This window comes from Paraburkholderia suaedae, assembly GCF_040812055.1.
GTDB lineage: Bacteria > Pseudomonadota > Gammaproteobacteria > Burkholderiales > Burkholderiaceae > Paraburkholderia.
This window is the reverse complement of sequence record NZ_JBFOAH010000024.1, coordinates 1-54772: the sequence shown is the minus strand read 5'-3', so window position 1 is coordinate 54772 and position 54772 is coordinate 1. Positions and strand designations below refer to the sequence as shown.

Sequence of the window (54772 nt, the reverse complement as noted above, 5' to 3'; positions counted from 1 at the left end):
GGTCGGCGCACTCCCGGAGAGGCAGAAGACATGAAGACCCGAAAACTGCTTAAATCCAAAAACCGGGGTAAGCACGTCATGCGTTGGCGTCTCGTCTAGAACGTTACTGTGCGTAATTGCGCCGCACGAACTGCGAAGTCACGGCGGCAGACAATGAACCGCGCCATTCGTGGACCGCACTCCGCTCACTTGCGGCCACGCGTGGTCTTTTAGCATCCGTCGCCGTACAAAGTGCATATGGGCCGATGGCGTGCGCGTCTACTTTTTGTCAACCCATACGCATTGTCAACGCTAACGACTTCGTCGCTCGTGCCCATCGCTCTCGCGGACTGACCTTCATTGCAACCGCAGGTTAAATCTGCGCCGACCCGCCATCGACCAAAAGCTCACGTCCGTTTACGAAACTGCTTTCGTCGGAGGCCAGAAAGAGAGCTGCGCTAGCTGTCTCGTCAGGGTTACCCAAGCGGCCCAGCGGGGTTGTCGATTCTACGAACTTCACCATTCCGTCGTGCGCTTCATTCGACGGAGCCAGATGGTGCCAGCCCGGTGTCGATGTCGCGCCCGGCACGAGGACATTGACGCGAATTTTCCGTGGCGCAAGGTCTAGAATCCAGCCCCGTGCGAAATTGCGAATGGCGGCTTTAGTTGCACAGTACAAATTAAATGAAGGGATGCCGGTCGTCGCGCCAGTGGAACCGGTGAGAATGATTGAGGCACCCTCCTTAAGCAGCGGCGACTGTGGTCACCTAGTGACAAGCCTTGAGCAACATCGTTTCGGCCGGCGCCGGTCAGTATCGCCGCAAGCGGAATGCCCCGCGCTCCGCGGACGAGCGCCTAAAGCGAAAAGACGTCGGCCTCGGCGGCCGGGTTTTGCTATAAGGGTGCCAAATTTCAGACAATGACTCTCGCGTTCGGCTAGCGAGCGCTTATTGCGAGTCTACTTGGCTCAGAATTTACGCCGCATGCCGACGCGCATGGCAAGCTGGCTGTTCGCGTCGGGGCCGGATGCGCCAAGATATGCGGTCTGACTGGAACCGATAATCGCCTGCAGCGGCCGGTTACCGACATGGCCAGATGCCGCCTGATAAATGCCGAGCAGATACACGTCGGTCGTCTTGCTAAACGAGTAGTCGACACTGGTGTTGACCTGATTCCAGTGGTTAACCATGCCGTTGCTGCTGGCGTTCATGTAGGTGTAGCCCAAACCCGCAATCATCGACTTCGTGAAGGCATACTTCACACCGAGGTCATACGCTTCGAACGTCGTCGTTGTGCCGGTGACGGGAACGAACCGGGTGTTCGAATACAAGCACCAAATCGTCGCTGCTCCCATTTGGTAGCTCGAGCCGACGCCGAAGGTGCGGAATCCTGGATGGTCGAGGTGAGCTTGGCCGGATTCACATTCGAGAAAGCGGTCGGCGAGGGGTAATTGGTTGCGCCAGGGTAGCGCTCGTCCGTCAGTGCCGCGCCAGCAGCAAACGGGCCGTTCACGTAGCGTACACCCACGCTATAGGTGCGCCCCGAGCCGCCGCTCGCGCTCGGCGCCGGCGTCCCTGCGAACGCGCCTGCTTGGTTTGAAAACCCGTAAAGCGCGCCGAAGGTCAGCCCGGCATAGCTCGCGCTTTTGAACTTGACCGCATTGTCGACGCGGCTCGCCGTAAGTTGGTCGACGTCCGCAATGTGGTAGGCGTAGTTGTTCGCAACCGTCTGTCCACCATTCGAAAACGGGGCGAGGGTATCTTGTGAGAGGGAATACTGCCGACCGAAGGTCAGGGACCCCACACCGCTCTTCGACAGCCCCGCAAATGCCTGACGACCAAACTCGCGCCCACCCTGATTTAGCGCGCCACTGCCAACACTGAACCCGTTTTCCAGGTTGAAGATAGCCCTCACGCCACCTCCCAAGTCTTCGCCGCCGCGCACGCCCCAACGATTGCCCTGCGCCACACCATCATCGAACTTGACCAGACTGTTCGACCCCGCGCTGTTGTTCAGATTGCTGTGGTTGAGTTCCGAAAGGCCGCTGAGGTATTCAAGTTCGACCTGGTCACGACACCAGCGCAGACCGGCATTTCGTTCGAATATGTGCATTGCATGTCGACTCCGGTGCTGCGGCCGGCGCTAGCCCTGCGTCTTCCCATGGTTCGTGCCGAAGCGGTGAAGGCGTTTCTCCGCCTCAGTAACGAAACCCTCAGCCATGGAGTTCCGCCCCAACTCCTTGAAGGCATTGAGAAGTGGTCTTTGAATCCCTGCAGTCATGCCTCTGAATCGATGCAGGGAGAGACTGCTGCCAACGACCTTGATACTGCGTAAGGTGCCAAACGCTTGCGGGCGGCGTATTTCGCCAAACTGTCTTATGCCGTTGCCAGAGAAAACCAGTTGGTGGAGCAAACGGAGCACGCGGCTGATAGGTAAACTGTACAAGCTTACGCACTGGCGAAACCCGTAGGGACTCCGTTAAGGTATTTATCGTGAGTGCAATCATCCTGCTCGGCAAAGAGCGGAAGGGCAGGCCGGACACAAATATCGTCCGCTCAGGCAACTCCGTTAAGGTTCCGGCTTTTTCATGGAAAGGCCCGGCCACAACCTCGGCCTGCGGGTAACGCTTTTTGAGCTTCGTGGCAAGGTCCTCGTCAAGCTCGAACAGGATAAGTCTTGCATTTGGATTTTTTTGTACAAGCGCTTCCGTGATGGCCCCCGTACCAGCGCCAATCTCAACTATCGCGTCAAACGCTGCTACACCTTGTGTCATCGCGTCAGCCAAATATCGGGAGGAAGGAGCCACGGCGCCGACAGTGGCCGGATTGTTTAGCCAATGTTTTAAAAAAGAAAGATTCACGTAAACAGCCTTTGTCCGGAGAATGCTACTCAAATGGGACCATGAGCCCCCAATCGAAGACGGTCCTTCGGACAACTGTAACGGCCTTGAGTTCCGTCACAATCCATTTGCCTGTCGGCAAGGTTTCTTCTTAAGCGGTGCCCATCAAGCTGCACAGCGCGCGCCGGAATTCGTGCTGCCGGAGTGATGTGTGATTTCACGCCACGCGTTCTGTTGGCAACGCTGTGGACAGCCTGCGGGCACGCACTGTAGGTCTTTGATTCTGAATCGAAGTACACCCCCGATGCGAGTATGGGCACGACGGTTCGCCTCGGCTCAGTGCGACGCCCTGTTATCGTCGTTACCTTGTTACCACGAACCTTACACACTGCCGCTCTGGCGAGTTTGTCGACGGCGGGCGACTTTTCGGCACATACCGGACCCGCGGATTGAAGACCGGGACGAGCGCAGCGCGGCGCCGTGGAGCCACCGCGCTGACCGATTTTGCCGCGCAAATCGGTCGCCGTGCGACACCGATAGTCTTCGCTCTTCGCCGAAGCAGCTACCGAGTCAACTACCCTGCGGCCAGTTCGTACCGCTCCACCATCGTCACCGCTGCTTCCAGAACCGACAGCAGCCCCGCGCAGTCGTCTCCCGTGAAGTCCGCACCGTCCAACCCTGCTGCTATTATCACCGCTGCCGCGCATTCGTCGCCCCGAGGCGCATTGCGCACATCAACTCGATTGCGGTCAGGAAAGTACTCGTCCGGCGGCAGGCTGAGCGGCCCAAAGAGTTGGCCAAGCTTGGCCAAGCGCGTCGCCGACAAGGGAGATTGCGAGTTCACGTGTGAGAATGTGATTCCTGGTAGCGGGAGAAGTCGCCACCTAGAGCGAACAGCGTCGGCGGCGCACGAGCGGAGAAGGTTCTCGCGCCTCACGACAGCCCCAACGCTCTTGAGTCACGCCAACTTGCCCACAGATTTTGTTAGCAAAGCTGCGGACAAATCGTTGGCATCCAGCATAACAACCTGATGGCAAAGCAGAAAACTCCGTTGACGCCATCGCAGCACAATTCGCTCTCCAGTTCGCGAAATCCTCTATCCTGTCGCGCCGAACACGGTAAGCACTTCGGCGTATTGGGCGCAAGCAGAGCCGCGACGGCGACATCAATGAGAACCTTGCTCGGGCAGAGCGGCAGTCACCGACTCGAGCTATGGCGAACGCAGCACCGCCATGCGTGGCGCATCGGACAGCAGCAGTGCTGAGGTACGCGACGGGGTAATACGCAGGCACGACAAAGACGGGCGCGGCTGGCGCGATAGCGGTGCTCGTCGATGCAGTTGCATCTGACGCGGCCGCATGGGTCGCGGCTGCGTCCGGCAGCGAGAAAGAATATTGCTGCTGCGCCGCTGCCGCCGACACTTCGCCGTACGGAACGTAGCCGTAGGGCACGTAGTAGTAGCAACCGGACAAAGCTGCGGACAGGACCACCACCGCAACGACGCCGCCCGCGCGCGACGTTGCATCCAGCGTTTTCATAATCAGCTCCGGGGTCTGATGCGACGCAACATGCGGCGCGCCTTTAATACATTGTCAGCTTACTTTGACACAAACAGGATGCCTAAGCGTCTCGGGTTCAAGGACTTGCGCGTCAGGTTGGCGGCCGCCGGGAATGGTCGCGAAAAGTCGGCCAGTCATCAGCAGCTGTCGGGGCGGGCACACACTGGGAAACGGTGCCCGTTCCTCGATTCGTCAGCGGGTGCCTCTGGCTCGCAGGTAATTTCGATGGGTTGCCGGTGATTCTGCCGGAAGGTACCGTGGTGTTTGCCGCGCTGTCCGGAGACGGTGAGTACCCACTCCACTGTCAGGCGATGTGATGCGACCGCGTTCCGGCTTCGCGAGGTACCCGGATGACTGATGGTCTGACAACCGAATGAGGACTGAAACCGCGGGAGACGACGGTCCGGTCGTCTATGTCGTCGATGACGACAAGGGAATCCGGCAGGCTCTCGACATGCCATTGCGCTCAGTAGGCTTGCGCGTCGAAACGTTCGAGTCCCCGGACGAATTTCTCCGGTTTCCTCACTCCGCAGGGCCGAGTTGCCTCATCCTGGACGTACGGCTCCGCGGGAAAAGCGGCATGGCGTTTCATCAGGAAATCATCGAGAGCGGCATGCGCATTCCCGTCATCTTCATGACCGGTCATGGAGACATCGAGATGGGGGTGAAGGCGATGAAGGCCGGTGCGCTGGACTTCCTGGCCAAGCCGTTCAAGGACCAGGATATGCTCGACGCAGTGGCTCAGTCCCTGGCGCGGGACAGCGAGCGGCTCGCGGCAGAAACTGCGTTAGCCGGTCTGCGCGCCTTGTACCAATCCCTGTCACCGCGCGAGAAAGAGGTGATGGGCTTTGTGCTGTCCGGCCTGCAGAGCAAGCAGATTGCCGCTGAGATGAACCTGAGGGAAATCACGGTCAAGGTTCACCGTGCACAGGTGATGCGCAAGATGAACGCGCGCTCCATGCCAGACCTTGTCCGCAAGGCCGAATCGCTTGGTATCGAGCCCCGTCTGCCCCACGGCGGTCACCACTGAGCGCCGCCGTGGGTTAGCACTCCTGCACAGCCTCGATGATTCGCTAGGGATTTCCGAGAGCGACCGAGAGCCAGTGAGTCAAAGTAGCGGCCTCGTAAGGCTTCTGCAGCACCACAAGTGCGCCGTTACTCGCCGCTGCAAAATGAGGCCCTCGGTTAATTCTCTCTCGGAATGAAGTGGGGTCGGTGACGCCCGCCTCTCCTGACTGGCAGATTACTTCACAACGGCGTTCAGTGACATCGGACGACTGTATATGTGAACCGAACCATGCGCGCGGGTCGCCGCGCGTCACTTTCGCATCTCCTCCTGCGTCATGGCTGGCGGAAGGCTGAACGAGAACGTCGCACCAGCTTCAGGGTGATTGGAGGCCCAGATTCGCCCATGGTGGGCTCAATAATAGAACTGGAAATAGCCAGCCCCGTTCCCATGCCGGAACTGCGTGTCGTAAAGAACGGTTCAAAAGGGTCGCGGACGCTTGTCCTCGCGAATACCGGGCCCGGAGTCCTTAGCCGCGACGACAAGAATGCCTTCTGGGTCAAGGCGGGGCTGGACCATGCGCGGTTCGACACCGCGCGTTAAATCCCCTCGCCCAGTCATACTCCCGTATAAGCGAGTTACACCAACGCGGCATCAGCATATCCCACTGTAGAGTAGATTCGCTCTCCGGCAAAACCTACTCTTCCCTCATCGAGGCGGCGCTCGGGCAGCGGAATAGCTGTTGTCGGCCAGACGGGCGACGAACAGCCACAGCTTTGGGGACGGGTCATGGTGATAGTGTTACTGGTCGACGACGACATGAACCAGCTTCGGGCGATTGAGACGCTGGTTTGCGCGGAAGGTTACGAGGTTATGACTGCGTCGAACCGACATGAGTCACTGCACGCGGCGCGCCGAAGGCGCCCGGACATCGTGGTTTCGGATTTCATGATGCCCGTCATGGACGGTCCCGCCCTCATAAGCGCGCTCGCGGCTGAGCCTGACTTCGCAACTATTCCTGTGTTGCTCAACTCAGCAGTGGCGAAACCGCAGCCTCACCTGCAAGTGGCGGCGTTTCTTCGAAAGCCGGTCGCAGCCTCGCGCCTACTGGAACTGCTTGAGTTGCACAGTCCGCAGGTCACAGTAGGGTCGGCGCCTTGACCGGTCACGTCGATACGCCAGCAATGGAAAGGCATATCTCACTCGTGAAGCATTGCCTGAGGCTGAGTGTCTGAGGGTCCGCTTCGCTCATCTGGCCACAGCAGGTCCAAAATGAAACTGGATGCCGCGATGTTTGTGCGACTGCGTCGTCTCGCTCCGCTTCTCGATGACGTGCTCAACGCAGGAGAGGTCGAGCACGCAGACCAGGCGGCGGGCCTTGCGTCACTTGCGCAGCTATGTTCAGAACTGTTCGATGCGTACCATTGTCAACACCCGCGCGAGATTGCGCAAGCGCGACTCGACGCATTCGAGTCGCAGTGATGCACTAGCTCTGAATCGACCCGTGGCTCCAGGTACTCTACGTCAGGTCCCTGCTGAACTACCTCCCGTGCTTGCGGTCGACAATCACGCTCGCGCGGACTGTCCCTCTGTGCAACGACCCGAGGGGAAGCAGATGAGTAAGCACATCGCGATATGGGACTTCCGTGGGAGAGTCAGCCACGGCGCGGAAGAGTGTGGCTGCAGGCCAGGCGCATATTTCGAGGGCAAGCGCGCCGAAGCCCGGGCCTGCGATATCTTGAGGTCGGAGTCGACGTTAGGCGAGTGGACTATGCCTGTGATGTCGTTCTCTACTCCGAATTCAAGTCAATGGATGCCTGAGCAGTATGCCCTATCCAGTACCCCTACGGACGGGAAGAAAATTGCAAGGTGTCCGCATCGCGCGTCATAGCTATGGAAGGATATTCACCTAATCATGTCGAGCAAATCGCGAACCCGAAACGACAGCCGAGCTGCCATATCACCGCTGCTCCGAGCGCTTACGTTCAGTCAGCTTGCACACGAGCCCGTAACGCAAACAATGCTTTTGCAGTGCTACACAGCGTTGGACGCGTTCCGGCGAGGTCATGGCTCGCGCGCGCTGTTTACGACTTTGGGCCGACGATTACTCGTTGCCGAAGAGCTGTGTCGGCTCGGATACCTTCGAGACGAAATTGAGTACATACGATGGGCGCACGCGGCGATGCTGCATATCGACGCTACGGAGATAGAAGGCGGCGTATGGCTAATGAGTGATGTCGACTATGCACGGTTATGTCGGGCGTTCGAAACCTTTGGCCGCCAGTTGTCACTGGCATCGCTTGGTGGCATCGCCAAGGCCGAAGCGAGAATGGTGGGCGGCCTGCTCAAAGCCGAACGAACTCTCGCCCTCGCAGAAGCGCCGGCGTAGCGGCCAAGGTCTGCTCGACAGGCTCACATCTGGTAGGGATGCAATAGAGAAATAGAGCCGTCAGCGTCATGCATTAGCTGCGGACAAATGCTTTTCACGATGAAATGCAGGCCCGTTGCAAGACTGGTTGCCGTCGCGCGTGTATGGTGCGCGCGAGAGCTTGACCGCACATACTCACATAGCCGTCCGACCGATTCGAAACCGGTCACCACGTTAGAATGCGACGAACGTTTCGATTGTGACTTTCTGCTTCAGGTCTTGACTCCGACGTCCGGGGTCGCCCAAATGGACGGTACAAGCGTCGTCCGTGTCCCGCATCATCACGATACTCGCGGCGTTATTGAGCGACATGCGGCATCACGTCATGGGTCGCGTCCAATTGACAGAGCGTCGGGCGCCGCCCAACGGTTCACCCACAGAGCAAAGACGTGTCAATTACGTGGGCCTTTCGGGCTTGCGGGAGCCATACATTTGAAACGCTGTATGACGACCCGATTGCTTGGTTCTGTAGATGCGGCGATTTTGTTTACTGCCGCATTAGCGGTTACAGGCCCGTAACTTAGCCGGGCAGATGTGCCCGTACAGTGTGAGCATCAAATCGAGCAATGAGGCAACGAAATGATGTTCAAACACCTGACGTTTTCACTAGGGCTCGGCGCAATCGCGCTGACTCTTTCGGGCGCAGCGATGGCCCAGGTCCATCTCGGAGTAAATATCGGCCTTCCGGCGCCCGTGTATGTCGCGCCGGCGCCTGTGTATGCGCCACCGCCGCCCGTCTACGCACCAGCGCCAGTCATCGCGGGCCTTGGGCTCTTCATCGGCTGGCATGGTGACCGGTATTGGGACGGACACCGTTATTGGAGCAGGCGCGATTGGTATGCGCGCGGACATCACGACTATCGCCGCTGGTAGCCAACGTGAAACCAGTGGCACTGCTTCTGGCCGGCATTGTTGTCTCATCGATGGCCGCACCAGCTTTTTCGCAAGAAAGGCCGCACGAATTGAACTGGCGCCCGAACCGGCCAGTCACGGTCGGGGCCTGGCAACAGGGCGAGCGCGTCCGCAATTCCACGCCGCAGGTGCCGCGCGGGGATTTGCGTGGCGACGTAACCCGTAACGTTCGCACGCGGCCTGAATTGCGAAGCATTCGATAGGAAATTGGTGCGATGAACGCCTCATCGTGTCCGGTTCAACGTAACCCGACGTTAGTTGTGCAAGAGGTTCACTCCTCTTACCGTGCTTCGAACCCGGTCGTATAACGTCCATGTGGCTGCAAGACCCTCGAAGCAGCAGCTTCGAGGGTTGAATAGATATCAGCTTGCCTCGCCCGGTCGCACCTGAAAGCCAGGCTGCGCGATGCGGCATTACGTCACGGTTCGTATTCAGTTGGCAGAACGTCGGGCGCCGCCCAACCGGTCGAGCGCAGAGCAAAGACCTGGCGATTCCACGGACCTTCCGACTTGCAAGACCAATAGATTTGAAACGCTATGTGACGGCTCGTTGCCTCGCTCACGGGACGCGGGCGATTTTGATTACCGGCCCGGCGATGGTTACAAGGCGTAACTGCTTTTTAAGGCTTTCTTAACTCTTGGGCGCCATTGTTGCCAGGACTCACACCCAAGTTTCTGTTTTGCCGCCGGCGCATGAGCAACGTCTTTGCCGGGCAACTAGCGCTACGGCGGCGGCACCGAACTAGCTACGAAAGGAGATTCAACACACGATGTCTATCAAATCGCCAACCCGAACACACACTCGACTGGCCACTTGCAGCAAGCATTCTTTCGAAGGTTTCGGCTGCCGCAACCATTCCCGCGGCTCTCCGCACCCGCGACGTGTCTCGCCGTCAGCTTCGGGAGAGCTTCGTGCGTAAGTTAATTGCGTTGCTCGCGGTGACAGCGAGCGTGGCTGGTTGCGCCGTCGCACCAGGATACGGAGATGCACAGCCATACGGAGAAGCGCAGCCATACAATTCGGTCTACGGCTATCCTTTCTACGGGCCGGGGTACGGGACCTGCAGTCTTTGGGGCGATTGCGGCACCTGGGGCGGCTGGTACGGCTATCACTGGCACGGGTACCGTTGGCACGGCGGATGGCATGGTGTGCACGGTGGATGGCATGGTGGACATGGAGGTGGGGGAGGACATGGCGGCGGCGGGCATGGCGGCCGCTGAAACGTTTCCCTGGTCAGACTTCCATATGGCCGCTCATATTTCGCTTTGAATCAGAATCATCCGGCGCCCAGCACGCGCAAAACAGCATTTCCTTCCGCTGTAAGGGTGAACGTGGCTTCGCCTTGTTCTGATTCAACCAGTTGGACCAGCCCGACTTCGCGAAGCGCCACAACGTCCGGCGTCGCAGCCATCACCTCGACAGGCGCATTAAGTAGCAGCAAGAGCGTCGCGATTTCATGTGCAGTCAGCATCCGACGCAGCCTGAGTCTAAGGGGGGCCGGCGCTCCGTCAGGGCGCCTCGCTTTCACAACCAGAGCCATACCTACCTACTTTGTATTTACGAGTTCAAGTTACGCAGTCCGCCCGAGCGGTCCGATACCAGCCACGCAATGGTAGGCGACCAAAAAACCGACGGCTGAAGCTGCACGCATTTCTCATGTAACGGTTTGTTAGCCGCGCGGCGACTCACTCGCAATTCCAAATCACGGCTCGGTCTGCGGTGGCTCTATCAGGGCGAGCAACCCGGGTCTGTTGGCTGCCTATGCGTTTTCTTCGAAGGGTGCGTCAGAGAGTCGCAGTCGCAACGTCGGCTTGAATTGTCCGGTCAGGTCAAATCCTTCACGACCAAAGCAGTAGCACCTGGATGTGGTGGCTGTCATTTTTAACCCCTTGAGCGCTTATTGCCAGCAGATGCATCAGCAGGTTTGTCGACCTCTCGCAAATCGCAGAATTGCACGACTTATCGCCTCCGCTTCGACGAATTGCACTCGCGTTATCACCTCTACACTTGTTTTTATGGACATGTTGATGCGGTGCGTCGTCACGGACTCGCGTCATTGCTTCTGGTTGGGAAGGTGCGGTCCGGTGGCAAAAGCCATCTGTCGAGACCTGCACGTCATTCATCGTCGGTCGCTGTCGGACTAGCTGGAGCGGAAAATGAGAAAAGCGAAGGAGCAATCCCTGCGTCGTCAGGTCGAAAAATGGCTCGCACCGACTCCCGCGATTCCGGTTCATGTCACCGGATTCAGTCGCACCCACTGGAGTGGGCGACGCTATGTACGCGTCGAGACTTCGTTACCAGACGGAGCTCGCGCATTGTTCTTCTTCAGACACGATGACGGGACCTGGTGTGTCTTTCCGCCTACTGCCGACGGGCGGAAGTCAACCGCAGAGCACCCTCTCGTGCAGGCGACCATCGTCACCTTTTGACGACGGTCGCGAGTTCGCCGCGCTGAATCGTGGCGCTCGCGATTCAAACTGGTAGGTGGGCTGGTGCGCGGCTATAGAGCCTCACTTCCGTCGGCTGAGCGTCGTACTCCGTCCGGTTCCTCCCACGTACGCCATGAGCCCGCGATGGCAGCCGGTGGTTACCAGCAAGACCACCGAAGGGTTCGATACCGTGACATGCGCGTCGCGCGCGGGCACCGAGCATCGCAGACCAACCCAACCGCGCCCCCTTTAGTGCACGCGCTCTGCATCCCTAGCCTGTCAAGGTTCTGCAATAAACTCTCCGAGCAATCGGCGACGGCGGCTTACAACAGCGCCGTTCCCGATTTGCCCGGGCGCAGCATCGCAGTCGCTTCGACTCGATGCGCGCATCGATGCAGGACAGTCACGCATCGCGGTCCTTCCTGAACGACTTCGGAACTGCTGACTCTAAAGAGGAGAGGCCATTCGGCCTCACGTATGAGCCTCTGCGTATTGAACTCCATAGAAAGCGGACTCAGCGCTATTTGTCTACCTCGTTGCACCGTCGCCGCTCGTTCGAACTGGACTTGAGGCGAGGAGAATGCAAATGAACAGGTTCGTTCGTTTTCTGGTCGCTGCCGCGCTTGGCGCAGGGTCGGCCAGCTTCGCGCAGGCGGGTGGTGTGTCTGTAGGCGTCGGCATCGGAGTGCCGGGCCCCGTGTATGTCGGGCCGCCGGTTGTCTATGCGCCGCCGCCCGTCATCTACGGGCCGCCGGTGATAGATGGACCGCGCCCCTGGCCCGGATACTATGGCTATCCCTACTATGGCTATCCCTATTGGTACGGCGGATATCGAGGCTATTACGGCCGCGGTTACTACGGCCCTGGTTACTATGGACGTGGGTACTACGGGCGTGGGTACTACGGGCATGGCTACTATGGACGTGGTTACGACGGGCATCGCGGGTGGCGCCACTAGAGCGCACAAGTCACCGTTTCCGCACAACGCCGACGCGTTCGAGCATGCGGCCCCGATATCGCAATGCCGCGCTGCAAGCTGAGCTGGCGGCATTCGCTCTGCAAGGCGACTGGCTGTCAACGGCCTACCCGGTTGCACATCCGTGAAAAAGCGCTCCGGCTGGATGGGCGTATTTCCGGTGGTATCACGTGCGTGACACCTCTGGCGATTCTTGTCCACCAAGCGCGCAATTGTGACCCGGCCCAGCCAGCGCGCGGCGACTCAACGACGAACATCACCAGCCATTGTGACTGACCCGCGTTCTTCGAAATACATGGGGTCGAGCGGTACCGTCACATCGAACATTGAGGCTTTCCGCCGGCCGTCGGCTCCCCAATAATCGACCTGCCCGCGCTGGCCAATGACAATGACTTCGCGGGCACCGCCGTCGAGATAGGCCATGACCCTCCGCTCGATGTGGTGCATCCGGTCGCTATCAAGCAGCACCTCGACGCAAAGGTCTGGGACAAACGGCGCAGGGTCGTCGCGGTCGAAACTTTCCCACTTGTCACACGGCATCCATACGACGTCCGGGACCCTGATACCAAATGATGAGGTTGTAACGGCCACCGACATGGCGGCAAGGTGACCAATCTCTTCGGTCAGATGGCAGTAGACGTCCGTAAGCACTATCTGGCGCCTGGCTGACGGGGAGCGATTCAGTATGGCTTCGCCGAGTTCGTCTAGCTCATATGGGTGTTGGTGCCCGGCAAGTTCCGCGTCCGGAATGAGGCGACGCCACGCGGCGAGCAGTTCGTAGCGGTCCAGAAAGGCAGGTGTGCCCATAGTCGTCTCGCGGGGAAGTCGCCTAAGCGTAAACCCTTCGCTAGCATTACATTATTATGTGTTTGCTGCGCCGCACAAATCCGGCTATGCTCGTCAGCAACTGGCAAGCAATTGTTCGCGTGCGCTACGTCGTCGAACACCGTCCATCCCTCTACGCTGCCAGCAATCGCGGTCTGATGCTCACGTGGATTCTAGGATTTATTGTGCAGTGCAGTGGCAGAAGGACATGAGGACCGCAATTCAGGCTCACAATCTGATGCTTTGCGACGTCCGGCAAACGGTTGACTGGCAAGGTGTGCCCCCGGGTCGCACCACGAATGCCATGCGCCCGCCCACATGCGAGCGCTGACTGTACCTAGACCTGCCCGGATGTTATGCGTCCCTGATAGGCAGAGACATTCAAAAAACTCCTGGCGGCCCGGCCAGCACGTTCCTGCTGGCGAGACATGCCGGGTGTAGCCAAAGCCTTCGGGCAGGCCCCTTCAGCGGGCGCTCTGCCGGCTGACGACAGGAGGTCCAACATGAAACTTGACGACACTACTTTCCGGCGATTGCGCCGTCTCGCCCCGATTCTCGATGACGTACTCAGCGCGGGAGAGGTCGAGCACGCTGACCAGGCCGTGGACCTAGCGTCACTTGCTCAGTTATGCTCACGGTTGTTCGACGCGTACCACGACCAATACCCTGTCGAGATTGCGCAAGCGCGAGATGACGCCCTTGAGTCGCGCTAACACACTTCATCCGGACCGGCCGGCGGCCCTATGCCGAATTTAAAGGGCTCCGGCAGCGCGTCCTGCCGACAACGCCGACAGGCTATCTGTCAACCACAGCGGCGCTACACAGGGTGGAGAAAACGAAGCGCGCGCTCAATGGACTGCCCCCGGCCCGCTCATCGCTATCACTTCATCAATGACGCGCTCGGCTGCGCCGTAGCCCCGCATCAAGGCCTCGACTGCGGTAGCGAATGGACTGCCATTGTCCCGGTCAACGCGCAACGTCTGAATCGTTTCAGTGCTTACCGCCGACGTGATATGGACAACTGCGACGTATCCGGCCGGCAAGGAAAGAACCTTTCCACTGGCAAGTCTGCCGACGGACTCAGTGTCGACCTCGATGATGAAGTCTCTGTAGCCGTATGTCCGATGCATTCCACCACCCTCTGCCGCGCCTTCCTGAAACGCGGTCTCCGTTTTCCGTCGACCGGGCGCCAGAGCGCCTGGTCGTGAGTGCCTGAGCCATGAGCAGTCGGGTCCGCACCCTTTCCGCCTCCTGGGCGATTCTTAGCCCATGTGCAAACCACCATTCAGCGAAAAGTCGGCACCGGTAGCGAAGCCCGCTTCGTCGCTGGCAAGCCAGGAGACAATCGACGCAATTTCGGTCGCTTCTCCGAGCCGGCGTACCGGAATGCTCTGGACAATTGCGTCCAGTACTTCGGGGCGCACAGCCCGGACCATATCCGTCCCGATGTAACCGGGCGATACGGTATTCACCGTGACGCCCTTCGTCGCCACCTCCTGGGCAAGCGACATCGTAAAGCCGTGAATGCCTGCCTTGGCGGTGGAGTAGTTGGTCTGACCGAACTGCCCCTTTTGCCCGTTCACAGACGAGATGTTGATTATCCGGCCCCACCCCTTGGTGACCATTTCCTCGATGACCTGCTTGGTCACATTGAAGAGGCTCGTCAGGTTCGTGTCGATGACATCGTTCCAGTTCTCCCGCGACATCTTCCGGAACACGCCGTCCCGTGTAATGCCGGCATTGTTCACCAGCACGTCAATGTCGCCCACTTCCTTTTTCACCTTCGCGAAGGCGGCTTCGGTCGATTCCCAGTCACCGACATTGCCCTCCGAGGCGATGAAGGAGAATCCAAGCTCAGCCTGCTCGGCCAGCCACCGCTCCCGTCTCGGCGAGTTGGGCCCGCATCCCGCCACAACGGTCAGGCCGTCCTTGTAAAGCCGCTGGCATATCGCTGTTCCAATCCCACCCATACCACCGGTTACGTAAGCGATTCGCTTTGACATGTTCTACCCCCGGTTCTTGTTACGGTTAAAGGACCAACATACTTTTGGCCGGCAGCTGACCTGTACTTTCGGGCAGACGCGTCAGGCGAGGCCTCTTCCGCCACTCCGTCCAGTCGAATTCAGGCAGCTTCGGTCATTGCACCCGCCCGGCCCGTCATTGACCGGGCCATTAGTTGCTTCTGGACGACGGGCTTCCGCGTAGCGACGGGCACGGGACGCGCGCCGGGCGTCGCCTCCGGCAGGCGGCCATGCTCTATAAAGGCGTAAAGCAGCTTGACTGCCTCCGGCTTGCCGCGCTGCTCCAGTTTCCCGAGAAGGGCGTACGCAAATGCCTTCAGGTCCTCGCGTCCGTGACATGCCTCGAATTCGATAAGCGTTTCCCCGACCGCCGCGCGAATGTTTTTCTCGTACAGCATGCTTGCGATATGCGAAGCGCCTCGTGCCAGTTCCATCTCGCAACCATTGAAGCGCCGCACGTCATCGCGCGACCGTTTAGGTTTAGCTGCCTTCAACATCGATACCTCGGTTCTTGCGGCAGGCGCATGCCGTGTCGGCTTGCAAATGGCTGCTCGCGCGTCGTCGCGCGCGAGTCCGACCATGTTGACAAGGACAAATAGCGGCGCACGGCACACCGACTCCATGCGCCGCCAGTGTCACGAAAGGCGGATTAGGCGACCTGAGGCTGCCCGGTGCAAAGCCAGTGAACATCGAGATTGAGAAGGGTGGCGAGACGCATACAAGCGTTCAGCGGCGGGACGGTGATTCCGCCTCGCCAATATTGCACGTCGTATTCATTCACTTCCAACCACTTGGCTGCGCGTGCCGAACTGACGCCGGCGCGTTTGAGTGCCCTGTCAAGGCGTGCGGCCACGGCGCGTCTCAGGCGGTCATTCCCGGCACTGCGCTCGAGATGACCGATAGTATTAGTGTAACGATTCATCTTATGAAACTTCTCTCAGATATTATGTTTTATGCAATTTGATATCAGCTCTCCGGCTGCGGGTCAAATCTACGGATAAGTTATGACGACCTCGTGACGTCATAGTTAACCCTCGCAGCGCTGTATGGCGACCAGACTGGCACATGGTTTCACGTACGACTATTCCTTCGCCCATCAACTGCTGTCAAAATAAACAACAGTAAATCGTTGCGCCCACATCAATCTTGCACGCCGGGTCTTCCGGTAACGAACTGTCGCGCATTCAACGCCTCCCGTCGTCGAATTCCACAGTGCTCGAAGCAACTGTGGCGGATAGGCGGTATCCCTTTTGTGGCGCTGCACACATCTGACTAAAAGGTCATCAGTGACGTCCTGACGAACCAGAAAAGGTTCCTCGGGTATTCCCTTAAACTTCTGTCTGTTCCAATCTTGGCTGGGCATTCGCCCAGGTTCTCACGCGCCCCTCGACGCTGCCATCGAACCAGTGGTTGACATCCGCTCACTCCCCCATAGAATAGATATTGCTGCAGTGCACCAGCCTTTGTTGCTGCGGAATACGGCGCGCGATTTGATTCATCTGACTTTTCGACATTAGTCGCTTCACCACTATGGAGCTTAGTGATGAGCAGTCTTCCCCCTGAACAAGTCATCGCTTCGCAGAAAGCAGGCGTTAACACACCATTTGGCATCCTGAACAAATTCTTTGCCGGCGTCGAAAAGCTGGCCGAGCTGAATGTGCAAGCGGTCAAATCAAGTCTCGCCGAAAATCGGGAAATCGTGCTCAAGGCGGTTTCAGCCGGCGAGCCGCACGCGTTGTTCGCACAACAGGCAAGCCACGCTCAATCCGCCATAGAAAAGGCACAGTCGTACTGGCGCCGCGTTTACGAAATCATCTCCAGCACTCAAACCGAATTCGCGGCGGTCGCCGAAGCGCAACTCAAGCAGTACCCGCAAGATGCACTGGCTTTTGTCGACCGCCTCGCGAACAAAGCGCCGGCAGGAAGCGAAACCGCTGTTGCAGCATGGAAAACGTTAATCACCACGGCAAGCGAGACGGCGAACACGACGTATGAAGCTGCGAGGAAGGCCGCAAAGCAGGCAGTGGAGACTGCGGAGAGCAATATCAGCACGGTGGCATCGGCTTCGGCCAAGCGGACTCGACAACTTGCAGCACCGGTCGAAGCCAATGAGAAGTAATAGCGTCTGGTCGTAGCTCACTGACGTCATCTTCCAAGCAGGCCCCCGCTCGCCTTGCTTGCGGGTGGCCATCAGTGGCGCCCTGAACGCTTGGAGGCAACCAGTGCGCCTCGCACGCCGTCACGAAACTCGTCTTCTGAGCCATAAATTTTCGTGCGGCGTTGCGCAGGTCGCCTGCCCTGGCTGCGTTTGATTTCGTCCGGTATCAATCACGCGAAGCAACCACATTCCTCGCGGCTGAATGTGCATGGAGGCGAGTGCCACAGGGCAACGCCGAGCCGACGGCAGCGAGACTGAAGGAGGAGCGGATGAACACGGCAGAAAGGTCCCTGCGTTCGCTGGTTGAAAAATGGCTCACGCCAGCTGCGGCGACGCCGATTCGGGTAACCCGATTCAGTCGCACAGGCTTTATCCGCAGGCGTTTCGTACGCGTTGATGCACAGCGACCGGAAGGTTCGGTTGGGCTTTTTTTCTTCCGGCACGATGACGGCACATGGCAGGTGTTCCCGCCCGGGACCGGCGGCTAACAGTATGTGCCGGCGCTAGCGCCGTGTGATTGCGTCATGGCCTCAGCTTGTCGGTTGTATTGATTGAAGACAAAACGCGAACTGTATGGTTATGCTTTTATCGCAAGGCCAGTTAGATGCCGGCGTTCGTCCCGTTCGCCTGCCGCACAGGAAAAGCAGGTAAATCAGAGCACATGCAATGACTGCCACTAACAGAAGTTCGACGGGCATAAGCCCCTACACGTTGCGCGATATCGACCCCGCGATTGCCCATCTCGAGCAGGTGCTGGGGGCGGAAGGAGCGCATGCCCTATTCTCCAGAATTTACTGGCGTGGGCGAGTTCTTCAGGCAAGTGCGACGCCGGGACTTTTGCCAAACCAACAGCAACGGCTGCAGAGACTGTTGGAAAACATCGACTCCTTGACTGCCTGAAATTCCCGACTCCAATTCGGAGCTCTCAACGCGGTCGGCTATCGCTAGAGGGGCTCGCAAATGTAGGTGGAGTTCGCCTCTTCCGGCGTCACTGCGGAGTTTCCACCGCACCGCGACATCGAAGCCGGGAGCTGGTTGCGCTGTTAAAATTTCAACGGCTCCCCCCCGACACGGACTCATGGCGCGGGTGCATCCTATCGACAGACTTTGGGGAGCCCACGATGGCCGCAAAGCGCAAGTCTGCATTGAGGAGCATCAACTCATCGGGAACTCCGACTCTACGCGACGACCTGAAACCAGAGCTCGCGTCCATTGCAACCGCGCTGACCGAAGAACTCGCGGCGCTGTTAGCGACGGTTCTCGATGACGGGAGAAAACAAACGCTCGACAGTCTGTCGCAGGCGCTCAGCGACGCGGTCCCCGAACTGCTCCAACGGGCTTTTGAACAGGAATTGCTCGGGGGCGGAAAGCCCGCGTCCGAGCGACGGGCATCGCTGGTCGCCATATTGCGGGCGAGTGAGGTACCTGTGCACATGACATCCACCAGAAAAACCCGCGCAAAACTGACGAAAGCACAGACTGGCAGCTCCGCGGAGCCAGTCGCGAATCTTCTGAGCGTCTCGACTGCGCAGGTAGAGCAACTTGCGAACCCGGCGAGCTGCGTCAGGTAGACGCGGACAGCCAGTGGTGTGAAGAGGGTCGAACGGACCGCCGGACTTGCGCGCAATAAGAAGATGGCCGATGTCGACAATTTTGGGGGGCGTTGCTTGAATTATGCTGATGCCAGCGTCGCTTCGACGCTCTTCCTCCAAGGACAGCCGGGCCGCCAAGGTCAACAAAGAACTAATCCCGACATGGACAGCACTCTCACAGCAGAAGCCAGCGTTTCAGCAGACGGAAAACTGGTTGCATTCGTCGTATTTGCCCGTGGACATGTGGTGCAATGTTCAATTACGCGAGATGCACTCGAACAGCATTTCTGGGCGCCCATCGGCGCGGACGACGCTCGCCTTCTGAAGGCTTATACGGATGGACACAAGCGGATTGCCGCGGCTGTTGAACGAAAAGTACTGAGAGGCTCGGCCAAGCCGATAACGCTGCACGCTGCAGACTTTTCTCACTGACGGCCTCTGGTGCTATCTCGGCTCTTGAGGGGAGAGCCGCCCCGCCATTATGGAGCGCGCTTTGTCACTGCATACCGCGGTTGCGTGACCCGCCGTGTCATCCCATGCGGGCGCGGTCAATTCAACGGCGCGGCTCCCGGTTGCCTGAAACCAGCACATCGAACGCTTCGCGGGCGTCTCGCAGTTCCTGCATGGCGGCGGCGAATCTCGCGAGCTCCAGTGTAGATGGTTGCCGACCTCCCTCCTCACCGAAGTGCCCCTCGAGCGCTGTTGAGGCCGCGTATACCTCTCGCGCAGCACTGACGACCCGTTCAAGTGCCAACGCCTCATGTGATAGAGCTTTTTTCTTTGTCATCGCTCTTACTCTCGTCACGAATCGTTGACGCACTACTTTCTTGTGCAGACATCGTCACACTCACCTTCTGGCATGTCGTCCGTCGCTGACTTGTGTTTCTGCGAGCTGGGCAGTTGGTTGCTGATTGCGCCACTGCCCCCGTCGACAGCTTCTTTCTTCACTCTCAACCGTTCAGGGTGTCGCGCCCACGTTGCTTTCGATGTTCGTGGCGAATATCGGTACCGCGAACCACATAGACGATGGCTTCGGCAATATTGGTGGCATGGTCGCCGATACGCTCGATGGCTTTAGCGATAAGCAGATAATCGAGCCCCATCTGGATTGTCCGAGGGTCTTCCTTCATGGATGTGACGAGCTTGAGCACGAAGGCTCGAAATTCGGCGTCGATGGCTTCGTCGTCGCGGACAATCTGTGCGGCCGCAGTTGCATCCATGCGCGCAAATGCGTCCAGCGCTCCACGAAGCATGTGTAAGGCCATTTCGCCAGAAGTCTTGATTTCAGCGATGTTGAAGTTCCACGCGCCTGCGTCCATGGCGACGCGGCGAGTTCGCTTCGCTATCTTCCGTGCCTCGTCGCCAACCCGCTCAAGGTTGGCCGCGCACTTCGAAGTCGCCAGCAGGAGGCGCAAGTCGGAAGCCGCCGGTTGCCGACGAGTGATGACGTTGGCCACTTCTTCGTCGATTTCTATTTCCATGAAATTGAGCTGGCGTTCAGTTTCGCCAACAGGCTCCAGAATTGCCAAATCGAATGTCTTCAGTGCTTCCAGCACGCACGCAATCTGCGACTCGACCAGGCCGCCCATTTCGAGCAGCCTTTTCGAGACCAGATTGAGTTCATTATCAAACCTGCTCGAAAGATGCTTGTCTGGCATTTTCTGTCCTCGACCAGGAGTGGCCATGCCGGGCGGGCGCTGGTCGCGCACAACAGAGTAAGCGCCGCGTTACGATTTTGCGGGTCGACCGGTTTTGACCGTTTCGACAGCCGAAATCGCCGCAAGCATGCGCTTCATTGACGCCGCCTCGAGCAGAATCAGTCCCGCGCGCAGAAGCTCACTTTTCTTAACCGGCACGCCCGCGTCGAGGCACTTCTGTTTCAGTGTTGCGATTTTCTCGTAGTCCGACTTCGGCATTGTGAAGCTGTCGCGCACAACCTTGTCCTTCTTCACACGTTTCGCTTTTTCCTCTGCGGCCACGCCGGCTGGCGTCGCTTCCACTGGTATCACCCGCTTCTGTTTCTTCGCCTTTGTCGGGATGACCTGGACATCTGCGGCTACGGCGTCCGGCGCGTCCGGTTGCCGCTGGTCGTCTACTGCATGCCCATTGGCATTCTTCGGAAAGTGAAATGCCTTCTTCGTCGGCTTCCTGATGCGGGGTTCAATCATGGCCGTCTCCAGAGTTACGAAACGATATAAACAGTATATATCGTTAAAAAATCTTTTCTCAGCCACTTGGTGCATGTCTTCGAGAAGGCAGGTGCGGAAACTGCCACAGAATCTGTTTGCAAGACTGTGGACAACTCGCGGGCAAGCATAGCAAGTCGCTGACACGACTGGACCTGTGCAATGCGCGCCTGACGTGTGCAATTGTCGGGCTACCCCTAGTGTTCACGAAGTCCTGGAGTAAGCACATCACGCGAAAACGCGACGTATCCATTAGACAAATCAAGGGCAAATCAGCCAAGTCTTACAATAGTACGATTCAATTTGCACACCGGTCGTCAACATCGTTTAATCGACCTTCCGTGGGCGGCTGCCGCCATTCTTCGAACGCCAGGAGCGCACCATGACCCAGCCCAACTTTGAAGAGGTTGTCAACGCTATCGCCTCTGACACCGATACGCCTGCAGAGGCCGTGGCGAAAATGTATGCGGAGACGTGGGCCGAATACAGCGAGGGCGCGAGGGTTATGGATTACCTGACAGTACTTGTCGCCAGACGCGTTCGAGAAAATCTGCGCGGCGTCGCTAAGGACAGGCACTAGAAAGGTGCCGTTCAAAAAAATGGAATCACCACTGCAATACGACGAGCCGTATGCGCCATCGCCGGCTCACATCAATGGCATCGCCGACGACCGCTGCTGTTGACCCGGTCTATCCAGTTCGGTACCGTTCGCACAATCAGAATTACCGAAGAGCAGTTATCGATTACCGACAGCTATGAAACAAGAGAAATTGAACTGGATGGCATGCGCTATCGCGGCCGGTATCGCGTGATGGCCGGCTCGGTTATCGTATATTACGAAAGCGAAATCGAGTTTGCAGAACACGGCATGACCGACCCTGAAGTTGTCGTCAAGTGGTTACTATCTGACCTGTCGCGCCGGGCGGAAAGGAAGAAGCGAAAGACAGGCAAGACTAGCGCCGACTTTGAGCCGCCTGGGCGTGCGGCACTCCGACTATTCTGCCGCGCGCAGTATCTGGCACATTGTTCATGCGATGACCCTTCTGGTCACGGAGATACCAGACGGCTTCGTTGACTGGCTCCGCGTCTCCCAACTGTGACGCGTACTCCCGAAGCAACGCTTCGCTTGTGACCAGGTCATTCAGCACTCCGAGGTCATTCTGCACAGAAGTCAAGCGTTCAATCAACGGCTGGTGATTGCCATCCAGGACCGGGGAAAAGAACTCCAGCACATATCGGAGTTTCTTCCCCGCAATTCGTACTTCATGAAGCGACGCATAGTCTGAATGGCTTGCCGACGCGACCCGCTTGACCCGCTTTCTCAAGGCCTTCTCTGCCAATATCGCACGCTGCCCGGCAAACGTCGCGAGGGGTGGCCTGACTGCTGCCGCGTCCAGTTGGTGCCGGGCTCCTGCCACTGCATGATTCAGTATCCGCTCGACGCCTGCATTTCCGATTGTCCTGACGCTGAATGACAGCGCGTCGGTTCGATGCTCGCCAACCGACTGGATGAGCAACGTAAGCGAATGCTTCGTCGACTGGTTGCCAGTGCATAGCAGGTCATGCAAGACATCCCAGTCCCTTGTTTTACCTGCTGCGGCAGCCAGCGCCTTGAACTCGCGACATTGAATTTCCGCTTCTTTTCCGTCGAGTAGCGGTTCGTATGCCCACCAAAGCGAGCGCAGTCGCCGTAACGCCACGCGAAGCTTGTGTAGAACCTCCGGGTCCGCCTGGGCGTCCAGCTTACGCACGCGGCACACCGCCTCGCCGGCGGTCGAAGTGGCAAGAAGCGAAAAGGCGTCCTCAACGGTCGACGCAGACGTCAACGACCCTTCGCCGGCATTACCGGCGTGGGCGCGCGACTCGGGCGTTTCTGCATTGACAGCTCCGGGGGGATGGGAACTCAATGGCAGGCGCTCCTTTTGTGACCGCGAGGTGGACGGGAACAGCGCGACGCGATTAACCGCATACAGAAAAGGCCAATTCCTGCACCGACGGGGCGCACTTGCCCCTCCGTTTCAATCCTACAACGCAGGAGCACCGAAACCAATGGGTGGGCGATGTCGAACGACGTGCGAAGTCTGGCTCCATCCAGCCGCATCTCCGAAACCAATGCCACATTGATACGATTGCTCTTGCCGCCTACGTTGCGTTGCTCAAGGGGATGCAGGGCTGGTATTCAGACGAACTGCGCGGCCCTGGGTAGTACCGCTGATGCTTCTCAGTCTCTCGCAGTCAAGTTCCTTGGCGGTCCGCTTGTCCAGCTACAGACTTTCAGCTGTACTGGTGGGCAATTCCGCAGCAACAGCTCGCCGTCCCATCGTTCGAAGCATCTCCCCGAGAACCTCGCCTGCAACAGCCGGGCTATAAAGGAAGCCTTGTCCCTCCACGCATCCATGCTCGACCAGAAAGTGTCTGTGTGTGTCGAGTTCAACACCTTCAGCGATGACGTCAAACTTTAACGTTTTAGCGATTGCGATGACTGCGAGCGTCAACGCCTCGTATTCGGGGTCGCGGCCAATTTGCTGAATGAACGCCTGGTCAATCTTTATGCGGTCGATGCTGAAGCGTTTCAGGTAACTCAGGCTCGAGTACCCCGTACCAAAATCATCAATGGCGACTTTCACACCCAGCTCGCGGAGGTCGTGCAACACGCGAGCTGCCTGCTCGGCGTTGCGCATCAGCGCGCCTTCCGTCAATTCAAGCTGGAGCATGCCGGCCGGCCAGTCGGCATCTTCCAGAGCGATGCGGACCACATTCATCAAATCAGAGTGTTCCAACTGGAGCGGAGAGACATTCACCGACACACGAATTGGCGGCATCCCCTCGTCTCGCCATATCCTGGCCTGAGCGCACGCGGTCCTGAGCACCCATTCGCCAATGTCCTGAATCAGACCCGACTCCTCCGCAACCGGAATAAACACGGCCGGCGATACCGCGCCGAGCTCGGCGTCGTCCCACCGCAAGAGTGCCTCAGCTCCCAATACACGCCCGGTCAGCATATCGATTTGGGGCTGGTAAGCCAGATGCAAGGCCTGAGCCTTGACCGCCCGCTTGAGTCTGGTCGACAGTTGCAACTTCTGGGCGGCCGCCTGATTCAATTCGGAACGGTAGAACTGGTATCCATTGCGTCCACGCGACTTCGTGAGATACATCGCCGCGTCGGCATTTCGTATCAGTGTGTCCGCATCGGGACCGTCTTGCGGATAGGTGCTGACTCCAATGCTGGCCTCAACGTAAAGCTCCTGTTCGCTGGTATGGAACGGCTCCCGCATGGCGACAATCAACCGGTCTAGCATCGGTATCAGTTGCGCGGCGTCGGTGCGCTCGGCGACGACAATGAATTCGTCACCGCCATAGCGCGCGACAAGGTCGCTCGAGCGCACCTGGTGCTGCAGGCGTTTCGCCACGCTACCCAGAAGCGCGTCGCCCACACGATGACCGAGAGAGTCGTTGACCTCCTTGAACCGGTCAAGGTCGAGGAACAGCACTGAAACGTGGCCACCGGTCTCCGACGCGCGTCCGATTGCTTCAGCGAGGCGCTCGTCGAGCAGGTTGCGATTTGGAAGCCCGGTCAGCGAGTCGTATCTGGCCTGATGCTGAAGTCGAGCCTGGTATTCCACGAGTGCAGTGACGTCGCTCATCACACCGACATGATGCGTCACCAGTATGGTGACTTTCCGTCCTTGCGCCTGTAGAGGGAGAGCATCGAGTCAGCGACCATCTTGGCACACCATTTCGGCACACCAGCCTGCTGCAACTCTTTGATTGACAGGGATATCCTTTCCATCAGCGGATTATCCCAGAAGTGGCGGAGAGACGGGGATTCGAACCCCGGATAGGTTATTAACCTATACACGCTTTCCAGGCGTGCGACTTAAACCGCTCATCCATCTCTCCGGCGGGGAGCCGAATTATAGCAAACTTCACGCTTTGCGCCACACCCCTCTCGCAACCGTGGTCAAGGATGCCGGATAAAGTCCACCAGCGCCCTCGCATAAGCATCCGGCTTACGGTCGATCAGACTCACCCCGATCGCCACCAGAAACCCCGCCGGCACGCCGAACACGCCCGAGCTGATCGGTTCGATGCTGAACCATCGCGCGCCGGTAAAGCCCGTCATCTGCGTGAAAAACGGATAGGTCGAAACGATGTAGTAGATGCACACCAGCAGCCCCGCCACCATGCCCGCGACGGCGCCGAGCCGCGTCGTGCGTTTCCAGAACACGCCGAGCACCAGCACCGGAAAGAGACTCGACGCCGCCAGCGAAAACGCCGCCCCCACCAGAAACAGGATGTTCCCGGCATTCAGTGACGCCACATACGACGCGAAGAGCGCCACCCCCAGCAGCAAAATCTTCGAGATCGTCACACGCCGTTGGCTCGACGCGTTGGGATCGACCATGTGGTAATACACGTCGTGTGACAAGGCATTGGCGATCGTCAGCAGCAAACCATCGGCAGTGGAAAGCGCCGCGGCCAACGCGCCGGCCGCGATCAAGCCCGACATCACATACGGCAGCCCCGCAATCTCGGGCGCGGCGAGCACGACCATGTCGGGCTGCATCTGGATCTCGCTCCAACGCACGATGCCGTCGGCGTTGGTATCCGCGAGACTGATCAGACTCGGCTCGACCTTGCGCCATTGCGTGAGCCATTGCGGCAAATCGGCAAAGTGATGGCCGACCAGGTTGCTCAAAATCTCGTACTTGATCAGCACGGCCAGCACCGGCACGGTCAGATAGAACAGCGCGACGAAAAACAGCGTCCAGCCGACCGAGCGGCGCGCGGACGCCACCGACGTAGTGGTGTTATAGCGCGTCAGGATATGCGGCAGACTCGCGGTGCCGAGCGACAGACACAGCAGCAGCGAAAGAAAGTTGCGCTCGTGGATGCGCCGCTCTTCATCGTTGACGGCCGGAAACGGCTCCTGCATCGGCACGGGCGCCGCCGCGCGCGTGAGCATTTCATCGCGCCGCTGGCTCCAGACGATGTGCGCGGCGGCGGCATCGCGTGGAAACTGTTCGAGTGCCCTTTCGCGCTCCTTGATCTCGCGCAGCGGACCGTTGTGGCGGCGCAGATCGGCGACTTCCTGCGTGAGCCGCTGCTTTTCGTCGACGAACGATTGCGGCAGCGTGTCGAGCCGCATCTGCATCAGCGTGGCGCGACGTCGATAATCGTCGCGCACGCTCTGTTCGAGCGGCTCGTCGCGCACCTGCTTTTCGAGGCTCTCCATGCGCGCCATCAAACGGCCGTAATTGAATTGCGGCACCCAACCTAGGCCGTCCTTATGCGCGATCATCGACACCGGGATCAGGATCGCTGCGATCAGGATGATGTACTGCGCCACCTGGGTCCACGTGACGGCGCGCATGCCGCCCAGAAACGAGCACACGAGAATGCCCGCCAGCCCGCAGAAGATGCCGACGGCGAAATCCACGCCGATAAAGCGCGTCGCGATCAGCCCGACGCCCTGGATCTGCGCGACCAGATAGACGAACGAGCACAGGATCGCGGCCAATGCCGCGAGGCCGCGCACCGCGTTGCTCGAAAAGCGCGTGCCGAGAAAATCGGGAATCGTGTAGCGCGCAAGCTTGCGCACGTAAGGCGCGAGCAGGAACGCGACGAGGCAATAGCCGCCGGTCCAGCCCATCAGATACGCCAGACCGTCGTAGCCGGTTGCATAGATCGACCCGGCCAGGCCGATGAACGATGCGGCAGACAACCAGTCGGCCGCGGTCGCCATGCCGTTGAACGCAGAGGGCACGCGCCGCCCCGCTACGTAGTATTCGACGAGATCCGAGGTGCGCGATAGCAGGCCGATCACCGCATAGACTGCGATCGGCAGGAACAGGAACACGTAGCCGATCCACACGCCGGGGCCGCTCGTGCGCTCGATGCGCCACATCACGTAGATGAACAGCAGGAAGCCGAGCGTATAGAACGCGTAGGAACGGATCAGCCGATGCGCGAGCTTCATCGGCTCAGCGTCCGCGCGCGGCCAGCGTGGCGATGCTGGCGCCCGGTGTAGGCGCTGGAACCGGCATTCGCATCGGCATCGGCACCGGCATCGGCATTCGCATCGGCGTCCGCATCGAACGCGCGTTGCAGGCGGCGGTCCGCACCTTGCATCAGCACGATATATACGACGATCAGCGTGAGATAGATGAGGATCGCCCCTTGCGCGCCGAAGTAAAACGGCAGCCGGAAGCCGACGATGCGCACCCCCGCCAATGCGGGCGCGCTCAGCGGCAACACGAACGATACGACGAAGCCGATGGCCATCAGCGTGGCGATCAGCACCACATTGAAGCGCCAATAGACGCGATGCGCGAGCACCATCGCTGCCGAGACCGCGGGCGGTTCGGGCGTCGGATTGAGCGTAGCGTGGGGGTGGTGCGGCGCGGCCATGCGCCTATGTATCAAAAAGCCACCGCTCAGGCAATCGGGATTGACCGCGCGGTGGCATTCGCGTGGCGCGACGCGCCCGAACTGGACGTCAGATCAAGAGCGCCTCGTTCGACGCGCTCTTGCCGCCAACACAGATTATCCGGCGCTCACAGCGACTCGCCGAGTTGATCGAGAATCGCCGGGTTCTCCAGCGTCGACACGTCCTGGGTGATCTCTTCGCCCTTCGCGAGCGAGCGCAACAGACGGCGCATGATCTTGCCCGAGCGTGTCTTCGGCAGGTTCTCGCCGAAGCGGATGTCCTTGGGCTTGGCGATCGGACCGATCTCCTTGCCGACCCAGTTGCGCAGTTCGTTGGCGAGCTTCACCGCCTCTTCCCCTTGCGGCCGCGCGCGCTTGAGCACGACGAACGCGCACACCGCTTCGCCGGTGGTGGCGTCGGGCCGGCCCACCACCGCGGCCTCGGCGACGAGCGGATTCGACACCAGCGCGGACTCGATCTCCATCGTGCCGAGCCGGTGACCCGACACGTTGAGCACGTCGTCGATGCGACCCATGATCGTGAAGTAGCCGGTCTCCTTGTCGCGCACGGCGCCGTCGCCGGCGAGATACAGCTTGCCGCCGAGTTCCGCGGGGAAGTAGCTTTTCTTGTAGCGCTCGGGGTCGCCCCACACGTTGCGCAACATCGACGGCCAAGGACGCTTTACGACCAGAATGCCGCCCTGCCCGTTCGGCACGTCCTGGCCGGTTTCGTCGACGACCGCGGCCATGATGCCCGGCAGCGGCAGCGTGCATGAACCGGGCACGAGCGGCGTGGCGCCCGGCAACGGCGTGATCATGTGACCGCCGGTTTCGGTTTGCCACCACGTATCGACGATTGGGCAACGGCCGCCGCCGACGTTTTCGTAGTACCACATCCACGCTTCCGGATTGATCGGCTCGCCGACCGTGCCGATGATGCGCAGCGTCGACAGATCGTAGCTTTTCGGATGCACTTTGTGGTCGGCCTCGGCGGCCTTGATCAGCGAGCGGATCGCCGTGGGCGCCGTGTAGAACAGCGAGACCTTGTGCTTCGCGATCATCTCCCAGAAACGCCCGGCGTTGGGATAAGTCGGCACGCCCTCGAACACGACCTGCGTACCGCCGAGCGTCAGCGGTCCGTACGCGATGTAACTATGCCCCGTGATCCAGCCGATGTCCGCGGTGCACCAGAACACATCGGCGGGCTTCCAGTCGAAGGCCCACTTCAACGTCTGCGCGGCCCACAGCAAATAGCCGCCGGTGCTGTGCTGCACGCCCTTCGGTTTGCCCGTCGAACCGGACGTGTAAAGGATGAACAGCGGATGCTCGGCGCCGACCGGCTCGGGCGCGCATTGATCGGATTCGGCTTGCGTGAGTTCGTGCATCCATAGGTCGCGCGCTTCGTCCCAGGCAACCTTGCCGCCGGTGCGCCGATACACGATCACACTCTTGACGGCTTCGCAGCCGCCCATCGCCAGCGCTTCGTCGGCGATGTTCTTCAGCGGCAACGCCTTGCCGCCGCGCATCTGTTCGTCAGAGGTGACGAGCGCGACGGCGCCCACGTCAACCAGCCGTTCGTTCAGCGACTTCGACGAGAAACCGCCGAACACGACCGAATGCGTGGCGCCGATGCGCGCACATGCCTGCATCGCAACGATGCCTTCGATCGACATCGGCATATAGATCACCACGCGGTCGCCTTTCTTCACGCCGCGCTTCTTCAACGCGTTCGCAAAGCGCGACACGCGCTGCAGCAGATCCTGATAGGTGAGGTTGGTGACCGTGCCGTCGTCGGCTTCGAACACGATCGCGACGCGCTCGCCATTGCCCGCTTCGACGTGACGGTCGATGCTGTTATACGACGCATTCAACTGCCCGTCTTCGAACCACGTGTAGAACGGCGCGTTGGATTCGTCGAGCACCTTGGTGAAGGGCTTGCTCCAGCTCAGCGTTTCGCGCGCGAAACGCGCCCAGAAGCCTTCGTAGTCGCGCTCCGCTTCGGCGGCGAGCGCGTGGTACGCGTCCATGCCGGAGATCGTGGCACCGGCCGCTGCTTCAGCGGAGGGGGGGAAAACACGGCGTTCCTGAAGAACCGATTCAATCGCAGACATCGACAACCCCTTGGTGAAGGTCAAATGTAAAACCTGTGCCGGCGCGCGTCTGACGCGCCATGTCCTGTTGACGCCGCGGCAAACGCAGCGCTGTCTCCCATGCTTGCGGCCCGCGCGCCGCGCTGCCAACCGTGCTCTGTCTCGCGCGACGCTGTGGCGACCCAGTGCGCGTCCGACCGGCTTGCCATTCGCGTCCTTGAACTGTCGTAACTCTCGTCTTAAACATAAGCGCGGCAACTTACCAGGCACTTACGCAAGTTGCATCGGCTTGCCAGCGAAAACCCTTAGCTGCTGCCGCGTTGTTCCGTGTTGCTGCTGTGTTGCGGTGATACAGAGCCAGCACACGCGCGGCGCACTCAACCGTACGCGACCGGAGCCGCGCATGCCACTCGTTACGCCGCCTTCATGTAATCGAACCCACACACGACGCACATCGCGCAGGGGAAGCGGCGTCGAACGCGCTGTTGCGCGGCCTCGCGCCTTTACGCTCGCTTGCGCGGCCTCTTACAATGCTAACTGAACTAGCCGTCCGGACTCCAGCTTGAATCGCTATTCCCTGTTTCTCATTACCTCGATGCTGCTGGTCGGCAGCAATGTCGGAATCGGTAAATCCATCGTCGAGTTCGTCCCCGTCCCTCTGTTCGCGCTGCTGCGCTTCGTCATCGCGATGGCGGTGCTCGGGCCTTTGCTGCGTGTGGCCAAGCTGCGCCGCGTGAAGCGCGATGAATGGCTCAACCTGTTTCTGCAAGCGCTGTTCGGCACCTTCGGGTTTACGCTGCTGATGCTCAACGGCGTGCACCGCACGAGCGCGGTTGCAGCCGGTGTGATCACCAGCACGATCCCTGCTTTCGTCGCGCTGCTCTCGTGGCTGATCCTCAAGGAGCGCCCGAACGGGCGAGCGCTCGCGTCGATCGCGCTGGCGATCGTCGGCGTGGTGGTCATCAACCTCGCGCACGGGGACCGCAACGCGGGCGGCGAAACCTCGTTCAGCGGCAATCTGATGGTGCTCGGCGCGGTCTGCTGCGAATCGCTCTACGTCGTCCTGTCGCGCCGCCTCACGCAGACGCTCGCGCCTATCGACATCTGCGCGTACACGCACCTGTTCGGCCTGCTGCTGATGCTGCCGCTCGGCGCGAGTGCGCTCGCGCACTTCGACTACCGCGCGGTGCCCTTGCCGATTTGGGCCCTGGTGCTGTGGTACGGGCTGTCGGCCAGCATTTTTTCGTTCTGGCTATGGATGAAAGGCATACGTCATGTGCCCGGCAGTCTCGCGGGCGTATTCAGCGCGTTGCTGCCGGTGGCCGCGGCGATTTACGGCATCGCGTTTCTCGGCGAGCGGCCCACGCTCGCACACGGCTTCGCGCTCGCCTGCGTGATCGGGGGCATTGCGCTGGCAAGTCTGAAGACGAAGCGCGTGCCACCGGTCGCCTCGTAAGCGCCGCGCTCGCGACGCCGTCGCGACCCGCGCTGGCCGCAGCGTCCCGCACCCGCGGCGGCGCAGCAAATTCACGCGACGCTGTACAATAGCGCGCCTGACGCGGGCTTGTCCGGCGTCTTCGGGCCGCGCGGCGTGCGCTCTGCGCGTGGTTTGCGCGGCATTGCGCGGCGCAGCGCGTCCGGTGCGCGTCGGCCACATGCGTCGCCCACTTGCGTCGCCACGTGCATCGCGGCACGCGTCGCACGCAGCGTTCGGCCCGTATTCCGTCACCTGCGTTTCATCTGACTCTTGCCTATGTCCGCTTCGCGACTCGACTCCGCCCGTCACCGCCGCCCAATGCGTCCGCTGCCCGTCATCATCTTCATGAGCCGCTGGCTGCAGGTGCCGCTCTACCTGGGCCTGATCCTGGCCCAGGCGGTCTACGTGGTGCTGTTCCTGAAAGAAGTCTGGCACCTGGTCACAGCCTCGATGACGCTCGACGAAACCAGCATCATGCTGGTCGTGCTCGGCCTGATCGATGTCGTGATGATCTCGAACCTGCTGATCATGGTGATCATCGGCGGATATGAAACCTTCGTGTCGCGTCTGGGCGTCGAGGGTCATCCGGACGAACCGGAATGGCTCGATCACGTGAACGCGGGCGTGTTGAAAGTGAAACTGTCGATGGCGCTGATCAGCATCTCGTCGATCCATCTGCTCAAGACCTTCATCAGCCCCGATCAAAACACGACCCATACGATCATGTGGCAGGTCATCATCCACGTGGCGTTTCTGGTGTCGGCGCTGGTGATGGCGCTGGTCGACCGGCTTACCACGCACACGCATCCCAAACATTTCCAGGAGCCCGCCGCGCTGCACGCCGTGAGCTCCGTCAAAGGTTCCACTCCCCTGAAGGCGCACGACTGAGCGCACCGCGCTGCATGTCCGACAACAAGCGCCATTGTCCCCACCGAGCTAGCCATGACCGTCATCAAACAGGAAGATCTGATCCAGAGCATTGCTGATTCGCTTCAGTACATCAGCTATTACCATCCGCTCGACTACATCCAGGCGTTGGGCCGCGCTTACGAGCTCGAACAGAGCCCCGCCGCCAAAGATGCGATCGCGCAGATTCTCACCAATAGCCGCATGTGCGCAGAGGGCAAGCGCCCGATCTGCCAGGACACCGGCATCGTCACCGTGTTCGTGAAGGTCGGCATGGACGTGCGCTGGGATGGCGCAACGATGGGCGTCACGGACATGATCAACGAGGGCGTGCGCCGCGGCTACCTGAACCCGGAGAACGTGCTGCGCGCGTCGATCGTGAGCCCGCCGGAAGGCGCGCGCAAGAACACGAAGGACAACACGCCGGCCGTGATCCACTACGAGATCGTGCCGGGCGACAAGGTGGACGTGCAAGTGGCGGCCAAGGGCGGCGGCTCGGAGAACAAGTCCAAGTTCGCGATGCTGAACCCTTCCGATTCGATCGTCGACTGGATCCTCAAGACCGTGCCGACCATGGGCGCGGGGTGGTGCCCGCCGGGCATGCTCGGCATCGGCATAGGCGGCACTGCCGAGAAAGCGATGGTGATGGCCAAGGAATCGCTGATGGATCCGATCGACATTCAGGACGTGATCGCCCGCGGCCCGAAGGACTGGATCGAAGAACTGCGCGTCGAACTGCACGAGAAGGTCAACGCGCTCGGTATCGGCGCGCAAGGCCTTGGCGGTCTGGCCACCGTGCTCGACGTGAAGATCATGGCCGCACCGACGCACGCCGCGTCGAAGCCGGTCGCGATTATCCCGAACTGCGCCGCTACGCGTCACGCGCATTTCACGCTGGACGGCTCCGGCGTCGCCAGGCTCGAAGCGCCATCGCTCGACGCTTGGCCGAAAGTTCAGTGGCAACCGAACACGGAAACCAGCCAGCGGGTCGATCTGAACACGTTGACGCCGGAACAGGTTGCAGCCTGGAAGCCGGGCCAGACGCTCCTGCTGTCGGGCAAGATGCTCACGGGACGCGACGCCGCGCACAAGCGCATCGCCGACATGCTGGCGAAGGGCGACAAGCTGCCGGTCGACTTCACCAACCGCGTGATCTACTACGTCGGCCCGGTCGATCCCGTGCGTGACGAAGCCGTCGGCCCGGCCGGCCCGACCACGGCGACGCGCATGGACAAATTCACCGAGACGATGCTCTCGCAAACCGGTCTGATTTCGATGATCGGCAAGGCGGAGCGCGGCCCGGTCGCGATCGAGTCGATCAAGAAGCACAAGGCCGCGTATCTGATGGCCGTGGGGGGCGCCGCGTACCTCGTGTCGAAAGCGATTCGCAGCGCGAAAGTGCTCGCGTTCGAAGACCTCGGCATGGAAGCGATCTACGAGTTCGACGTGCAGGACATGCCGGTGACGGTTGCCGTCGATTCGAACGGCACATCCGTGCACCAGACCGGGCCGAAGGAATGGCAAGCAAAAATCGGCAAGATTCCCGTTGCGACGGTCTAGCGCCTTGCAATTAGCGCCTGTCATGTGAGTCGAAAGCCGGGATACCAACCCCGGCTTTTTATTGCCGCAGGCGGCCCGGCGCGATACCTGAAGCAATGTGGGAAAGTTGCTTCCGGCTCCTTGGCTTTTCTGGGTATGGCGTTTATTGTTGTTGAAAAATCAGGGTCCCACATAAGGAAATGCCATGCAAGGCGACAAGAAAGTCATCGAATATCTGAACTCGCAGCTGAAGAACGAGCTGACCGCCATCAACCAGTACTTCCTGCACGCGCGGATGTACAAGCACTGGGGCCTCGAAAAGCTCGGCAAGCATGAATACGACGAGTCGATCGGTGAAATGAAGCATGCGGACTGGCTGATCGAACGCATTTTCATGCTCGACGGCCTGCCGAATCTGCAAGACCTCCATAAGCTATTGATCGGCGAGGAAACGAGGGAGATCCTCGAATGCGATCTGAAGCTCGAACAGATCTCGCAGAACACCTGTAAAGAAGCAATCGTCTACTGCGAATCCGTTCGCGATTTCATCTCCCGCGAAATCTTCGTGAAGATTCTCGACGACACCGAAGAGCACATCGACTGGCTCGAAACCCAGCTCGACCTGATCGACAAGGTCGGCATCCAGAACTATCAGCAAACGGCAATGGGCGAGATCGCGTCCTGACCGGCTGGCTCTGAAACGGCCCATGCGCCGGGACTCGCATGCACGCGCTCGCCTGCGCGGCAAGCTGTGCCGCGCGGGCGATATACTTGCGCACTTTCCCGCTCTCCCGGGTTCCCGTTGATCGGCGCGCCGCGCGCCTCTTGTGCTCTTCTCGCCTATGCCTGCACATTCGCCGTCTCCGACAGTCCGGACATTCAACGCGGACGCCGTTTCGCGTGCGCCGGTCGGCATTTTCGATTCGGGTCTGGGTGGATTGTCCGTATTAAGAGCGGTGCGCGCGCAGCTGCCAGATGAAGCGATCCTGTATGTCGCCGACTCGCGTTACGCCCCGTACGGCGAACGCGACGACGACTTCATCGCCGAGCGCACGCTTGCCATCGGCGAATGGCTGGTTCAGCAAGGTGCGAAGGCGCTGGTGGTCGCCTGCAATACCGCGACCGCGCAGTCCATCGCACTGGTGCGCCAAAAGCTGCCCATTCCGCTGGTGGGCGTCGAACCCGGCATCAAACCTGCCGCGCTGCAGTCCAGGACAAGAGTTGCCGGTGTGCTCGCCACGCAGGTGACCTTGCGCAGCGCACGCTTTCTGGCGCTCCTCGAGCGCTATGCAGCCGACTGCCGCTTTCTGTGCCAGCCCGGCCATGGTCTGGTGCAGGCCGTGGAGCGCTGCGATGTCGGCTCCGCTCAATTGCGCGCGCTGCTGCGTGGTTACTTGCAACCCATGCTCGACGCGGGCGCCGACACGCTGGTGCTCGGTTGCACCCACTACCCGTTTCTGGATGCGGCGATCCGCGACATCGTCGGAGACCGGCTCGCGCTGATCGACACGAGCGTGGCCATTGCGCGCCAGCTGGAGCGCGTGCTGCAACAGCACGGGCTGCGCGCCCCTCCGGAGGGTGCCAGTTGCATGCCGCCCCGTTTTTATTCGACCGGCGACGGCTCGCATCAACAGCAGCTGGCGGCAACCCTGCTGCACATCCAGGCGGACGTGCAGCAGGTCTGTATCGAATCCCCGCGAACTGCGGCGTCGGACTCGCACGCCGCATAGAAAGACGTGCCCGGCGTATCAAACGTCTTGGCACCTTTACAAGCTTGTCAGCTGATACCGGCCGCACGCGCCGGCGCCCTATCCATACAAACCCTCCTAAGAGTCTGGTTTTGTTACAAAAAAGCATGGGAGGCGCTTGCCAAACGACCAAAACAGAATGATAATAATTCCTATTAACGTTAGCTATGACGCCTGCCATGATTGTCTGTGTCTGCAAATCCGTTTCTGACCGCACGATCCGCTCTTCCATCGCCCAGGGCATCGACTCGTTCGACGAGCTGCAATTCGAGCTCGGCGTCGCTTCCTGCTGCGGCAAGTGCGAAGAATCGGTGCGCGATGTCATGCTGCAAAGCGGCGTATGCGCAAGCCGCTGCGGTGTCGTCGAGCACCGCACGCAGGCCATACCGCTGACCTTTTACGAACGCAAGGCCGCCTGAACTCTGCTTTACCCCGGCGCGAGCCGTGGCGTGGCGAGGTTCGGTGCGCCACTGTGTTCATGCCGCCTCGCGCGTTATCCCACTAGCGTCAGCCAGCCAGTCTCCGTCCTCGTCCCAGCCAGCTACCCGCTCACTTTTAAAAAAGGAGTTCGAGATGGAATTGCTGATTGGTTTCGTGACGACTTTGTTTATTTCGCTGCTGATCTTCCGAACATGACGATGCCTTGTCTGACGCGCTGCCTAGACAGCACATTGCCGCACTAGCATGCGGGCCTCGCCTACCGTTGCAGCCGGTATGTCGCCGGCTTTGCCCGCTCGTACCAATTCCCGCCTGGTGATAGCGATCGCGATCGTGGCGGCACTTCACGTCGCCGCGCTTGCCGCGGTCATGATGCTGCGTCATGAACCCTTGCAGGCTGCGCTCGAATCGCACGTGATGATCGCGCAGTTGCTGCCACCCACGCCGCCTGCTCAGCCCGTCGCCGTGCAATCCATCGCGCCGTCGCCCAAGCCCGCGCCGCCGGTTCGGACGAAGCCGAAAGTTCAGCCCAAGCCGGCACCCGCGCTAAAGCCCACACCCATGCGAACGCCTCCCCCATTGCCACGTGAGGCCAGCCCGTCGCCGACGCCAGTGGCAGCTGCCGATCCGGCACCGCCCGCGCCTGCCGCAGCGGCTGCGCCGCCCGTTGCGGCCGCGCCTGCGGCCAGTCGCGAGACGATGGAAATCAGCGCGCCGAAAAACGTTTCGCACGTCGAGTGCAACATCGCCAAACCCGACTATCCATCGCTGTCCAGGCGCCGCGGCGAAACCGGCACCGCCTATGTCAGGTTCGTGGTCGGCCTGAACGGCAAGCTCGAAAGCATCGAATTAAAGAAAAGCAGCGGCTTCAGTCGTCTTGACGACGCCGCGCTCGCCGCCGTACACGCAAGCGCGTGCAAGCCCTATCTCGAGAACGGCCAGCCGGTTCGGGCCGCGTACTCCCAGCCTTTCGACTTCAGTCTGACCGATTGAAGCAGATTTCAGATAAAAGGAAGTGCAATGCAAAACTACGGATTGGCGCACGTCTGGGCGCAGGGCGATTTCGTGACGCGCGGTATCGCCCTCGCGCTGCTGGTCATGTCGGTGATGTCGTGGAGCGTGATCGTCCTCAAGAGCTGGAACGTGATGCGCCTGAAGCGTCTCACCAGAAACGCCGAGCAGGCGTTCTGGCATTCCGACGATTTCGCCGACGGCGTGCAGAAACTCGGCGCCGGCTCGTCGACACCGCACGACAATCCGTTCCTCGCGCTCGCGCTGTCGGGCCAGGAAGCGGCCGATCACCATCACCAGACGCAACCGCATCTGCATGACCGCATGGACGTGTCGGACTGGGTCACGCGCTGCCTGAAGGACACGATGGATGAAAGCGTCGCGCGCATGCAGAGCGGCCTCGCGATTCTCGCGTCGATCGGCAGCACGGCGCCGTTCGTCGGTCTGTTCGGCACCGTGTGGGGCATCTATCACGCGCTGCTGGCGATCGGCGCGAGCGGCCAGTCGTCGATCGACCAGGTCGCCGGTCCGGTCGGCGAAGCGTTGATCATGACCGCGTTCGGTCTGTTCGTGGCGATTCCGGCCGTGCTCGGCTACAACGCCTTGACACGCGCTAACAAGTCGGTCGTCGCCAAGCTGAGCCGCTTTGCGCATGGCCTGCACGCATTCTTCGTGACGGGCGCGCGCCTGTCGTCGTCCGGGCGCGGCGACGGCCTGCGTCTTGCCACCCGCGCGAACTGATCGAAGAGGCACTACGATGGCAATGAGCCCTTTCGCTGACGACGATGACGACGGTCTAATGAGCGAGATCAACATGACGCCGCTCGTCGACGTAATGTTGGTTCTCCTGATCGTCTTCATGGTGACGATTCCCGTGATCCGTCACGCCGCGAAAATCGACCTGCCACATGCAAGCAGTCAGAAGGAAGACACGAAGCCCGTACAGGTGACGGTTTCCATCGACGCCGGCGGCAATGTGATGTGGAACGACAGGAAAGTCGACGAAGCAGCGTTGAGCGCGAAGATCGCCGAGGCCGCGCAAGCCAACCCGCAGCCTGAACTGCATCTGGATGCGGACCGCAAGGTGCCCTACGAGAAAGTCGCGCAAGTGATGTCGGCGGCGCAGGCCGGCGGCCTCACGCGGATCGGTTTCGTGACGCAACCCAAAACGAAGTAAGGCAACGAGCCAACATGCAGCGCATCTGCCGCGCACACGCAACGCAAACGCAGTGCATTAAGCAGCGCCTGCCGAAAAGCGGACGACACCGCATGAAACACAGGCTCAAAGTAAAAGGCCTTCATCGTCAGATGAAGGCCTTTTTTGTGCGCACTCGGCGCCTTCGGGCGGCGGGATCATTTGCCATCGTTCGACGATTGATGACTCATGTCTCCACATGCGACAGCCGTGTTCGACACGGACAGCGCGGTCAGCCCTATCAGGCCCGCTATGATAGCGGCCATGAGTTTCCGCATAAGAGACTCCTTAGCGAAGGGATTTCACTATAAGCCCGCGAGCGCGCGCATTCAAGCAAACGGCCATTGAAAGTACTCATGACAGCCCGCGCTTAAATGCTAAAAGCGATGCGGCAACGTGGGACTGCGCTACGACGCAACAGCGACCGACACTTGCCCGGTGGCCTTGTTCTCACGCGCAGGACACTCGCCCGCAATGTGCTTGCCGTCCTCCGGGTCCAGCATCTCGACCAGGTAGTCGACGAACGCACGCACGGCGGGCACCATCCCCTGACGGGACAGGAAGACGGCGTACAGTTGCGGCGTCGGAAAGGTCCAGCCCGGCATCACCGGCGACAACTGCCCCGCGCGCAGCGCGGCCCCATACATCATCTCCGGTAGCGCCGCGATGCCGACACCGGCAAGCACCGCCTCGAGTATCGTCATCAGATCGGCGGTGACGAGCCGCGGCTCATGTTCATGCGCATGACGCATGCCGTCGGGCGAGATCAGGTTGTAGACATGGCGGCCGTCGCCGGTCGGCACATCGAGCGTTTCGAAGCGGTCCAGATCGCCTGGCAGCAGCGGCGGCGCGTTCTGCTGTAACAGACTCGGCGCGCCCACCAGCATCTGCTGCGTACGCCACAGCGGCCGCACCACAATGTTGGCGTTTTCCGGCGGATTGGAGCGCACGCGCAGGGCGACGTCGATGGCATCCTCGAACAGATCGACCACGCGGTTGGTGACGCGCATCACCACCCTCACCTCGGGGTAGCGGTGCATGAATTCGGGCAGGATCGTCGACAGGATGGTCTGCGAGATCGTGACCGGCACACTGACGCGCACGGTGCCGCGCGGCGACGACCGCAGTTGCTGCACGACGTTGACGGCCGCCTGTGCCTCGCTGAGCATCGCCTGACAATGCTGGTAGAACAGCTGACCGGCTTCGGTCAGCGCGAGCTTGCGCGTGGAGCGCTGCAGCAGACGCACGCCGAGCGACGCTTCCAGCTCGGTCAGACGGCGCGACAGGCGCGACTTCGAGATGCCCAGGACCCGCTCGGCAGCGGAAAAGCCACCATGTTCGACGACCTGCGAGAAGTACATCAGGTCATTCAGGTTGTGTGAATCGATCTTCATCTCATCGTTCCAGTAATAGAACAATCCATTGCGTGACGGCGGCTGGCACCTCGAAAAGCGGCCCCTATAATAGCTCCATGTTTCAAAAATGACGCTATTCCCGATTTTTCGAGGTGATATTGATGAGCACGACACGCACGATCGAACGCGTCTTTCCCGCCGTTCGCACGACCGAAGGCGGCGGCTTCATCGTCCACCGCCCGTTTCCCACTCGCTTGCTGATGGACTTCGATCCGTTTCTGCTGCTCGACGAAATGGGCCCCGTCGACTACGCGCCGGGTGAGGCCAAGGGCGCACCGGATCATCCGCATCGCGGCTTCGAGACGGTTACCTATGTGCTGGAAGGCCAGTTCGGCCACAAGGATTCCGCGGGCCATTCCGGCACCCTGCGTGCCGGCGACGTCCAATGGATGACCGCGGGCGCGGGCGTGGTGCACAGCGAAATGCCGGACCCCTCGTTCGTGCGCAGCGGCGGACGCGTGCACGGGCTGCAACTGTGGGTGAATCTGCCGCGTCGCGACAAGATGGTTGCGCCGCGCTATCAGGAAATGCCGTCGTCCAGCATCCCCGTGGCGACCTCCGAGGACGGCACGGTGCGCGTCAAGGTGATCGCCGGGGAAGCGCTGGGCGTGAAGGCCGCGATCGAAACACGGACGCCGATTCTGTATCAGCATTTCTCGCTGCAACCGGGCGCGACGATCCGTCAGCCGGTGCCCGCCGACTATCGCGTTTTCGCCTATGGCTTGTCGGGCAAGGGCTTGTATGGCGAAGGGCAGGCGCGTCAGGAAATCGATGCGCAGAAGATGGTCGTATTCGGGAACGATGGCGATTCGCTCACGCTTGCTGCGGGCGAAGAACCGCTCGAGGTGCTGCTGCTGGGCGGCGTACCGCTGAGGGAGCCCGTCGTGCGCTACGGCCCGTTCGTGATGAACACCGAAGACGAGATTCGCCAGGCCGTGAGTGACTACCAGGCTGGACGCATGGGCGCGATCACGCATTAGACGACTGCCGCCGCGCTGTGGCGCACGCGCTTGCGCTGGGCGTTCGGCGTTCGGCGTTCGGCGTTTGCCGTTTGCGGGCTGCGGTTTGCGATACGCAGGTCACGGTTTGCGATACGCAGGTCCACGGTTTGCGGTTTGCGGTTTGCGGTTTGCGGTTTGCGGTTTGCGGTTTGCGGTTTGCGGTTTGCGGTTTGCGGTTTGCGTTTCGCCCACATTTCCAAACCGCGATCGCTCGCCTGCGCAGCCCATGCAAACCGGCCGCCCACTCCCCGCTCGCGCCGCTTTCCCGCACATCGGCATCGGCCAGAGCCGCGAAAGCGGGCGATTTCGTTCACAATAGCAACTCACGCCGCGCCACGCCGTCTCACCACGATGAACCCTGACGCGCGGCGTTTTTCCGTCCAGTTCAGGAGCGCGCATGGCACAACCCCCCGTTACCGCCCACATCGGTCCGACCAATTTCCAGGTCCTTTTCGACGACGGCAAGCACACATGGCTGGCCGACGAACCGGAATCGATCGGCGGCGGCGATCGTGGCCCGACGCCCGTTTCGCTACTGCTTTCGAGTCTCGGCGCCTGTACGTCGATCACGCTGAAGATGTACGCTCAACGCAAAGGCTGGCCGCTGACGGACGTCCACGTGGCACTCGCGATGCAAACCGGCGATGACGGCTCGACCATCGACCGTCAGATCGTGCTCAGAGGCGAACTGTCCGAGGAGCAGCGGGAACGGCTCTTGCAAATTGCCAACGCGTGCCCGGTCCACAAGATCCTCACGCACTCGATCACGATCCGCTCCGCCCTCGCCGTCGCGTAACACGGCGACGGCTTTAAGCGCGCCCTGGCTGACATGGCCGCCATATTGCAACGCTCTGATAGATAGGAAGCTGGCGTTTTGAATTTCGAACACCTCATCCAGATCAACGACCCGTTGAATCCCTTTGTCGACTCGATGACCCGCGAGCAATTGTGGGAGGGGCTCGTGCTGCGCGCCGAACAGCCGCAGCTGTTCGTGATAGGGCTCGACAGCTGCACGATTCTTTCGCGCGAAGGCAACGTTCTCGAACGTGAGCTGCACTATGGCCAAGCCACCGTGCGCGATCGCGTCACGCTGCTGGAAAGCCAGAGCGTGCGCTACGACATCCTGCCAACCGCGGACTATGTCGGAGGATCGCTGACGATGACGATCGAGCAGCCCGATGACTTGCAGTTGTTCCTGCGCTTCCAGTACGCGACCACGCTGCCTGTCTCCACTGACCAGGACGCCGTCCAGACTCAGGAAATCGTCAAGTCCGCGTATCGGGAAAACGATATCGATACGGTGCGATTGATCCGCCAATTCGTGCAGACGAAGCAAGAGCCCGGGCCGCTGCATTGAATCGCGCGGGCGTTTCGCTCGCGGGCGGATTTGTGTGGCCACGCCGCGCTTTGAGCCCGTCTCGCAAACCGCTGCGCGGCTGCGCGGCTCCGGAGCCGGAAGCGCTGCGGCTATCGGAACTTCAATTCGATGAATTCCCCTCCCTTGTAAATAGTAATCGTTATCATTTACAATGAATTTATCGAATCGACGAACAGCTAAAACGAATGACCGACCTGACACGCCCTTCCACGCTCAGCCTGCGCCGCTCGGCCGCCGCGGTGACCAGTCGTCCGAAGTCATTGTCGACGGCGAGCGCCGATGCCAGGCCAGCCGTCAAGCGCGCCAACGGCTCCAGTGAGACGTCGGCGCGAACGATGCGCAGCGACGCATTGCTGCAAGGACACAGCCACGTCAGTATCGTGCACAACGGCGAGACCTATCAGTTACGTGCAACGCGCTTGGGCAAGCTGATCCTGACTAAGTAACGAATAGCGGTAAGTACCGGGTATTGTGGGGACCACCTCTTCGCGAGGTGTTGGGCATTAGCCAGCCACGACGGCTTGCACGTGAGAACTAGACCCCTTCGTGCAGACACAAGCCAACCGTCGCAGCCAGCCAGGCCGCTTTTTCATTTTCTGCCGATGCGGATGCGCGAAACCTTGTGCATCGCTATGACGCAAACAAAAAAGCCGTGGGATGTCGATACATCACCACGGCTTTTTGCTGGTCCAGCGTCACTGCGTTTGCACGACCGGCACGCGGTATCACGCGGTTATAAACGCGGCAGCGTCATTTGGAAGCCCAGCCCCAGAACATCAGCCACCACGCGCTATCGACCACGGCGAGCGCTGCGGCGAACCACAGCATCGCGAGGCCGCGCTGAATGAAGCGCTCGCTATAGCGGCGTGTGATGAACCATGCGAGCCATGCGCTCCACACGTTCGCAATCGCAAGAATCGCGATACGCAAATCCGACGCCCACCACAACGACACATGTTCGGCACGCAACAGCGACAGCGTGGTGGCCGACAACCCAAGGAACACGCCCGCGCCCGCGATCGGAATCAGCGCTTGCGTCAGATGATGCAGCCGAACCGCCCTGAAGCGTCCGAGCATGCGGGTCGCGCCCGTCAGCAACAGCAGCAGCGTCGTGCCGTACACCAGCGCCGTCGCGAGGATGTAGCCGATCACCATGGTGCCGTCGAGCCATGAAAAGACGTCGTTCTGCTCGGGGTAATGCGTGAACAGGAACCACGGCGCGTTCGTGTCGAGCGGCCAGGTAATGTCGTGATCGACCAGCCACGTGGCGAAGAACATCTTCAGGTCGATGAACCAGCGCGACGCGGTCCAGTGGAACGCGCCGATGGCGATGCCGAGCAGGCCGTACAGGATCAACGCGGTATCCCACGGGTTCGCCTTCTTGTCGCCTAGCTGCACCACTTCCGACGAAGGCTTGCGCCACGTCAACGCGATCGCATCGCGGTGCCCGCTGCACCGGCCGCACATATGGCAATCCGCGGCGCCCTTCATATTGCGCAGCGGCACGAGCGGCGCGCAATTGATCGGAATCACGCGATGCCCATGTTCGCCGTTCTTGTACGAACGGCGCCACGCGTCTTCATCGACTTTGTAGTGGAACGGCGCGAGCCGCGCCAGAAGCGAAAACACCCCATTGACCGGGCACAGATACTTGCACCAGACGCGCTTTTCCCGCCCGTATAGCAGGCCGATGACGATTGCGGCGAAGGTCGATCCGCCGAGCACCAGCAACACGGCTTTCGGATACTGATAGACGCTCACCATCTGGCCATAGATGGTCGTGATGCCGAACGCGACGAATGGCCAGCCACCCCAGCGCATCCAGTGCGGAATCGCCCAGCCGCGGCCGAACTTGCTGGCAAATTCGGCGAGCGCGCCTTCGGGACAGAGCACGCCGCACCAGACACGGCCAAGCATCACCATCGACAGCAACACGAACGGCCACCAGATGCCCCAGAACACGAACTGGGCGGCGAGCGTCAGGTTGTTCCACAGATGCGCGCTATCGTCCGGCAGCGGCATCACCGCCGGCACGAGGATCAGAAACGCGTACACGGCCACCACGACCCACTGGATGCCGCGGATCAGCGCGCCATGACGCTGCATCCACTGCCCGGCCGCCGCGAGGCACCCCGGGCGGGTCATCAGCGTACTCATGCTGCACGCCCTGCCGCTTGACGCAGGGGCTTGCGATTCGCGCGGCGCAACAGCAGATAGACGACGCCCCAATACACCGCGTAAGCGATCAGATTCATCAGCGCAGGATGAGCGCGATAGCCGGTGAGCGTCGCAACCAGCGAGCCGAAGGTGCCGGAGTCGTCGAGCAGCGCCGACGAATTCCATATCTGAGCGACGAGCGTCGGCAGGATTTCCTTGTCGATCAGCTTGTCGACGCCGGTTTGAAACAGACCCGCGCCGAGGAACAGCAGCATGATTTCGGTGACGCGAAAAAAGAGCCGCCAGGAGAAGATCTTGCCGCCCACCTGCAACAGGTAGAAGGTCACGAACGCGAGAGCGAGCCCGATCACGACCGCGAGCATCTGCGCGCCATCCACGTGGCCCGACTGGCCGAAGCCGAGGCCGTACAGGAAGATCACCGTTTCGCTGCCTTCACGCGCGATCGCGAGAGCCACCAGCAACGCGACGCCCCACCAGTTCGAGTCGCGCTGGCTATTTGCGAGCGACTGCTCCATGTCGCGCTTCAGGGACCGGCCGTGCTGCTTCATCCACAGCACCATCTGCACGATCAGCACGCAGGCGACCAGCACCATCGCGGTCTGAAAATAGTCCTGCGCGTCGCCGGAGAGCACTTCGGTGAAACCGACCAGTGCCGCGCCGAGCGCCACCGCCGCGATCACACCGGCCGCGACGCCGCCCCATAGATATGGCAAGCCACGGCGCGCATCGTCGTCGCCGTTTTTCAGCCACGCGTACAGGATGCCGACGACCAATAACGCCTCGACACTTTCCCGCCACACGATGAACAAAATCTGACCCATTCAAACTCTCCCTTCGACACTTCCACTGCCCGACCGTCTAAGCGAATGCGGCGCTCGCCGACAGCGCGCGCACGCGTTTGAGGCCATTACTTCGCGACGATCACGCCCTGCGCCTGCTGATGGAAATCGTCGAAAAACTTGTATTCACCCGGTTGCAGCGGAGCGATGACGACGAACGAATCCGCGCCCGGCGCCAGCACTTTTTCCTTGCGCAATTGCACGCTTTCGAATTCGGCCGCGCCCTTGCCGGTGTTGCGCACTTCGATCTTGATGCGCTGCCCCGCCGGCACTTCGATGCGCGCCGGGTTGAGCTTGCCGTCGTTCATTTCCAGCTTGAAGGTCGGCAGGTCGGCCGCGTGGGCCGCGCTCGCGAGCAGCGCCGTGGCGGCAAACGTCGCGAGCTTCTGGTTGATTGTCATGAGCCTTTTCCGGAAAAAGGCGGCGCGCCGATTTCGATAATCCGGGCACCGTCTGCTGCTTATACTCGTTCGTCCGTTCGCGCGATGCAGCCATGCGTTCGTTCAGGCGTGGCTGCGCCGCGTGAACGGCGCCAATCGCCCGATCAGTAGCCGCCCTTCTTGCCGATACCGGCGAAGGTGAAGTCATAGTCGATCGCGAAGGGCTTGAACCACGGACCCACGCCGGTTTCCTTGTCGACGTGACGGCCGAAAGCCATGTGGCCCGTCTGCATCGGCGGCTCGACGATCAGTTTCAGGTGATATTTTCCCGGGCCTTGCAGCTTGACGTTGTCGCCGTAGTGCGGACCGTCGTCGGCGACCATCGCCATCATGTCGCCCTTTTGCGGTTGACTCGAACCGGCTTTGGTCAGTTCGTAGCGCACTTGCAGATAGGGGATCCAGTCGCCTTCGGCGAACCCGGTGGGGTTATTTTTGACCGCGTGGATGTCGGCTTCGAGGTGGATGTCCGAATCCGACGCCTTACGCATCATCCCTTCCGGCTCCATCGTGATCGGCTGCAGGTAGACCGCGCCGACTTCCATGCCACCCTGGATGTGCGGCTTGCCGATCGGGTATTCCGCAGCCATTGCCGAAAGCGCCGCCACAGCGGCCACCGTGGCCGCGCCGCCCCGCACAAATGAAGTAATCCGCATTCAAACTCCTGTTTTTGTCAGACCGCTATCGAATCCATTGGAACGGCGCGCAGCGCTTGCCAAGGCGCTCGCCGCCACCGGCTACTGCACGGCAAACAGCCGGGGCTTACATTGCCTACGGAAACATTAAATGCGAACCATTCTCAATATTGGGCGGAGTTTATCATTGATCGCCAGGGGAGACAAATGCGCACGCACGCAAAGCCTGACGGCAACAGGGTCTTGATGCGAATTGAAGGAAGTGCGGGTGGCAACGACTGCGGGTCATGTGGACGACCGCCCGGCGACAGCGCCGCGACCGGGCGCCGCAATTGAAGACAGCGCGTCACATTGCCGCGCTGGTAGCGCCAGCAGGCTCTAATCGACGCCCGAGACGTGATCGCCGACATTCGCGCCGAACACCCGCTGACGCAGCAGTGCCAGCTGGTCGCGCGTCTGCGCGGCCTTCTCGAATTCGAGGTTTTTCGCGTGCTCCATCATCTGCTTTTCAAGGCGCTTGAGCTCCTTGGCGAGCTGCTTTTCGGACATGTCCTCGAATTTCGCACGCGTTTGCTGCTCCTTCAGTTCGGCGCGCGCGTCGTCGACGTTGTAGACACCGTCGATGATGTCGCGAATGCGCTTGACCACGCCACGCGGCGTGATGCCGTTGGCGAGGTTGAAGGCGATCTGTTTGGCGCGCCGCCGCTCGGTTTCGTCGATCGCGCGACGCATCGAGTCCGTCACCTTGTCCGCGTACAGGATTGCCTTGCCGTTCACATTGCGCGCCGCCCGGCCGATGGTCTGGATCAGCGAGCGCTCCGCGCGCAGAAAGCCTTCTTTGTCGGCGTCGAGAATCGCGACCAGCGACACTTCCGGGATATCCAGCCCTTCGCGCAGCAGGTTGATGCCAACCAGCACGTCGAAGGTACCGAGGCGCAGATCGCGGATGATCTCGACCCGCTCCACGGTGTCGATGTCGCTATGCAGATACCGCACCTTGACCCCATGGTCCGCAAGAAACTCAGTCAATTGCTCGGCCATGCGCTTGGTCAGCACGGTAACCAGCACCCGGTCGCCCGCCTTCACGCGCTCGTTGATTTCGCCGAGCACGTCGTCGACCTGACTGCGCGCCGGTCGCACCTCGATCTCCGGATCGACGAGCCCGGTTGGACGCACCAGTTGCTCGGCGACCTGCCCGGCGGTCTTTTTTTCGTAATCCGCGGGCGTGGCGGACACGAACACCACCTGACGCATCTTGCGTTCGAATTCGTTGAACTTGAGCGGCCGGTTATCGAGCGCCGACGGCAGGCGAAAACCGTAGTCGACCAGATTTTCCTTGCGCGCCCGGTCGCCGTTATACATGCCGTTCAACTGGCCGATCAGCACGTGTGATTCATCCAGCATCATGATGGCGTCCGATGGCAGATAGTCGACGAGCGTCGGCGGCGGCTCACCCGGCGCCGCGCCGGAGAAGTGCCGCGAGTAGTTTTCGATGCCCTTGCAAAAGCCGAGCTCCTGCAACATTTCAAGGTCGAAGCGGGTGCGCTGTTCGAGCCGCTGCGCTTCGACGAGCTTGCCACCGCTATAAAAGAATTCGAGCCGCTCGCGCAATTCGGCCTTGATCGTCTCGACCGCCCGGATCACAGTGTCGCGCGGTGTCACGTAGTGCGACGACGGATACACCGTGAAACGCGGAATCTTCTGCCGCACACGGCCGGTAAGCGGATCGAACAGCTGCAGCGTTTCGACCTCATCGTCGAACAATTCGATGCGCACCGCCATCTCGGCGTGCTCCGCCGGGAAGATATCGATCGTGTCGCCGCGCACGCGAAACGAGCCGCGCTGGAAGTCGGCCTCGTTGCGGTTGTACTGCATCGCGATCAGCCGCGCGATGATGTCGCGCTGGCCGAGCCTGTCGCCGGTGCGCAGCGTGAGAATCATCTTGTGATATTCGGACGGGTTGCCGATGCCATAGATGGCCGACACGGTCGCCACGATCACCACATCGCGCCGTTCCATCAGGCTCTTGGTGGCCGACAGCCGCATCTGCTCGATGTGCTCGTTGATCGACGAGTCCTTCTCGATGAACAGGTCGCGCTGCGGCACATACGCTTCGGGCTGATAGTAGTCATAGTACGAAACGAAGTACTCGACCGCATTGCGCGGGAAGAACTCGCGGAACTCCGAATAAAGCTGCGCGGCGAGCGTCTTGTTCGGCGCGAACACGATAGCCGGGCGGCCCAGCCGCGCGATCGTGTTGGCCATCGTGAAGGTCTTGCCCGAGCCGGTCACGCCGAGCAGCGTCTGGAACGCGAGACCGTCCTCGACGCCTTCGACGAGCGTCTCGATCGCCGTGGGCTGATCGCCGGCGGGCGGATACGGCTGGTAGAGCTGAAACGGCGAGCCTTCGAACGTGACGAACCTGGATTCGTCGAGCGTATCGTCGGCTTCAGTCAGATGTTGTTCGGACATGGACGGCAGCAGGCCTCGGGTAAAGAATCATTCTAACGGGTTGCGGCGAACGCGGATCGAGCGGGTCTGCGTAGGTTTGCCAGGCTGCCGGCCGGGTTGCAGGGCGGTTAGCCGGCATCGTGCGACGCGACGAGCGCGTAAGGTTCCGGCCCTTTGGCATAAACGATGCTTGGCTTCCGGGCAACTTGCGGCCGGCCGGCGTGCTTGACGCCGCGCCGGTGCACATCAGCGGGGCGGGCAGTCTTCCGCAGAGGCGGTCATTGCCAGGTGGCGCCGCGGTGCCTGTTTTTCAAGCAATTAATTCAGTCGCGTGGGCCCTGCGGTCCGAAAACACGCGCGGATTCGTTACAATGCGAAGCTGCGCTCGCTCGCCGCTGTCCGCTGCCTGTCCGTTTTGCATCAAACGTTTCAGTGCGGGCCGCCCGCGCTCGAAGCCGCCCTCTTTTCACTACTGCTGCCCACCCACCATGTCTCTGTTCTCAGCCGTCGAACTTGCTCCCCGCGACCCGATTCTGGGCCTGAACGAAGCTTTCAATGCCGACACGCGCGCAACCAAGGCCAACCTGGGCGTCGGCGTGTACTTCAATGAAGAAGGCAAGATTCCGCTGCTGCGCGCCGTGCGCGAAGCTGAAAAGGCCCGCGTCGAAGCCGCGCTGCCGCGCGGCTATCTGCCGATCGAAGGCATTGCCGCCTACGATGCCGCCGTGCAGAAACTGCTGCTCGGCAACGACTCGCCGCTGATCGCAGCGGGCCGCGTCGTCACGGCGCAGGCACTGGGCGGCACGGGCGCGCTGAAAATCGGCGCGGACTTCCTGAAGCGCCTGAACCCGACCGCCAGGGTCGCAATCAGCGACCCGAGCTGGGAAAATCACCGCGCGCTGTTCGAAAGCGCGGGCTTCGAAGTCGACTCGTACACTTACTACGACCCGCGCACCCATGGCGTGAACTTCGAAGGCATGCTGGACGCGCTGAACAGCTACGCCGCCGGCACGGTCGTCGTGCTGCACGCTTGCTGCCATAATCCGACCGGCGTCGACCTCACGGTCGACCAATGGAAGCAGGTGGTCGAAGTCGTCAAGGCGCGCAAACTGGTGCCGTTCCTCGACATCGCCTACCAGGGCTTCGGCGACAGCATCGAAGCTGACTCGGCTGCCGTGCGTCTGTTCGCGGCGTCGGATCTCAACGTGTTCGTGTCGTCGTCGTTCTCAAAGTCTTTCTCGCTTTATGGCGAGCGCGTCGGCGCGCTGTCGATCATCACCGCGGGCAAGGACGAAGCCACACGGGTACTGTCGCAACTGAAGCGCGTGATCCGCACGAACTACTCGAACCCGCCTACGCACGGTGGCTCGGTGGTCGCAGCGGTGCTCGCATCGCCCGAACTGCGCGCCACATGGGAAGCAGAACTCGCCGAAATGCGCGACCGTATCCGCGCAATGCGCAACGGGCTGGTAGAACGCCTGAAGGCAAGCGGCGCGGATCGCGACTTCAGCTTCGTGAATGCGCAGCGCGGCATGTTCTCCTACTCGGGTCTGACGGCGCCGCAAGTGGACCGTCTGCGCGAAGAGTTCGGCATCTATGCCGTGAGCACCGGCCGCATCTGCGTGGCTGCGTTGAACACGCGCAACCTCGACGTGGTGGCTAACGCCATCGCTCACGTCTTGAAGTAACGCATTCCGGCGCGCGGCGTTCGTCGAATTCGTCGCGTGCTTTGACCGGCGTAACCGCTCTTGGACAGGAACGGCGCTCTTTCAGAAAGAGCGCCGTTTTTTATTTGCCGGCTTCAACAGTGCTTTCAGCGCGAATCGCGATGGATATCGTGCGTGACGAAGCCCGCGTCGTTATCCGGCATGTCGAGCCAGTCGGGCTGTTCCAGCGAATGGCAAATGTCGTCCAGACCGCTTTGCCAGTGTTCGCGCATGGTCGACAGACCAAACTGGAAGTCTTTGTAATGCCCTTCATACTCCTTGTTCCGGTAGATCAGATGAATCACGTTGTAGTGCCGGGAACACGCGAGGTCTTCCGCGAGCTTGCACCACGGGTCGTCGCGCTGGTCGGACGGCACACGGTCCAGCACCTCGCGCAGCACGTGCCGGAACCGCTGCGAGCGTTGCAGCATGTCGGTGACGAGACGAGTGCGGCTTGAATACTGGACGTCTTTCATGCGCCCCTGAACATCGGTGAGATTGTCCGGCACCGGACCGATCGCGCTCCACAGATCGACCTGGAACGCTAGCGTGTCGCGACGCGGTGTGGACTGAATCACCTCGGAGAGCGGCGTATTCGACATCAACCCGCCATCCCAGTAGTACTGCCCGTCGATCTCGACTGCCGCAAAGGCTGGCGGCAATGCCCCCGACGCCATGAAGTGCTCGGCCCGCAGCGTGGTCTGCGTGTTGTCGAAGTACGCAAAATTGCCCGTGCCGCAGTTGACCGCGCCGACCGACACGCGCATCTCACCCGAATTGATGCGGTCGAAATCGCAAAGCGCTTCGAGGGTCGCCTTCAGCGGCGCAGTGTCGTAGTAGCTGGCCGTTTGCGGCGACCCTGACACCGTGGGCAATGGCGGCGGAAAACGCGGCACGAAAAAGCCCTTCTGCCCTTCGACGAGTGCGCTCAACGCCTGGCTCGCCGTGAACGCTTTGCGCACAGCGTCGTTGGAATTGAAAAGCGCGTGCTCGATGAAAGCCGGCAAGGGCGGCCCGAACGCCGGTTGACAGATGGTCTCCCAGAACTGCAGCAACCGCTCGATGCGCCGCGCGGGCGGATTGCCGGCAATGATGGCCGTGTTCAATGCGCCAATCGAAATGCCGGCCAGCCAGTTCGGCTCGATGCCCGCCTCGTGAAGCCCCTGAAAGACACCGGCCTGATAGGCGCCCAATGCGCCGCCGCCCTGCAGCACCAGCGCGACGGTCTGGTAGTCGGGCAAATGGACGCGCCGGCCGGGGAGCGCGGCGCACGCAGGGCCCGCGCCGCCCTCGCCTTCCCCGTCGCCGGGCGCAGCGATGCGCGCCCGCTTGAGATTTCGCTGCGCCATCGGCGCCTCCTTATTGCATGTACCAGCCATGGCTCACGATGAAGGACTGGCCGGTGAGCGCCGCAGTCGGGAAAGTGGAGAGGAACAGCACCGTTTGCGCGACATCTTCGACCGTGGTGAAAATGCCGTCGACCGTGCCGCCCAGCATCACGCGCTTGATCACCTCTTCTTCACTGATGCCCAGTTCTCTCGACTGCTCTGGAATCTGCTTGTCGACGAGCGGCGTGCGCACAAAACCAGGACACACCACATGCGAGCGCACATTGTGTTTCGCGCCTTCCTTCGCCAGCACGCGCGCGAGACCGAGCAGCGCATGCTTGGCCGCCACATAAGCGGACTTCAGCGGCGACGCTTCGTGCGAATGGACCGAGCCCATGTAGATCACGATGCCGCCGCGGTCGTCCTTGTACATGTGCTTGAGCGCGGCCTTCGTGGTCAGGAACGCGCCGTCGACGTGGATCGCCTGCATTTTCTTCCAGTCCGAAAACGCATAGTTTTCGATCGGATTCACGATCTGAATGCCCGCGTTGGAAATGAGGATGTCGATCGAGCCGAGTTCCGCGGCCACCCTGTCGATGCCCTGATTCACGGCGTCTTCGCTGGTGACGTCCATCGCCACGCCAATTGCCTTGCCGCCGCCTTTGGTGATCTCTTCAGCGACCGCGTTTGCGCCTTCCTGGTTGAGGTCGGCAATCGCGACTGCCGCGCCCGCCGCGGAAAGAGTCAGCGCAATCTGTTTGCCGATGCCGCTTGCCGCGCCGGTAACCACGGCGACCTTGCCGTTCAGATTCGTGTTCAGAGACGACATCCAGAACCTCCATGCAGTTGATTGATGAGCAATGAGACCACAGTCCGCAAGCGGCGTGAAGTCGGCCAGACGGCATAGACCGTCCGGCCGATGCTGCACTGCGGCCAACGCTGCTATTGTGCATGAACCCTGTGCACTCCATAGGCAAAACGCACATCGCGCCGGATCTCTTTAAACTGGACACCTTCGGCGCAATTCCGTGGCACATCAACAAGGAGGAATGCATGAACTATCGACGTCTCGGCCGTTCGGGCCTGCAGGTCAGCGAACTGTCCATCGGGTCGTGGGTCACCTACGGCAATCAGGTGGATCATCGCGCGGCGCGGGAATCGCTGGCAGCAGCGCGCGACGCGGGTGTCAACTTCTTCGACAATGCGGAGGTCTACGCAGGCGGCAAATCCGAGGAAATCATGGGGCAGGCGCTGAAGGAACTGGCGTGGCCCCGCGTGAGCTATGTAGTCTCGACGAAGTTCTTCTGGGGGCTCACGGAAGCGCCGAACCAGTACCACACGCTGAACCGCAAATATTTGCTGAACGCGGTGGACGCGTCGCTCAAGCGTCTGCAACTCGACTACGTGGACCTGGTGTTCTGCCATCGTCCCGATCCGAACACGCCCGTCGAGGAGACCGTCTGGGCCATGAGCGACATGATTACGCGCGGCAAGGCGCTGTACTGGGGCACGTCCGAGTGGAGCGCCGATGAAATCCGCGCCGCGTGGGAGATCGCGGAGCGGCATCATTTGCATAAGCCAGTCATGGAACAGCCGCAGTACAACCTGTTCCACCGCACGCGCGTGGAGCAGGAATACAAACGGCTCTACGAGGATATCGGCCTCGGGCTGACTACCTGGAGCCCGCTCGCGTCCGGCCTGCTGACCGGCAAATACCGTGACGGCGTGCCCTCCGATAGCCGCGCGCAGTTGCAAGGCTACGACTGGCTGCGCAAACAGGTCACCGACGCAGCGAAGAACGACGTGGTCGGCAAGCTGGGCGCTGTCGCCGACGAGTTGGGCTGCACGATCGGCCAGCTTGCGATTGCATGGATTCTGAAGAATCCGAACGTCAGCACGGTGATTACCGGCGCCTCGCGGGTCGAGCAGATCGGCGAGAACATGAAAGCCGCCGAGATCGCTGAACAGATCACGCCGGAGATCAAGCAGCGGATGGAGGAGATCGTCGGCGACGCCTACGACTGAGCGAATCGGCGCAGGCGCGGGTAGCATGATCGAGGCGGCGGCCCCGGTTACCCACGACATGCCGAGGAAACTCACGCCGGCACGCAACGCCGCGTCGCGTACAATACGCGGCCGCCTTGTGCACCGGCGCGCTTGGCCCCTGTGCTGCCGCACTGCACCTGCACCGCCGAATCCGCCGTGGACCGGCACGCCCTCTTTCCGCGCTTTCTCATCATGCTCAGCTATCGCCACGCCTTCCATGCAGGCAACCACGCCGACGTTCTGAAACATGCCGTCGTGTTGCAGCTACTGCGCTATCTCGGCCAAAAAGAGAAAGCCTATTGGTATATCGACACGCATGCGGGCGCCGGCGTCTATTCGCTGAAGGAAGGCTATGCGACCAAGACGGGAGAGTTCCAGACCGGCATCGCCAAGCTGTGGGAGCGCAACGATCTGCCGCCGCTCTTTGCCGAGTACGTCGAAGAAGTCAGCGCGCTCAATGCGGACGGCCAATTGCGCTTCTATCCCGGCTCGCCCTACATTGCGTGGCGGCAGCTGCGCGAGCAGGACCGGATGCGTCTGTTCGAGCTGCACACGACCGAAATCGACGTGCTGCGCCACAATTTCCGCGACGCGGGACGGCGCGCAATGCTTTTCGCGGGCGATGGCTTTGACGGCATTCTCGCGCTGCTGCCTCCGGCGCCGCGCCGCGCGCTGGTGCTGCTCGATCCGTCGTATGAAGACAAGCGCGATTACACGCGGACCCTGCGTTGCGTCGAGGAGAGCCTGAAGCGCTTTCCAACCGGCACCTATGCCGTGTGGTATCCGCAGGTCAGGCGGCCGGAGTCGCAGCGCTTTCCCGAGCAACTGAAAAAGCTGCAGGAGCGCAACTGGCTCCACGTGAGCCTGACCATCAGTAATCCGCCGGAGGACGGCTTTGGACTCTTCGGCAGCGGTATGTTTATCCTGAATCCGCCATACACGCTCGCGAAAACGCTGAAAGAGCAGATGCCCTGGCTCGTCAAAGCGCTCGGCGAGGACAAGGCTGCCGCATTCAAAGTCGAGTTTCGCGGCGATTGAGGCCAGCCGCCTTGCTGGCGGAAGAAGTGGTTCGATCAATGCCCACAATTCGTCGTCAATGGGTACAGGGGCAAACTCCACCTGGCTTGGCCCCGGATGCAGTCATCGCCCGGATGGCAAAAAGTCAAAATCAATTTCACACTGCTCGACACAGTATCGAGGTCCGTGAGATGGTGCGAGCTTTCTTTTACGAGAGGGGGAGTGTCATGGGACTATTGGACGAGGTTGGTAAGTTGGCGGGAGCAGTAGCGGCTGTTGAAGCGACGGAAAAGGTCGATTCCGGCGCAGGTCTGAACTGCTGCAGAAATCCTGGACAGAAATGAGTGTTAGTGTTTCGGAGCAATTTTCCCCACAGCACGGGAGGTTGGCGATGAAACACAAACAGTATTCGGTGGAGCAGATTGTGGCCGCGCTCAAGCAGGCCGAACTGGGCATGCCGGTGGCGGATCTGATCCGGCAACTGGGAATCTCCGAGCAGACGTACTACCGCTGGAAGAGGATGTATGCGGGCCTGGAATCGAATCAGGTCCGCGAACTGAAGCAGCTTCAGGACGAGAATGCACGGCTCAAGAAGCTG

Annotated in this window: 58 protein-coding genes and 1 tRNA gene; 32 read left to right on the top strand and 27 right to left on the bottom strand. The window is 60.7% G+C overall.

All coding sequences use genetic code 11. The features are described 5' to 3' along the window. Nucleotides 1-352 precede the first annotated feature (352 nt). The 5 genes from ABQJ48_RS27455 to ABQJ48_RS27435 form a co-directional block, all read right to left on the bottom strand. Nucleotides 353-730: an SDR family NAD(P)-dependent oxidoreductase gene (locus tag ABQJ48_RS27455; protein ID WP_367841179.1), complete on the bottom strand. Its 378-nt coding sequence runs from the start codon at nt 728-730 to the stop codon at nt 353-355. Nucleotides 731-946: 216 nt separating this feature from the next. Further along, nucleotides 947-1333, bottom strand: a complete 387-nt coding sequence (locus ABQJ48_RS27450) for a porin family protein (protein WP_367841103.1) — start codon at nt 1331-1333, stop codon at nt 947-949. Beyond that, nucleotides 1237-2091 carry a porin gene (locus ABQJ48_RS27445; RefSeq protein WP_367841102.1) on the bottom strand — a complete coding sequence of 285 codons (855 nt, stop codon included), beginning with the start codon at nt 2089-2091 and terminating at the stop codon, nt 1237-1239. Before ABQJ48_RS27445 ends, ABQJ48_RS27450 begins: the two co-directional genes overlap by 97 nt. A gap of 100 nt (nt 2092-2191) precedes the next feature. Further along, on the bottom strand, nt 2192-2839 hold the full coding sequence (locus ABQJ48_RS27440) for a class I SAM-dependent methyltransferase (RefSeq protein WP_367841101.1): 648 nt from the start codon (nt 2837-2839) through the stop codon (nt 2192-2194). Between the two features lie 553 nt (nt 2840-3392). Continuing rightward, complete coding sequence (locus ABQJ48_RS27435; RefSeq protein ID WP_367841100.1) at nt 3393-3629, bottom strand: hypothetical protein; 237 nt, start codon at nt 3627-3629, stop codon at nt 3393-3395. Nucleotides 3630-4750: 1121 nt separating this feature from the next. Between ABQJ48_RS27435 and ABQJ48_RS27430 the strand changes: the two genes are divergently transcribed. The 7 genes from ABQJ48_RS27430 (at nt 4751) to ABQJ48_RS27400 (ending at nt 9992) form a co-directional block, all read left to right on the top strand. Continuing rightward, nucleotides 4751-5407, top strand: a complete 657-nt coding sequence (locus ABQJ48_RS27430) for a response regulator transcription factor (RefSeq protein WP_367841099.1) — start codon at nt 4751-4753, stop codon at nt 5405-5407. Between the two features lie 765 nt (nt 5408-6172). Beyond that, the gene (locus tag ABQJ48_RS27425) at nt 6173-6544 is read left to right on the top strand and encodes a response regulator (protein ID WP_367841098.1); all 372 of its coding nucleotides are present in this window, start codon (nt 6173-6175) and stop codon (nt 6542-6544) included. Between the two features lie 111 nt (nt 6545-6655). Continuing rightward, nucleotides 6656-6865 carry a hypothetical protein gene (locus tag ABQJ48_RS27420; protein ID WP_367841097.1) on the top strand — a complete coding sequence of 70 codons (210 nt, stop codon included), beginning with the start codon at nt 6656-6658 and terminating at the stop codon, nt 6863-6865. Nucleotides 6866-7565: 700 nt separating this feature from the next. Next, nucleotides 7566-7772, top strand: coding sequence for a hypothetical protein (locus tag ABQJ48_RS27415; protein ID WP_367841096.1), 207 nt, complete (start codon nt 7566-7568; stop codon nt 7770-7772). A gap of 621 nt (nt 7773-8393) precedes the next feature. Continuing rightward, nucleotides 8394-8684 carry a hypothetical protein gene (locus ABQJ48_RS27410; RefSeq protein WP_367841178.1) on the top strand — a complete coding sequence of 97 codons (291 nt, stop codon included), beginning with the start codon at nt 8394-8396 and terminating at the stop codon, nt 8682-8684. Nucleotides 8685-8689: 5 nt separating this feature from the next. Next, on the top strand, nt 8690-8926 hold the full coding sequence (locus tag ABQJ48_RS27405; protein ID WP_367841177.1) for a hypothetical protein: 237 nt from the start codon (nt 8690-8692) through the stop codon (nt 8924-8926). A gap of 940 nt (nt 8927-9866) precedes the next feature. Beyond that, complete coding sequence (locus ABQJ48_RS27400; protein ID WP_367841095.1) at nt 9867-9992, top strand: hypothetical protein; 126 nt, start codon at nt 9867-9869, stop codon at nt 9990-9992. A 7-nt stretch (nt 9993-9999) separates the two neighbouring features. Here the strand turns inward: ABQJ48_RS27400 and ABQJ48_RS27395 are convergent, their stop codons facing one another. Then, nucleotides 10000-10194, bottom strand: a complete 195-nt coding sequence (locus tag ABQJ48_RS27395; RefSeq protein ID WP_367841094.1) for a hypothetical protein — start codon at nt 10192-10194, stop codon at nt 10000-10002. A 685-nt stretch (nt 10195-10879) separates the two neighbouring features. On the opposite strand from ABQJ48_RS27395, the gene ABQJ48_RS27390 reads away from it, so the two are divergent. Then, on the top strand, nt 10880-11152 hold the full coding sequence (locus tag ABQJ48_RS27390) for a hypothetical protein (RefSeq protein WP_367841093.1): 273 nt from the start codon (nt 10880-10882) through the stop codon (nt 11150-11152). A gap of 586 nt (nt 11153-11738) precedes the next feature. Beyond that, nucleotides 11739-12110, top strand: a complete 372-nt coding sequence (locus tag ABQJ48_RS27385; protein ID WP_367841092.1) for a hypothetical protein — start codon at nt 11739-11741, stop codon at nt 12108-12110. Between the two features lie 261 nt (nt 12111-12371). Here the strand turns inward: ABQJ48_RS27385 and ABQJ48_RS27380 are convergent, their stop codons facing one another. Beyond that, nucleotides 12372-12935 carry a Uma2 family endonuclease gene (locus ABQJ48_RS27380; protein ID WP_367841091.1) on the bottom strand — a complete coding sequence of 188 codons (564 nt, stop codon included), beginning with the start codon at nt 12933-12935 and terminating at the stop codon, nt 12372-12374. Between the two features lie 869 nt (nt 12936-13804). On the opposite strand from ABQJ48_RS27380, the gene ABQJ48_RS27375 reads away from it, so the two are divergent. Continuing rightward, nucleotides 13805-14161 carry a hypothetical protein gene (locus tag ABQJ48_RS27375; protein WP_367841090.1) on the top strand — a complete coding sequence of 119 codons (357 nt, stop codon included), beginning with the start codon at nt 13805-13807 and terminating at the stop codon, nt 14159-14161. A 54-nt stretch (nt 14162-14215) separates the two neighbouring features. Here the strand turns inward: ABQJ48_RS27375 and ABQJ48_RS27370 are convergent, their stop codons facing one another. The 3 genes from ABQJ48_RS27370 to ABQJ48_RS27360 form a co-directional block, all read right to left on the bottom strand. Continuing rightward, complete coding sequence (locus tag ABQJ48_RS27370) at nt 14216-14956, bottom strand: 3-ketoacyl-ACP reductase (RefSeq protein ID WP_367841089.1); 741 nt, start codon at nt 14954-14956, stop codon at nt 14216-14218. A gap of 119 nt (nt 14957-15075) precedes the next feature. After that, nucleotides 15076-15372: a hypothetical protein gene (locus ABQJ48_RS27365; RefSeq protein ID WP_367841088.1), complete on the bottom strand. Its 297-nt coding sequence runs from the start codon at nt 15370-15372 to the stop codon at nt 15076-15078. A 251-nt stretch (nt 15373-15623) separates the two neighbouring features. Then, a complete protein-coding gene (locus ABQJ48_RS27360; protein WP_367841087.1) occupies nt 15624-15896 on the bottom strand; it encodes a helix-turn-helix domain-containing protein in 273 nt (90 codons plus the stop codon). Nucleotides 15897-16517: 621 nt separating this feature from the next. Between ABQJ48_RS27360 and phaP the strand changes: the two genes are divergently transcribed. The 4 genes from phaP to ABQJ48_RS27340 all read left to right on the top strand — a co-directional run bounded on the left by phaP (nt 16518) and on the right by ABQJ48_RS27340 (nt 19156). After that, complete coding sequence (gene phaP / locus ABQJ48_RS27355) at nt 16518-17093, top strand: TIGR01841 family phasin (RefSeq protein ID WP_367841086.1); 576 nt, start codon at nt 16518-16520, stop codon at nt 17091-17093. Nucleotides 17094-17401: 308 nt separating this feature from the next. Then, nucleotides 17402-17620, top strand: coding sequence for a hypothetical protein (locus tag ABQJ48_RS27350; protein WP_367841085.1), 219 nt, complete (start codon nt 17402-17404; stop codon nt 17618-17620). Nucleotides 17621-18253: 633 nt separating this feature from the next. Further along, entirely contained in the window at nt 18254-18703 is a 450-nt protein-coding gene (locus ABQJ48_RS27345; RefSeq protein ID WP_367841084.1) for a hypothetical protein, read from the top strand. Between the two features lie 63 nt (nt 18704-18766). Beyond that, nucleotides 18767-19156, top strand: coding sequence for a DUF1488 family protein (locus ABQJ48_RS27340; protein WP_367841083.1), 390 nt, complete (start codon nt 18767-18769; stop codon nt 19154-19156). A 121-nt stretch (nt 19157-19277) separates the two neighbouring features. Here ABQJ48_RS27340 and ABQJ48_RS27335 read toward each other — a convergent pair whose 3' ends face one another. From ABQJ48_RS27335 to ABQJ48_RS27325, 3 genes are all read right to left on the bottom strand, one after another. After that, entirely contained in the window at nt 19278-19511 is a 234-nt protein-coding gene (locus tag ABQJ48_RS27335; RefSeq protein ID WP_367841082.1) for a hypothetical protein, read from the bottom strand. Between the two features lie 163 nt (nt 19512-19674). Then, nucleotides 19675-20382 (bottom strand): phosphate signaling complex protein PhoU, encoded by a 708-nt coding sequence (gene phoU, locus ABQJ48_RS27330; protein WP_367841081.1) that lies wholly within the window; start codon nt 20380-20382, stop codon nt 19675-19677. Between the two features lie 69 nt (nt 20383-20451). Then, nucleotides 20452-20892, bottom strand: coding sequence for a hypothetical protein (locus ABQJ48_RS27325; RefSeq protein WP_367841176.1), 441 nt, complete (start codon nt 20890-20892; stop codon nt 20452-20454). A gap of 400 nt (nt 20893-21292) precedes the next feature. On the opposite strand from ABQJ48_RS27325, the gene ABQJ48_RS27320 reads away from it, so the two are divergent. Then, a complete protein-coding gene (locus ABQJ48_RS27320; protein WP_367841080.1) occupies nt 21293-21490 on the top strand; it encodes a DUF3562 domain-containing protein in 198 nt (65 codons plus the stop codon). Between the two features lie 373 nt (nt 21491-21863). Here ABQJ48_RS27320 and ABQJ48_RS27315 read toward each other — a convergent pair whose 3' ends face one another. The 6 genes from ABQJ48_RS27315 to acs all read right to left on the bottom strand — a co-directional run bounded on the left by ABQJ48_RS27315 (nt 21864) and on the right by acs (nt 29450). Further along, nucleotides 21864-22817, bottom strand: coding sequence for a CHAD domain-containing protein (locus ABQJ48_RS27315; RefSeq protein WP_367841079.1), 954 nt, complete (start codon nt 22815-22817; stop codon nt 21864-21866). 357 nt (nt 22818-23174) lie between these two features. Next, complete coding sequence (locus ABQJ48_RS27310; protein ID WP_367841078.1) at nt 23175-24554, bottom strand: putative bifunctional diguanylate cyclase/phosphodiesterase; 1380 nt, start codon at nt 24552-24554, stop codon at nt 23175-23177. Between the two features lie 165 nt (nt 24555-24719). Continuing rightward, a tRNA-Ser gene (locus ABQJ48_RS27305) sits at nt 24720-24810 on the bottom strand. 61 nt (nt 24811-24871) lie between these two features. After that, nucleotides 24872-26890 carry a sodium:solute symporter family protein gene (locus ABQJ48_RS27300; RefSeq protein WP_367841077.1) on the bottom strand — a complete coding sequence of 673 codons (2019 nt, stop codon included), beginning with the start codon at nt 26888-26890 and terminating at the stop codon, nt 24872-24874. Then, a complete protein-coding gene (locus tag ABQJ48_RS27295) occupies nt 26887-27321 on the bottom strand; it encodes a DUF4212 domain-containing protein (protein ID WP_367841076.1) in 435 nt (144 codons plus the stop codon). Before ABQJ48_RS27295 ends, ABQJ48_RS27300 begins: the two co-directional genes overlap by 4 nt. Before the next feature lie 146 nt (nt 27322-27467). Next, nucleotides 27468-29450, bottom strand: a complete 1983-nt coding sequence (acs, locus tag ABQJ48_RS27290) for an acetate--CoA ligase (RefSeq protein WP_367841075.1) — start codon at nt 29448-29450, stop codon at nt 27468-27470. A 541-nt stretch (nt 29451-29991) separates the two neighbouring features. Here acs and ABQJ48_RS27285 point away from each other — a divergent pair. The 9 genes from ABQJ48_RS27285 (at nt 29992) to ABQJ48_RS27245 (ending at nt 37725) form a co-directional block, all read left to right on the top strand. Further along, entirely contained in the window at nt 29992-30885 is an 894-nt protein-coding gene (locus ABQJ48_RS27285) for a DMT family transporter (protein WP_367841074.1), read from the top strand. Nucleotides 30886-31224: 339 nt separating this feature from the next. Continuing rightward, nucleotides 31225-31794, top strand: coding sequence for a TIGR00645 family protein (locus ABQJ48_RS27280; protein ID WP_367841073.1), 570 nt, complete (start codon nt 31225-31227; stop codon nt 31792-31794). A 54-nt stretch (nt 31795-31848) separates the two neighbouring features. Further along, nucleotides 31849-33372, top strand: a complete 1524-nt coding sequence (locus ABQJ48_RS27275) for a fumarate hydratase (protein ID WP_367841072.1) — start codon at nt 31849-31851, stop codon at nt 33370-33372. Between the two features lie 184 nt (nt 33373-33556). Beyond that, a complete protein-coding gene (gene bfr / locus ABQJ48_RS27270) occupies nt 33557-34036 on the top strand; it encodes a bacterioferritin (RefSeq protein WP_367841071.1) in 480 nt (159 codons plus the stop codon). Nucleotides 34037-34193: 157 nt separating this feature from the next. Further along, nucleotides 34194-35081 (top strand): glutamate racemase, encoded by an 888-nt coding sequence (gene murI, locus ABQJ48_RS27265; protein WP_367841070.1) that lies wholly within the window; start codon nt 34194-34196, stop codon nt 35079-35081. Between the two features lie 197 nt (nt 35082-35278). Next, entirely contained in the window at nt 35279-35518 is a 240-nt protein-coding gene (locus tag ABQJ48_RS27260) for a (2Fe-2S)-binding protein (protein ID WP_367841069.1), read from the top strand. 265 nt (nt 35519-35783) lie between these two features. Then, entirely contained in the window at nt 35784-36530 is a 747-nt protein-coding gene (locus tag ABQJ48_RS27255; protein ID WP_367841068.1) for an energy transducer TonB, read from the top strand. 27 nt (nt 36531-36557) lie between these two features. Next, the gene (locus tag ABQJ48_RS27250; protein WP_367841067.1) at nt 36558-37289 is read left to right on the top strand and encodes a MotA/TolQ/ExbB proton channel family protein; all 732 of its coding nucleotides are present in this window, start codon (nt 36558-36560) and stop codon (nt 37287-37289) included. A gap of 16 nt (nt 37290-37305) precedes the next feature. Then, nucleotides 37306-37725 carry an ExbD/TolR family protein gene (locus ABQJ48_RS27245; RefSeq protein ID WP_367841066.1) on the top strand — a complete coding sequence of 140 codons (420 nt, stop codon included), beginning with the start codon at nt 37306-37308 and terminating at the stop codon, nt 37723-37725. Nucleotides 37726-38150: 425 nt separating this feature from the next. Here ABQJ48_RS27245 and ABQJ48_RS27240 read toward each other — a convergent pair whose 3' ends face one another. Beyond that, nucleotides 38151-39137, bottom strand: coding sequence for a LysR family transcriptional regulator (locus ABQJ48_RS27240; protein WP_367841065.1), 987 nt, complete (start codon nt 39135-39137; stop codon nt 38151-38153). A gap of 122 nt (nt 39138-39259) precedes the next feature. Here ABQJ48_RS27240 and ABQJ48_RS27235 point away from each other — a divergent pair, with 122 nt between their 5' ends. The 4 genes from ABQJ48_RS27235 to hemP all read left to right on the top strand — a co-directional run bounded on the left by ABQJ48_RS27235 (nt 39260) and on the right by hemP (nt 41983). After that, on the top strand, nt 39260-40138 hold the full coding sequence (locus ABQJ48_RS27235) for a pirin family protein (RefSeq protein ID WP_367841064.1): 879 nt from the start codon (nt 39260-39262) through the stop codon (nt 40136-40138). 418 nt (nt 40139-40556) lie between these two features. Further along, nucleotides 40557-40955, top strand: a complete 399-nt coding sequence (locus ABQJ48_RS27230) for an OsmC family protein (protein WP_367841063.1) — start codon at nt 40557-40559, stop codon at nt 40953-40955. Nucleotides 40956-41033: 78 nt separating this feature from the next. Continuing rightward, the gene (locus ABQJ48_RS27225; RefSeq protein ID WP_367841062.1) at nt 41034-41516 is read left to right on the top strand and encodes an SRPBCC family protein; all 483 of its coding nucleotides are present in this window, start codon (nt 41034-41036) and stop codon (nt 41514-41516) included. 206 nt (nt 41517-41722) lie between these two features. After that, a complete protein-coding gene (gene hemP, locus ABQJ48_RS27220; protein ID WP_367841061.1) occupies nt 41723-41983 on the top strand; it encodes a hemin uptake protein HemP in 261 nt (86 codons plus the stop codon). Between the two features lie 304 nt (nt 41984-42287). Here the strand turns inward: hemP and ABQJ48_RS27215 are convergent, their stop codons facing one another. The 5 genes from ABQJ48_RS27215 to uvrB all read right to left on the bottom strand — a co-directional run bounded on the left by ABQJ48_RS27215 (nt 42288) and on the right by uvrB (nt 48098). Next, on the bottom strand, nt 42288-43694 hold the full coding sequence (locus tag ABQJ48_RS27215; RefSeq protein ID WP_367841060.1) for a 4Fe-4S binding protein: 1407 nt from the start codon (nt 43692-43694) through the stop codon (nt 42288-42290). Next, nucleotides 43691-44536: an FTR1 family iron permease gene (locus ABQJ48_RS27210; RefSeq protein WP_367841059.1), complete on the bottom strand. Its 846-nt coding sequence runs from the start codon at nt 44534-44536 to the stop codon at nt 43691-43693. The genes ABQJ48_RS27215 and ABQJ48_RS27210 overlap by 4 nt, the downstream gene beginning before the upstream one ends. A gap of 86 nt (nt 44537-44622) precedes the next feature. Beyond that, entirely contained in the window at nt 44623-44955 is a 333-nt protein-coding gene (locus ABQJ48_RS27205) for a cupredoxin domain-containing protein (RefSeq protein ID WP_367841058.1), read from the bottom strand. 143 nt (nt 44956-45098) lie between these two features. After that, a complete protein-coding gene (locus ABQJ48_RS27200; protein ID WP_367841057.1) occupies nt 45099-45647 on the bottom strand; it encodes an iron transporter in 549 nt (182 codons plus the stop codon). Nucleotides 45648-46004: 357 nt separating this feature from the next. Then, nucleotides 46005-48098: an excinuclease ABC subunit UvrB gene (gene uvrB, locus ABQJ48_RS27195; protein ID WP_367841056.1), complete on the bottom strand. Its 2094-nt coding sequence runs from the start codon at nt 48096-48098 to the stop codon at nt 46005-46007. A 467-nt stretch (nt 48099-48565) separates the two neighbouring features. On the opposite strand from uvrB, the gene ABQJ48_RS27190 reads away from it, so the two are divergent. Further along, entirely contained in the window at nt 48566-49765 is a 1200-nt protein-coding gene (locus ABQJ48_RS27190; protein WP_367841055.1) for an amino acid aminotransferase, read from the top strand. Nucleotides 49766-49890: 125 nt separating this feature from the next. Here the strand turns inward: ABQJ48_RS27190 and ABQJ48_RS27185 are convergent, their stop codons facing one another. Then, nucleotides 49891-51132 carry a DUF3734 domain-containing protein gene (locus tag ABQJ48_RS27185; protein ID WP_367841054.1) on the bottom strand — a complete coding sequence of 414 codons (1242 nt, stop codon included), beginning with the start codon at nt 51130-51132 and terminating at the stop codon, nt 49891-49893. A gap of 10 nt (nt 51133-51142) precedes the next feature. Beyond that, nucleotides 51143-51940 (bottom strand): 3-hydroxybutyrate dehydrogenase, encoded by a 798-nt coding sequence (locus ABQJ48_RS27180; RefSeq protein WP_367841053.1) that lies wholly within the window; start codon nt 51938-51940, stop codon nt 51143-51145. A 224-nt stretch (nt 51941-52164) separates the two neighbouring features. On the opposite strand from ABQJ48_RS27180, the gene ABQJ48_RS27175 reads away from it, so the two are divergent. From ABQJ48_RS27175 to ABQJ48_RS27165, 3 genes are all read left to right on the top strand, one after another. Then, a complete protein-coding gene (locus ABQJ48_RS27175; protein WP_367841052.1) occupies nt 52165-53136 on the top strand; it encodes a potassium channel beta subunit family protein in 972 nt (323 codons plus the stop codon). A 213-nt stretch (nt 53137-53349) separates the two neighbouring features. Continuing rightward, entirely contained in the window at nt 53350-54195 is an 846-nt protein-coding gene (locus ABQJ48_RS27170; RefSeq protein ID WP_367841175.1) for a 23S rRNA (adenine(2030)-N(6))-methyltransferase RlmJ, read from the top strand. A 370-nt stretch (nt 54196-54565) separates the two neighbouring features. Further along, on the top strand, nt 54566-54772 hold a 207-nt coding region (locus ABQJ48_RS27165), incomplete at its 3' end, for a transposase (protein WP_367841051.1).

Excerpts from the sequence above, each read along its gene's own strand:
- ABQJ48_RS27450 (WP_367841103.1), bottom strand. The coding sequence starts at position 1,333 with ATGGGAGCAGCGACGATTTGGTGCTTGTATTCGAACACCCGGTTCGTT.
- ABQJ48_RS27445 (WP_367841102.1), bottom strand. The coding sequence starts at position 2,091 with ATGCACATATTCGAACGAAATGCCGGTCTGCGCTGGTGTCGTGACCAG.
- ABQJ48_RS27430 (WP_367841099.1), top strand. The coding sequence starts at position 4,751 with ATGAGGACTGAAACCGCGGGAGACGACGGTCCGGTCGTCTATGTCGTC.
- ABQJ48_RS27425 (WP_367841098.1), top strand. The coding sequence starts at position 6,173 with ATGGTGATAGTGTTACTGGTCGACGACGACATGAACCAGCTTCGGGCG.
- ABQJ48_RS27420 (WP_367841097.1), top strand. The coding sequence starts at position 6,656 with ATGAAACTGGATGCCGCGATGTTTGTGCGACTGCGTCGTCTCGCTCCG.
- ABQJ48_RS27415 (WP_367841096.1), top strand. The coding sequence starts at position 7,566 with ATGCTGCATATCGACGCTACGGAGATAGAAGGCGGCGTATGGCTAATG.
- ABQJ48_RS27410 (WP_367841178.1), top strand. The coding sequence starts at position 8,394 with ATGTTCAAACACCTGACGTTTTCACTAGGGCTCGGCGCAATCGCGCTG.
- ABQJ48_RS27400 (WP_367841095.1), top strand. The coding sequence starts at position 9,867 with ATGGTGTGCACGGTGGATGGCATGGTGGACATGGAGGTGGGGGAGGAC.
- ABQJ48_RS27395 (WP_367841094.1), bottom strand. The coding sequence starts at position 10,194 with ATGCTGACTGCACATGAAATCGCGACGCTCTTGCTGCTACTTAATGCG.
- ABQJ48_RS27390 (WP_367841093.1), top strand. The coding sequence starts at position 10,880 with ATGAGAAAAGCGAAGGAGCAATCCCTGCGTCGTCAGGTCGAAAAATGG.
- ABQJ48_RS27385 (WP_367841092.1), top strand. The coding sequence starts at position 11,739 with ATGAACAGGTTCGTTCGTTTTCTGGTCGCTGCCGCGCTTGGCGCAGGG.
- ABQJ48_RS27380 (WP_367841091.1), bottom strand. The coding sequence starts at position 12,935 with ATGGGCACACCTGCCTTTCTGGACCGCTACGAACTGCTCGCCGCGTGG.
- ABQJ48_RS27375 (WP_367841090.1), top strand. The coding sequence starts at position 13,805 with ATGGACTGCCCCCGGCCCGCTCATCGCTATCACTTCATCAATGACGCG.
- ABQJ48_RS27370 (WP_367841089.1), bottom strand. The coding sequence starts at position 14,956 with ATGTCAAAGCGAATCGCTTACGTAACCGGTGGTATGGGTGGGATTGGA.
- ABQJ48_RS27365 (WP_367841088.1), bottom strand. The coding sequence starts at position 15,372 with ATGCTGTACGAGAAAAACATTCGCGCGGCGGTCGGGGAAACGCTTATC.
- ABQJ48_RS27360 (WP_367841087.1), bottom strand. The coding sequence starts at position 15,896 with ATGAATCGTTACACTAATACTATCGGTCATCTCGAGCGCAGTGCCGGG.
- phaP (WP_367841086.1), top strand. The coding sequence starts at position 16,518 with ATGAGCAGTCTTCCCCCTGAACAAGTCATCGCTTCGCAGAAAGCAGGC.
- ABQJ48_RS27350 (WP_367841085.1), top strand. The coding sequence starts at position 17,402 with ATGAACACGGCAGAAAGGTCCCTGCGTTCGCTGGTTGAAAAATGGCTC.
- ABQJ48_RS27345 (WP_367841084.1), top strand. The coding sequence starts at position 18,254 with ATGGCCGCAAAGCGCAAGTCTGCATTGAGGAGCATCAACTCATCGGGA.
- ABQJ48_RS27340 (WP_367841083.1), top strand. The coding sequence starts at position 18,767 with ATGGCCGATGTCGACAATTTTGGGGGGCGTTGCTTGAATTATGCTGAT.
- ABQJ48_RS27335 (WP_367841082.1), bottom strand. The coding sequence starts at position 19,511 with ATGACAAAGAAAAAAGCTCTATCACATGAGGCGTTGGCACTTGAACGG.
- phoU (WP_367841081.1), bottom strand. The coding sequence starts at position 20,382 with ATGCCAGACAAGCATCTTTCGAGCAGGTTTGATAATGAACTCAATCTG.
- ABQJ48_RS27325 (WP_367841176.1), bottom strand. The coding sequence starts at position 20,892 with ATGATTGAACCCCGCATCAGGAAGCCGACGAAGAAGGCATTTCACTTT.
- ABQJ48_RS27320 (WP_367841080.1), top strand. The coding sequence starts at position 21,293 with ATGACCCAGCCCAACTTTGAAGAGGTTGTCAACGCTATCGCCTCTGAC.
- ABQJ48_RS27310 (WP_367841078.1), bottom strand. The coding sequence starts at position 24,554 with ATGAGCGACGTCACTGCACTCGTGGAATACCAGGCTCGACTTCAGCAT.
- ABQJ48_RS27300 (WP_367841077.1), bottom strand. The coding sequence starts at position 26,890 with ATGAAGCTCGCGCATCGGCTGATCCGTTCCTACGCGTTCTATACGCTC.
- ABQJ48_RS27295 (WP_367841076.1), bottom strand. The coding sequence starts at position 27,321 with ATGGCCGCGCCGCACCACCCCCACGCTACGCTCAATCCGACGCCCGAA.
- acs (WP_367841075.1), bottom strand. The coding sequence starts at position 29,450 with ATGTCTGCGATTGAATCGGTTCTTCAGGAACGCCGTGTTTTCCCCCCC.
- ABQJ48_RS27280 (WP_367841073.1), top strand. The coding sequence starts at position 31,225 with ATGCGTCCGCTGCCCGTCATCATCTTCATGAGCCGCTGGCTGCAGGTG.
- ABQJ48_RS27275 (WP_367841072.1), top strand. The coding sequence starts at position 31,849 with ATGACCGTCATCAAACAGGAAGATCTGATCCAGAGCATTGCTGATTCG.
- bfr (WP_367841071.1), top strand. The coding sequence starts at position 33,557 with ATGCAAGGCGACAAGAAAGTCATCGAATATCTGAACTCGCAGCTGAAG.
- murI (WP_367841070.1), top strand. The coding sequence starts at position 34,194 with ATGCCTGCACATTCGCCGTCTCCGACAGTCCGGACATTCAACGCGGAC.
- ABQJ48_RS27260 (WP_367841069.1), top strand. The coding sequence starts at position 35,279 with ATGATTGTCTGTGTCTGCAAATCCGTTTCTGACCGCACGATCCGCTCT.
- ABQJ48_RS27255 (WP_367841068.1), top strand. The coding sequence starts at position 35,784 with ATGCGGGCCTCGCCTACCGTTGCAGCCGGTATGTCGCCGGCTTTGCCC.
- ABQJ48_RS27250 (WP_367841067.1), top strand. The coding sequence starts at position 36,558 with ATGCAAAACTACGGATTGGCGCACGTCTGGGCGCAGGGCGATTTCGTG.
- ABQJ48_RS27245 (WP_367841066.1), top strand. The coding sequence starts at position 37,306 with ATGGCAATGAGCCCTTTCGCTGACGACGATGACGACGGTCTAATGAGC.
- ABQJ48_RS27240 (WP_367841065.1), bottom strand. The coding sequence starts at position 39,137 with ATGAAGATCGATTCACACAACCTGAATGACCTGATGTACTTCTCGCAG.
- ABQJ48_RS27235 (WP_367841064.1), top strand. The coding sequence starts at position 39,260 with ATGAGCACGACACGCACGATCGAACGCGTCTTTCCCGCCGTTCGCACG.
- ABQJ48_RS27230 (WP_367841063.1), top strand. The coding sequence starts at position 40,557 with ATGGCACAACCCCCCGTTACCGCCCACATCGGTCCGACCAATTTCCAG.
- hemP (WP_367841061.1), top strand. The coding sequence starts at position 41,723 with ATGACCGACCTGACACGCCCTTCCACGCTCAGCCTGCGCCGCTCGGCC.
- ABQJ48_RS27215 (WP_367841060.1), bottom strand. The coding sequence starts at position 43,694 with ATGAGTACGCTGATGACCCGCCCGGGGTGCCTCGCGGCGGCCGGGCAG.
- ABQJ48_RS27210 (WP_367841059.1), bottom strand. The coding sequence starts at position 44,536 with ATGGGTCAGATTTTGTTCATCGTGTGGCGGGAAAGTGTCGAGGCGTTA.
- ABQJ48_RS27205 (WP_367841058.1), bottom strand. The coding sequence starts at position 44,955 with ATGACAATCAACCAGAAGCTCGCGACGTTTGCCGCCACGGCGCTGCTC.
- ABQJ48_RS27200 (WP_367841057.1), bottom strand. The coding sequence starts at position 45,647 with ATGCGGATTACTTCATTTGTGCGGGGCGGCGCGGCCACGGTGGCCGCT.
- uvrB (WP_367841056.1), bottom strand. The coding sequence starts at position 48,098 with ATGTCCGAACAACATCTGACTGAAGCCGACGATACGCTCGACGAATCC.
- ABQJ48_RS27190 (WP_367841055.1), top strand. The coding sequence starts at position 48,566 with ATGTCTCTGTTCTCAGCCGTCGAACTTGCTCCCCGCGACCCGATTCTG.
- ABQJ48_RS27185 (WP_367841054.1), bottom strand. The coding sequence starts at position 51,132 with ATGGCGCAGCGAAATCTCAAGCGGGCGCGCATCGCTGCGCCCGGCGAC.
- ABQJ48_RS27180 (WP_367841053.1), bottom strand. The coding sequence starts at position 51,940 with ATGTCGTCTCTGAACACGAATCTGAACGGCAAGGTCGCCGTGGTTACC.
- ABQJ48_RS27175 (WP_367841052.1), top strand. The coding sequence starts at position 52,165 with ATGAACTATCGACGTCTCGGCCGTTCGGGCCTGCAGGTCAGCGAACTG.
- ABQJ48_RS27170 (WP_367841175.1), top strand. The coding sequence starts at position 53,350 with ATGCTCAGCTATCGCCACGCCTTCCATGCAGGCAACCACGCCGACGTT.